This window comes from Tomitella cavernea (genome assembly GCF_016599145.1).
Lineage (GTDB): Bacteria > Actinomycetota > Actinomycetes > Mycobacteriales > Mycobacteriaceae > Tomitella > Tomitella cavernae.
The window spans coordinates 1-57,671 of the sequence record NZ_JAENKO010000001.1 but is presented as its reverse complement, the minus strand read 5'-3'; the positions used below and the strand labels follow the sequence as shown (position 1 = coordinate 57,671).

The 57,671-nt window shown below is 71.4% G+C and carries 47 protein-coding genes and 2 riboswitches (1 of these 49 running past the window's edge); of the genes, 27 read left to right on the top strand and 20 right to left on the bottom strand.

Annotated features, from left to right (window positions below; all coding sequences use genetic code 11):
* On the bottom strand, positions 1 to 264 hold the 5' portion of the coding sequence (locus JJ683_RS00230) for a MarR family winged helix-turn-helix transcriptional regulator (protein WP_200170685.1). It extends 252 nt beyond the left edge of the window; only the first 264 of its 516 coding nucleotides appear in the window; its start codon is at positions 262 to 264; the stop codon falls past the left edge of the window.
* A 346-nt stretch (positions 265 to 610) separates the two neighbouring features.
* Between JJ683_RS00230 and JJ683_RS00225 the strand changes: the two genes are divergently transcribed.
* Positions 611 to 1,534: a LuxR C-terminal-related transcriptional regulator gene (locus JJ683_RS00225; protein ID WP_307810601.1), complete on the top strand. Its 924-nt coding sequence runs from the start codon at positions 611 to 613 to the stop codon at positions 1,532 to 1,534.
* A 29-nt stretch (positions 1,535 to 1,563) separates the two neighbouring features.
* Positions 1,564 to 3,027 carry a mycofactocin dehydrogenase MftG gene (gene mftG / locus JJ683_RS00220; RefSeq protein ID WP_307810600.1) on the top strand — a complete coding sequence of 488 codons (1,464 nt, stop codon included), beginning with the start codon at positions 1,564 to 1,566 and terminating at the stop codon, positions 3,025 to 3,027.
* A 69-nt stretch (positions 3,028 to 3,096) separates the two neighbouring features.
* Here the strand turns inward: mftG and JJ683_RS00215 are convergent, their stop codons facing one another.
* The gene (locus JJ683_RS00215; protein WP_200170684.1) at positions 3,097 to 3,492 is read right to left on the bottom strand and encodes a nuclear transport factor 2 family protein; all 396 of its coding nucleotides are present in this window, start codon (positions 3,490 to 3,492) and stop codon (positions 3,097 to 3,099) included.
* Positions 3,493 to 3,715: 223 nt separating this feature from the next.
* Positions 3,716 to 3,899: riboswitch (cobalamin riboswitch) on the top strand.
* A gap of 196 nt (positions 3,900 to 4,095) precedes the next feature.
* Here JJ683_RS00215 and metE point away from each other — a divergent pair.
* Both metE and JJ683_RS00205 read left to right on the top strand, forming a co-directional pair.
* A complete protein-coding gene (gene metE, locus JJ683_RS00210; protein ID WP_200170683.1) occupies positions 4,096 to 6,357 on the top strand; it encodes a 5-methyltetrahydropteroyltriglutamate--homocysteine S-methyltransferase in 2,262 nt (753 codons plus the stop codon).
* Positions 6,358 to 6,506: 149 nt separating this feature from the next.
* Positions 6,507 to 6,601, top strand: a riboswitch (SAM riboswitch).
* 274 nt (positions 6,602 to 6,875) lie between these two features.
* Positions 6,876 to 7,367: an OsmC family protein gene (locus JJ683_RS00205; RefSeq protein ID WP_200170682.1), complete on the top strand. Its 492-nt coding sequence runs from the start codon at positions 6,876 to 6,878 to the stop codon at positions 7,365 to 7,367.
* A 91-nt stretch (positions 7,368 to 7,458) separates the two neighbouring features.
* Here JJ683_RS00205 and JJ683_RS00200 read toward each other — a convergent pair whose 3' ends face one another.
* The 3 genes from JJ683_RS00200 to macS form a co-directional block, all read right to left on the bottom strand.
* A complete protein-coding gene (locus tag JJ683_RS00200; RefSeq protein ID WP_200170681.1) occupies positions 7,459 to 9,366 on the bottom strand; it encodes a DUF2339 domain-containing protein in 1,908 nt (635 codons plus the stop codon).
* 187 nt (positions 9,367 to 9,553) lie between these two features.
* A complete protein-coding gene (locus JJ683_RS00195; RefSeq protein WP_242474288.1) occupies positions 9,554 to 10,186 on the bottom strand; it encodes a response regulator in 633 nt (210 codons plus the stop codon).
* Between the two features lie 26 nt (positions 10,187 to 10,212).
* Positions 10,213 to 11,478: a MacS family sensor histidine kinase gene (macS, locus tag JJ683_RS00190; protein ID WP_200170679.1), complete on the bottom strand. Its 1,266-nt coding sequence runs from the start codon at positions 11,476 to 11,478 to the stop codon at positions 10,213 to 10,215.
* 79 nt (positions 11,479 to 11,557) lie between these two features.
* On the opposite strand from macS, the gene JJ683_RS00185 reads away from it, so the two are divergent.
* Entirely contained in the window at positions 11,558 to 12,121 is a 564-nt protein-coding gene (locus tag JJ683_RS00185; protein ID WP_200170678.1) for a DinB family protein, read from the top strand.
* Positions 12,122 to 12,142: 21 nt separating this feature from the next.
* Here the strand turns inward: JJ683_RS00185 and mftR are convergent, their stop codons facing one another.
* Positions 12,143 to 12,901, bottom strand: coding sequence for a mycofactocin system transcriptional regulator MftR (gene mftR / locus JJ683_RS00180; protein ID WP_200170677.1), 759 nt, complete (start codon positions 12,899 to 12,901; stop codon positions 12,143 to 12,145).
* A 102-nt stretch (positions 12,902 to 13,003) separates the two neighbouring features.
* Here mftR and mftA point away from each other — a divergent pair, with 102 nt between their 5' ends.
* From mftA to JJ683_RS00155, 5 genes are all read left to right on the top strand, one after another.
* Positions 13,004 to 13,108 (top strand): mycofactocin precursor MftA, encoded by a 105-nt coding sequence (gene mftA, locus JJ683_RS00175; protein ID WP_182345902.1) that lies wholly within the window; start codon positions 13,004 to 13,006, stop codon positions 13,106 to 13,108.
* Entirely contained in the window at positions 13,108 to 13,404 is a 297-nt protein-coding gene (mftB, locus tag JJ683_RS00170; RefSeq protein ID WP_200170676.1) for a mycofactocin biosynthesis chaperone MftB, read from the top strand. The genes mftA and mftB overlap by 1 nt, the downstream gene beginning before the upstream one ends.
* 30 nt (positions 13,405 to 13,434) lie before the next feature.
* A complete protein-coding gene (gene mftC, locus JJ683_RS00165) occupies positions 13,435 to 14,697 on the top strand; it encodes a mycofactocin radical SAM maturase (RefSeq protein WP_200170675.1) in 1,263 nt (420 codons plus the stop codon).
* 47 nt (positions 14,698 to 14,744) lie between these two features.
* A complete protein-coding gene (mftD, locus tag JJ683_RS00160) occupies positions 14,745 to 15,917 on the top strand; it encodes a pre-mycofactocin synthase MftD (RefSeq protein ID WP_200170674.1) in 1,173 nt (390 codons plus the stop codon).
* A gap of 95 nt (positions 15,918 to 16,012) precedes the next feature.
* Positions 16,013 to 17,962 carry a mycofactocin system FadH/OYE family oxidoreductase 1 gene (locus JJ683_RS00155; RefSeq protein ID WP_200170673.1) on the top strand — a complete coding sequence of 650 codons (1,950 nt, stop codon included), beginning with the start codon at positions 16,013 to 16,015 and terminating at the stop codon, positions 17,960 to 17,962.
* 16 nt (positions 17,963 to 17,978) lie between these two features.
* Here the strand turns inward: JJ683_RS00155 and JJ683_RS00150 are convergent, their stop codons facing one another.
* Both JJ683_RS00150 and JJ683_RS00145 read right to left on the bottom strand, forming a co-directional pair.
* Complete coding sequence (locus JJ683_RS00150; RefSeq protein ID WP_200170672.1) at positions 17,979 to 18,620, bottom strand: transglutaminase domain-containing protein; 642 nt, start codon at positions 18,618 to 18,620, stop codon at positions 17,979 to 17,981.
* A 108-nt stretch (positions 18,621 to 18,728) separates the two neighbouring features.
* Positions 18,729 to 19,205 (bottom strand): transglycosylase family protein, encoded by a 477-nt coding sequence (locus JJ683_RS00145; protein ID WP_307810599.1) that lies wholly within the window; start codon positions 19,203 to 19,205, stop codon positions 18,729 to 18,731.
* Between the two features lie 241 nt (positions 19,206 to 19,446).
* Here JJ683_RS00145 and JJ683_RS18770 point away from each other — a divergent pair, with 241 nt between their 5' ends.
* The 9 genes from JJ683_RS18770 (at position 19,447) to JJ683_RS00105 (ending at position 30,169) form a co-directional block, all read left to right on the top strand.
* Positions 19,447 to 19,872 (top strand): nuclear transport factor 2 family protein, encoded by a 426-nt coding sequence (locus tag JJ683_RS18770; RefSeq protein WP_242474271.1) that lies wholly within the window; start codon positions 19,447 to 19,449, stop codon positions 19,870 to 19,872.
* A 61-nt stretch (positions 19,873 to 19,933) separates the two neighbouring features.
* Positions 19,934 to 22,051: a mycofactocin system FadH/OYE family oxidoreductase 2 gene (locus JJ683_RS00140; protein ID WP_443733827.1), complete on the top strand. Its 2,118-nt coding sequence runs from the start codon at positions 19,934 to 19,936 to the stop codon at positions 22,049 to 22,051.
* Complete coding sequence (gene mftE, locus JJ683_RS00135; protein ID WP_200170670.1) at positions 22,048 to 22,722, top strand: mycofactocin biosynthesis peptidyl-dipeptidase MftE; 675 nt, start codon at positions 22,048 to 22,050, stop codon at positions 22,720 to 22,722. The genes JJ683_RS00140 and mftE overlap by 4 nt, the downstream gene beginning before the upstream one ends.
* Positions 22,719 to 24,176: a mycofactocin biosynthesis glycosyltransferase MftF gene (gene mftF, locus JJ683_RS00130; RefSeq protein ID WP_200170669.1), complete on the top strand. Its 1,458-nt coding sequence runs from the start codon at positions 22,719 to 22,721 to the stop codon at positions 24,174 to 24,176. Before mftE ends, mftF begins: the two co-directional genes overlap by 4 nt.
* A 95-nt stretch (positions 24,177 to 24,271) precedes the next feature.
* Positions 24,272 to 25,747 carry a helix-turn-helix domain-containing protein gene (locus JJ683_RS00125; protein ID WP_200170668.1) on the top strand — a complete coding sequence of 492 codons (1,476 nt, stop codon included), beginning with the start codon at positions 24,272 to 24,274 and terminating at the stop codon, positions 25,745 to 25,747.
* Positions 25,748 to 25,803: 56 nt separating this feature from the next.
* Positions 25,804 to 27,327 (top strand): aldehyde dehydrogenase, encoded by a 1,524-nt coding sequence (gene adh / locus JJ683_RS00120; RefSeq protein ID WP_200170667.1) that lies wholly within the window; start codon positions 25,804 to 25,806, stop codon positions 27,325 to 27,327.
* 141 nt (positions 27,328 to 27,468) lie between these two features.
* Entirely contained in the window at positions 27,469 to 27,993 is a 525-nt protein-coding gene (locus JJ683_RS00115) for a DUF779 domain-containing protein (RefSeq protein ID WP_200170666.1), read from the top strand.
* A 209-nt stretch (positions 27,994 to 28,202) separates the two neighbouring features.
* Complete coding sequence (locus JJ683_RS00110; protein ID WP_200170665.1) at positions 28,203 to 29,738, top strand: alkaline phosphatase family protein; 1,536 nt, start codon at positions 28,203 to 28,205, stop codon at positions 29,736 to 29,738.
* Between the two features lie 71 nt (positions 29,739 to 29,809).
* Positions 29,810 to 30,169 (top strand): hypothetical protein, encoded by a 360-nt coding sequence (locus JJ683_RS00105; RefSeq protein WP_200170664.1) that lies wholly within the window; start codon positions 29,810 to 29,812, stop codon positions 30,167 to 30,169.
* 41 nt (positions 30,170 to 30,210) lie between these two features.
* Here the strand turns inward: JJ683_RS00105 and JJ683_RS00100 are convergent, their stop codons facing one another.
* Both JJ683_RS00100 and JJ683_RS00095 read right to left on the bottom strand, forming a co-directional pair.
* Positions 30,211 to 30,726 (bottom strand): GyrI-like domain-containing protein, encoded by a 516-nt coding sequence (locus JJ683_RS00100; protein WP_200170663.1) that lies wholly within the window; start codon positions 30,724 to 30,726, stop codon positions 30,211 to 30,213.
* 67 nt (positions 30,727 to 30,793) lie between these two features.
* Positions 30,794 to 31,852 (bottom strand): AraC family transcriptional regulator, encoded by a 1,059-nt coding sequence (locus JJ683_RS00095; RefSeq protein WP_372435206.1) that lies wholly within the window; start codon positions 31,850 to 31,852, stop codon positions 30,794 to 30,796.
* Between the two features lie 141 nt (positions 31,853 to 31,993).
* Here JJ683_RS00095 and JJ683_RS00090 point away from each other — a divergent pair, with 141 nt between their 5' ends.
* Both JJ683_RS00090 and JJ683_RS00085 read left to right on the top strand, forming a co-directional pair.
* Positions 31,994 to 33,136 (top strand): acyl-CoA dehydrogenase family protein, encoded by a 1,143-nt coding sequence (locus JJ683_RS00090; RefSeq protein ID WP_200170662.1) that lies wholly within the window; start codon positions 31,994 to 31,996, stop codon positions 33,134 to 33,136.
* Positions 33,136 to 34,263: a CaiB/BaiF CoA transferase family protein gene (locus JJ683_RS00085; protein ID WP_200170661.1), complete on the top strand. Its 1,128-nt coding sequence runs from the start codon at positions 33,136 to 33,138 to the stop codon at positions 34,261 to 34,263. Before JJ683_RS00090 ends, JJ683_RS00085 begins: the two co-directional genes overlap by 1 nt.
* A 40-nt stretch (positions 34,264 to 34,303) precedes the next feature.
* Here JJ683_RS00085 and JJ683_RS00080 read toward each other — a convergent pair whose 3' ends face one another.
* On the bottom strand, positions 34,304 to 35,497 hold the full coding sequence (locus JJ683_RS00080) for a pyridoxal phosphate-dependent aminotransferase (protein ID WP_200170660.1): 1,194 nt from the start codon (positions 35,495 to 35,497) through the stop codon (positions 34,304 to 34,306).
* A gap of 126 nt (positions 35,498 to 35,623) precedes the next feature.
* On the opposite strand from JJ683_RS00080, the gene JJ683_RS00075 reads away from it, so the two are divergent.
* The 3 genes from JJ683_RS00075 (at position 35,624) to JJ683_RS00065 (ending at position 40,203) form a co-directional block, all read left to right on the top strand.
* A complete protein-coding gene (locus tag JJ683_RS00075) occupies positions 35,624 to 36,838 on the top strand; it encodes an acetyl-CoA C-acetyltransferase (protein WP_200170659.1) in 1,215 nt (404 codons plus the stop codon).
* A 40-nt stretch (positions 36,839 to 36,878) separates the two neighbouring features.
* A complete protein-coding gene (locus JJ683_RS00070; protein ID WP_200170658.1) occupies positions 36,879 to 39,014 on the top strand; it encodes a 3-hydroxyacyl-CoA dehydrogenase NAD-binding domain-containing protein in 2,136 nt (711 codons plus the stop codon).
* Positions 39,015 to 39,168: 154 nt separating this feature from the next.
* Complete coding sequence (locus JJ683_RS00065) at positions 39,169 to 40,203, top strand: isopenicillin N synthase family dioxygenase (protein ID WP_200170657.1); 1,035 nt, start codon at positions 39,169 to 39,171, stop codon at positions 40,201 to 40,203.
* Between the two features lie 36 nt (positions 40,204 to 40,239).
* Here the strand turns inward: JJ683_RS00065 and JJ683_RS00060 are convergent, their stop codons facing one another.
* The gene (locus JJ683_RS00060) at positions 40,240 to 40,938 is read right to left on the bottom strand and encodes a hypothetical protein (RefSeq protein WP_200170656.1); all 699 of its coding nucleotides are present in this window, start codon (positions 40,936 to 40,938) and stop codon (positions 40,240 to 40,242) included.
* 301 nt (positions 40,939 to 41,239) lie between these two features.
* Between JJ683_RS00060 and JJ683_RS00055 the strand changes: the two genes are divergently transcribed.
* Positions 41,240 to 42,526 carry an acyltransferase gene (locus JJ683_RS00055; RefSeq protein ID WP_200170655.1) on the top strand — a complete coding sequence of 429 codons (1,287 nt, stop codon included), beginning with the start codon at positions 41,240 to 41,242 and terminating at the stop codon, positions 42,524 to 42,526.
* Positions 42,527 to 42,571: 45 nt separating this feature from the next.
* On the opposite strand, the gene JJ683_RS00050 is transcribed toward JJ683_RS00055, so the two are convergent.
* The 4 genes from JJ683_RS00050 to JJ683_RS00035 all read right to left on the bottom strand — a co-directional run bounded on the left by JJ683_RS00050 (position 42,572) and on the right by JJ683_RS00035 (position 49,465).
* Positions 42,572 to 44,917 (bottom strand): 1-acyl-sn-glycerol-3-phosphate acyltransferase, encoded by a 2,346-nt coding sequence (locus JJ683_RS00050; protein ID WP_200170654.1) that lies wholly within the window; start codon positions 44,915 to 44,917, stop codon positions 42,572 to 42,574.
* Entirely contained in the window at positions 44,910 to 46,322 is a 1,413-nt protein-coding gene (locus JJ683_RS00045; protein WP_200170653.1) for an HAD-IB family hydrolase, read from the bottom strand. Before JJ683_RS00045 ends, JJ683_RS00050 begins: the two co-directional genes overlap by 8 nt.
* A 33-nt stretch (positions 46,323 to 46,355) precedes the next feature.
* A complete protein-coding gene (locus JJ683_RS00040; RefSeq protein WP_200170652.1) occupies positions 46,356 to 47,933 on the bottom strand; it encodes a wax ester/triacylglycerol synthase family O-acyltransferase in 1,578 nt (525 codons plus the stop codon).
* 191 nt (positions 47,934 to 48,124) lie between these two features.
* Positions 48,125 to 49,465, bottom strand: a complete 1,341-nt coding sequence (locus tag JJ683_RS00035; RefSeq protein ID WP_200170651.1) for an alpha/beta hydrolase — start codon at positions 49,463 to 49,465, stop codon at positions 48,125 to 48,127.
* 182 nt (positions 49,466 to 49,647) lie between these two features.
* Between JJ683_RS00035 and JJ683_RS00030 the strand changes: the two genes are divergently transcribed.
* Entirely contained in the window at positions 49,648 to 50,082 is a 435-nt protein-coding gene (locus JJ683_RS00030; RefSeq protein WP_200170861.1) for an SRPBCC family protein, read from the top strand.
* 48 nt (positions 50,083 to 50,130) lie between these two features.
* Here JJ683_RS00030 and JJ683_RS00025 read toward each other — a convergent pair whose 3' ends face one another.
* Positions 50,131 to 51,546, bottom strand: coding sequence for an amidase (locus tag JJ683_RS00025; RefSeq protein ID WP_200170650.1), 1,416 nt, complete (start codon positions 51,544 to 51,546; stop codon positions 50,131 to 50,133).
* A 210-nt stretch (positions 51,547 to 51,756) separates the two neighbouring features.
* On the opposite strand from JJ683_RS00025, the gene JJ683_RS00020 reads away from it, so the two are divergent.
* Positions 51,757 to 53,313 carry a flavin-containing monooxygenase gene (locus JJ683_RS00020; protein ID WP_307810598.1) on the top strand — a complete coding sequence of 519 codons (1,557 nt, stop codon included), beginning with the start codon at positions 51,757 to 51,759 and terminating at the stop codon, positions 53,311 to 53,313.
* On the opposite strand, the gene JJ683_RS00015 is transcribed toward JJ683_RS00020, so the two are convergent.
* The 3 genes from JJ683_RS00015 to JJ683_RS00005 all read right to left on the bottom strand — a co-directional run.
* A complete protein-coding gene (locus tag JJ683_RS00015) occupies positions 53,262 to 53,933 on the bottom strand; it encodes a DUF3239 domain-containing protein (protein ID WP_200170648.1) in 672 nt (223 codons plus the stop codon). The two genes, JJ683_RS00020 and JJ683_RS00015, sit on opposite strands and share 52 nt — an antisense overlap.
* A gap of 64 nt (positions 53,934 to 53,997) precedes the next feature.
* Positions 53,998 to 55,689, bottom strand: a complete 1,692-nt coding sequence (locus JJ683_RS00010; protein WP_200170647.1) for a DNA repair helicase XPB — start codon at positions 55,687 to 55,689, stop codon at positions 53,998 to 54,000.
* A gap of 26 nt (positions 55,690 to 55,715) precedes the next feature.
* Positions 55,716 to 57,671: helicase-associated domain-containing protein (locus tag JJ683_RS00005; RefSeq protein WP_200170646.1), on the bottom strand; the 1,956-nt coding region annotated here is incomplete at its 5' end.

Here is a 57,671-nt window from a genome sequence, read left to right as displayed (position 1 = left end):
GTGCACCTGCAGGCGCGCGCTGGCCTTATTCATGGGCAGCGCGCCGTTGCGCGCGAACACCAGGAGCATGAGCATCTCGTACCGCGCGAACGTGAGCCCGTGGGGACGCAGCACCTTCTCGACGCGGCTGAGCATGATCTGGTGTGCACGCATCACCGACGTCACCGCGGCCATACCGTCCGCCACCGACCCCCAGCCGTGCGCGACCCACTGGCGGCGGGCCTCCGCGATGGGGTCCTCGGGCAGCGGGGTCGGCGGGCTCATAGACGCCCATCCTACCGATAGCGGACAGGTCGATTATCGGAAGGCCACGGACTTCCCTGCGCTGGGGCGTCGGCTGCAGCACGGATCCGGAGGGGCGCCGGTCACGGAATGCTGCGCCGGTCACGGAATGCTGCGAGGCACCCCCGTACGGGGGTGGCTGTGCGCGTCGGGCGCGGGTATACGTCTATCGGGATGCGATAGGGGCGCGGACTGGCTTATCGTAATATGTGACGGGCGTCTCGTCCCGTGCGCGGGCGTGCGGGTACCCGCCGGTGATGCCCCGGAAGCGGGCCACAGTCGGCGCGTGCGCTCGCGACGCCGATCGGTTTCAGGTGAAGGAGTACAGGTGGCACACGACGATCGCGTGGCCATTCGTGACGCCGTCGGCCGGCTGCACAGGGAGTCGGGCCTGCCGATGGTCTTCGGCGGCGCGATCACCGGCAGGGACAGACTCCAGATCACGGAGTTCGTGGGCGCCAAGAGCGGCACCATGCGCGGCCTGCGCGTGCAGGTCGGCTCCGGCCTGGGCGGCAAGGCCATGGCGATGCGGCGGCCCGTGCTGGTCAACGACTACGCCCGGGCGGACGCCATCACCCACGACTACGACGAGGCCGTCACCGGCGAGGGCATCCGCACGATGGTCGGTGTGCCCGTGATGGTGGGCCGCTCCGTGCGCGGGGTCCTCTACGGCGCGCTGCGGGGCACCGTCTCGATCGGCGACCGCGTGATCGATTCCATGGTCACCGTGGGGCGTGTGCTCGAGCAGGATCTGGCGGTGCGTGATGCGCTGGAGCGCCGGAACCCGTCCAGTGCGATCTTCCCGCTGCCGGACGAGCATGCGCTCGAAGACGCGCCGCCGGAGATCCGTCGGCGGCTGCTCGACCTGGCGGGCCGGGTGGACGATCCCGCAGTGCGTGATGAGCTCATGGATGTGGTCGCCCAGCTGGAGGGCGCCGACGGCGGGGCGTCGGGTGCCGGTGCGGTGCCGGGCGCCGGTGCGGTTCCGGGCGGCGGTGCGGTGCCGGGCGGCGACGGCGGCGAGACGACCACTGCGGCGTCCAGGCAGGCGCCGCCGCGCGTGCGGCTGAGCCCGCGCGAGCGGGAGGTCCTCGTCCAGGTGGCGATGGGGCACACCAATGCGCTCATCGGCGAGCGTCTCGGCGTGGGTGCCGAGACCGTCAAGAGCTACTTGCGCACCGCCATGCGCAAGGTGGGCGCCAACAACCGGATCGAGGCCGTCGTCGCGGCACGGCGTCTCGGCGCGCTCTGAACGGCGGAGCGGGCCCGCGCGCCGTCGACGTGGTCATCGTCGGCGGCGGCTCCTGCGGCTCGGTGCTCGCGGCACGCCTGAGCGAGGATCCCGCCTGCTCGGTGCTGCTGATCGAGGCCGGCGCGGGCGGTGCGGTGCGCGGGCCGTCGCCCGCGCACATCCTGCCGATCGGGCCCGGCTCGCCGCGCACACGCCACTATGCGACGACGCTGCGACGCGGCGTGGCGGGGGCGCTCGTGCGGGGCTGCGGCCTGGGCGGCTCCGGCGCGGTCAACGGCGCGTATTTCGTCCGTGCCACGCCGGCCGATCTCGACGCGTGGGGGAGCGCGGTCGGCGGCCGGTCTGGACGGACCGGCTGGTCGTACGGCGACACGCTTCCATACTTCCGGCGCTCGGAGGACGACTACGACTTCGGGTCGTCGGCCTTGCACGGCGATGCCGGTCCCGTGCCGGTGTCGCGCCGCACCGCGGAGTCGTGGAGCACGGTGACGGCGCGCTTCGTCGCGGCGGCCGGCGCGATGGGTTTCCACGCCGAACCGGACAAGAACGCCGGCGGGCCCGCGGGCGTCGGCCCCGTGCCGTGCAACATCGACCGCGGCATGCGCGTGGATCCCGGCTCCGCATACCTCGGGGCCGCGGCACGCCGTCCGAACCTCACCGTCTGGGCGGGGACGACGGTGAGGGCGCTGCGGACCGCGGCGGGCACGGTGCACGCTGTAGAGGTGGTCCGGGACGGTGCGCTGCTGGAGGTGCAAGCGCACAACGTGGTGCTGGCCGCGGGGGCCATCGAGACGCCGGCACTTCTGTGGCGCTCGGGGATCGGCGATCCGCGGATGCTCGGCGCGGCCGCCGTGCACGCGCTGCCCGGGGTGGGGCGCGAGTTCTCCGACCACCCGGAGATCACGATCCCATACAACCCGGCTCCGCCTGCCGGCGAACAGGTCTCGGAAGAGTGCGCCGCACCGCCGATCCTCGAGGCCTGCCTCAACCTCGATTCGGGCGACGGCGCCGTGGAGATCCGCCCTTACACGGCGTCGTTCGGCGACGCGGTGCCGGGAAATCCGCCGATGCCGTCGGTGCTGGGCGCCGCGCTCATGTCGCCGTGGGGGAGGGGCCGGATGGTTCCGCATCCGGCCGACCCGTGGGGGGCGCCCCGGATCGAACACCACTACCTGTCGGACCCGCGGGACAAGGCGGCCGCCGCGGCGGCGGTGGACTTGGCGCGCGGGCTGCTGGACGCGGCGGGGCTGGGCGCGGTGATCGACGGCGTGCCGCCGCGCCTGGGCACGTCGCAGCACCTCAGCGGCACGTGCCCGATGGGGGCCGATCCCGGCACCGCGGTGGTGGATCCGCGCTGCCGTGTGCACGGGCTCGGCGGGCTCTACATAGCCGACACCTCGGTTTTCCCGCGGGTGCCCAGCAGGGGGCCGCACGCCACTGCGGTGATGCTCGCCGAACGCGCGGCGGAGTTCGTCGCGTCCGGGCTCCGCTGACCGGAACAGGCCCGGCCACGACGGCCTGATCATGGTGCGCCCGCAGTGCTGCGCCGGTCGGAGCGATGCTCAGCGCGGCCGCACGACCCGGTAGTCCGAGGTGTGCCAGAACGCCCGCATGCTCGTGATCCGCGCATCGTCGTCGACGGTCATGACGTCGATGGGGGTCACCTCGACTGTGCGCTCCGGCAGCGTGGTGGTGATGCGGAACCGGAACGCGGCGCTGTCGCCGGAGATGAGGCAGTCCAGCAGTTCGGATTCGTTACGGTAGCCGGCGGACTTCGCGTAGAAGGCGGCGATGTCGTTGATTCCCCGGTGCGGCTCGGTGCCCACGGGGTCCTCGACCGTGGCGCCGGGCGCGAAGAGGGCGAGCACGGCGTCGGGGTCGGTGGCGCCGACGGCGTCGACGTAGGACTGGACTGTCGCGCGGATGGCATTGCGCTTCGCGGAATCGTCGACGGCCACTGTTCCTCCTGCGTGCTGCGGCGGGTGCTGTCCCAATCGACGTTATTCCAGGCCGCGAGGGTTTGCGATGGACACGCCGGGGAACTCTCGGACGAATTACGAGGATGATCTTCCGCCGTCCGGTGCCGATCGGCGGGGCGCGGGTTGTATGCTGATCCGTGCAGCTGGTTCGTCCGGCCGGTCACGAGGAGCCCCGAAGCCCGTGCCGGACGTCGAAGCCCCGCGCCGCATCGGCGCAGGCGGTGAGAGGGAACCCGGTGGAAATCCGGGGCTGTCCCGCAGCGGTGAGTGGGAACGAACCCCGCCATGGAGCACTGGGCGCACGCCCGGGAAGCGGCGGGCAGTAGGTGGCGGCCGTGTGCCGCGGGCCCGCGAGTCCGAAGACCTGCCGGCTGCGACGGGCACGCCGTGCCCGTCGGGCCACCGCCTCGGGGAATGGGCGTGTCGACCGGTTCGTGTCACAGTGCAGGACGATCTGCACGGCAGCGGGACTGGGGCGGATCCGTAGCCGGATCTGCACCGCAGTCGGGTACTGCCAGGGGCTCGGGGCGTGCGCGCGTACCGCCGGCGGTGGCGACATCGACGTTCGTACTGGAGATACACGTGGACACGACATTCACTGCAACAGTCCTGGGTTCCCCCCGCATCGGACCACGGCGAGAACTCAAAAGGGCCGTCGAGGCTTACTGGGCTGGCCGCATCGGGGCCGACGCGCTTCTGGCCACCGGTGCGGAGTTGCGGGCGGGCATGTGGGCGCAGCAGCAGGCCGCCGGTCTCGATGCGATCCCCGTCGGCACCTTCTCCCACTACGATCAGATGCTGGACACCGCCGTCATGCTCGGAGCGCTGCCGGAGCGGGTCTCGGACATCGACGATCCACTCGACCGCTATTTCGCGGCGGCCCGCGGCACCGACACGGTCGCGCCGCTGGAGATGACGAAGTGGTTCGACACCAACTACCACTATCTGGTCCCGGAGATCTCCCCGGGGACGCGGTTCGCGCTCGACCCGTCGAAGCTGCTCGGCGAGCTCGCCGAGGCGCGGGCGCAGGACGTTCCGGCGCGGCCGGCGGTGATCGGCCCGGTCACATTCCTGCTGTTGTCCAAGAAGGTCGACGGCTCTGGAACGCTGCTGGACCGCGTGGACGAACTGCTGCCGCTGTATGCCGAACTGCTGGGTCTGCTCGCCGAGGCGGGTGCCGAGTGGGTGCAGATCGACGAACCCGCCCTGGTGGCCGACCGCACCGCTGACGACATCGCCGTCGTCCGCCGCGTGTACGACGAGCTCGCCGCCGTGGTGCAGCGCCCCGCGATCCTCGTCGCGTCCTACTTCGGCAGCCTGGGCGATGCGCTGCCTGCGCTCGCGGCCACGGGGATCGACGGCATCGCCGTCGATCTGGTTGCCGGCGCGGACACGCTCGCGACGGTGCCGGGCCTGGCACGCAAGCATGTGGTGGCAGGTGTGGTCGACGGCCGCAACGTGTGGCGCACCGACCTGGAGCGTGCGCTCGGCACGCTCGTCACGCTGCTGGGCAGCGTCGGCTCGCTGGCGGTGTCCACGTCGTGCTCGCTTTTGCACGTGCCCTACACGCTCGACGCGGAGACCGGGCTTGAAGAGCCGCTGCGTTCGTGGCTCGCGTTCGGTGCGGAGAAATCCGTGGAGGTCGTGACGCTGGCGACGGCCTTGCGTCAGGGACTCGACGCCGTGGTGGGCGCCGTCGACGCGGGCCGGGCCGCGCTGCGGTCACGGCGCGAGGACCCGCGTCTGCACGACCAGTCGCTGCGCGCCCGGATCGATGCGCTGACCTCAGGGACGAGGGGAAGAGGCGGGGCCGACATCCGCCGGAAGGCCCAGCGCGGCCTCGGCTTGCCGTTGCTGCCGACCACGACGATCGGCTCCTACCCGCAGACGCGGGAGATCCGCGTCGCGCGGGCCGATCTGCGCAAGGGTGTCATCGACGACGCGGAGTACCGTCGCCGCATGCAGTCGCAGATCGCCGAAGTCGTTGCGCTGCAGGAGGAGCTGGGGCTGGACGTGCTCGTGCACGGGGAGCCGGAGCGCAACGACATGGTGCAGTACTTCGCCGAGCAGCTGGGCGGATTCTTCGCGACAGAGAACGGCTGGGTCCAGTCCTACGGCAGCCGGTGCGTGCGCCCGCCGATCCTCTACGGCGACGTGCGGCGGCCGGCGCCGATGACGACCGAGTGGATCACCTACGCCCAGTCGCTCACCGAGAAGCCAGTGAAGGGGATGCTCACCGGTCCGGTGACCATTCTGGCGTGGTCGTTCGTCCGCGACGACCAGCCGCTGGCGGAGACCGCGGATCAAGTGGCGCTGGCGATCCGGGATGAGACGGTGGACCTGCAAGCCGCAGGCATCAGGATCATCCAGGTGGACGAGCCCGCCTTGCGGGAGCTGCTGCCGCTGCGGGCGGCGGATCAGCAGGCCTACCTCGACTGGGCGGTAGGGGCATTCCGGCTGGCCACGTCGGGTGTGGCCGATTCGACGCAGATCCACACGCACCTGTGCTACTCGGAGTTCGGCGAGGTCATCGAAGCCATCGCCGGGCTCGACGCGGACGTGACCTCCCTCGAGGCGGCCCGCTCGCACATGGAGGTGCTCGGCGACCTCAACGAGGTCGGGTTCGACCTGGGAGTGGGGCCGGGGGTGTACGACATCCACTCGCCGCGCGTGCCGGGAGTCGACGAGATCGCCTCGTTGCTCAAGGAGGCGCTGGCGGCGGTGCCGGCGGAGCGTCTGTGGGTCAACCCCGATTGCGGGCTCAAGACCCGCGGGGTGGCGGAGACGACGGAGTCGCTGCGCCACCTCGTCGAGGCGGCGCGCAGTGTCCGGGCCGGGTTGTAGACGGCGCGGAACTGAGTGAGCGGCGTGCCCGGTTCCAGGGCGGTCCGGCCGGTCCGAACGCTTCGTGCGTAGTCCGAGCGCCTGTTCTCCGGCGTCCAGCGGGAACAGGCGCTCGGACTACGCGGCGCATGCGTTAGGCTGGGTGCCGCCAGCTATCAAGAGCGGCCGAGAAGCCTGGTTCGACGACGCCGCAGCAACCCCCCGGATATTCGGGTGCGGGTGCTCCCGCCAGGAGCGATGGATGGGTGATCACATGCGCTGCAACGCCACCGCCGTTTTCGTTCTCCTGCATGCCCGCAGGCACATCGACCTGTGCAGGGTGGGCGCCGACGGCTGTCGAATGCCCCTCGGCCGGAACTGACCGGCGGTAGCCCTCGCGCCCCCGATCGTCGGTGGCGCGCTGCACATCCGCGATTTCTCACTTCCACGATTCCTCTGCCACCACTGTGCGCCGCGCGGCGGCGCGGGCCCCTGCGTGCCCGCACGCATACTGCCGCGCGGACGACGAAAGGACCACCATGACGACTACCGCCGACGACACCACTGCTGACACCGCCACCGAAGGGCACCGGCTGCGCAGCGAGGTGCGCGCCGCACACGTGCCCGGCACCGCCACGCAGGTCCGGATCACGGCGCGGGACCACGCCTTCACCGTCGACGAGCCGGCAGCGCTCGGCGGCGACGACACCGGCGCCAACCCCGTGGAACATCTGCTGGCGGCACTGGGCAGCTGCCAGGCGATCACGTTCCAGGTGTGGGCGCAGAAGCTTGGCCTGGCTCTGGATACCGTCGACATCAAGCTGGGCGGGGATGTCGACCTGCGCGGGTTCTTCGGCCTGGACGAGGCCGTGCGCCCCGGATTCCGGGGTATCGAGGTGCAGGTGAGTCTCTCCGGCCCCGAGCCGCGCGAGCGCTACGAGCACCTCATCGCGACGGTGGAGAAGCACTGCCCGGTTCTCGACAACCTCACGCACGGAGTGCCGGTGACGACCTCCGCGCACATCGCCTGAGCCGGATCACGTTCCGAGTGTCTGCGGCGCAAGCCGAGCACCTGGTGCGTCGGTCTACCGGTGCATCAGGTGCTCGGCGCGGGCTTGCTGATCAGAGGTTCCGGGGGCCGGCAGTGTCGGCAGCTGGCTGTCGGTCCGGCCCCTCGCCGGTGAGCCGCTGGGCGTAGGCGACGCCGAGGGCGAGCAGCACCAGCCCGGCGGCGACGAACGCGATCACCCGGAACATTCCGCTCAACGCTGCGAGGTCGAACAGCAGCAGCTTCGCGACCCCCGCGGCGATCACGACGAGCCCGGTGGCGAGGGCGACGGTCCGCGCACGCCCGGCCGCCGAACGCGCCCACAGAAGGGCCGCCGCGGCGGTGGCGAACCAGACGAGGGTCGCAGCGGTGTGGCCGCCGCGGAATCCGCCATCGGTGCCGCCGGTGATCAGATCGGCTGTGCTGATGCACAGCTGGGTCACGAGCGACAGCATGACCACGCCGCCGGCGATCCACACCGGGCCGTCCTCAGTGCCCGCGTCGTCGGCCCAGGCGGCGGTCAGCGCTGCTGCCGCGGCGATCGCGACGAGCGTGCTGATGAGCATCGACGCGCGAATCGACGGGTCGATGCCGCCGGGAACGGTCAGCTGCGTGATCGCACCGGCGTAGATCATCGCCGCCAGGCCCGTCGCCCCGAACACGGTCGCGATGATCAGGAGGACGCGACGCAGAGTTCCGGCCCGATGCGTGGCGAGTCCCATCACCACGGCGGTGCTGAGCAGTGCCGGAGCAACGGCGTCGATCGAGGAAGCGTAGGCGATGGCCGCGAGGGCAGTGACCGCCGCTGCGGAGACCCAGGTGATCCTGCAGGAGACGGGCACTGCAGTGCGGTGGGCGGTGCCGAAGGCGGCAGCGGCGAGAAGCGCCGTGCAGACCCCGGCGACGACGGCGGCCATCGGGCGGTCGAGCACCGTGGGGAGCGTGAACACCGGCAGCGCGGCGATCGCGGACCCCAAGCCCAGCAGGGCTCCCCGGGTGCTGGACGGCAGCAGGATCACCGCCGATGCGAGGGCGAGAGTGAGGCCGGCGGCCACCGCGGCGCCGACGAACCACGCGTTCAGGTCTTCGCCGACGCCGGCGAACAGCAACGGCAGGGTGGCGGCCGCGGTATTGACGAGGAACAGGGCGGTCCAGTCGCGGCGCACCTGCGGCCACAGCATGGCGGCGGCGTAGGCGAGCGTGGCCCCGATGAGGGTCTCGTCGACGCCTGCCGTGACTATGGGCGCGAACACGAGCAGCGGGACGGACACCAGCACGCACAGCGCCTGGCTGTCCCAGCGACAGGCCTGCCAGGCGCCGCCGGCGGTGATCGCGGCGCCGACGGCGATGGCGGCGGTCGCGGGAAGCCAGTGGTAGATGGACGACGCGGCGAGCGTGTCGAACAGCCCCGCTGCGACACCTGTCGCCACAAGGGCGATGGCCCCGGTGCGGCGCTCGGCAGCGCCGCCGACGTGGGCGCCCGCGGCGACGAGGGCGACGGCGAACACCGCGCCGCCGGCCACCCGTACCTCGGGCCGCAGCAGGCCCGCCTGGGCTGCCAGGACCAGCAGCAGGACCACTCCCACGAGCGTGATGACCGCGCCGCCGACGGCCAGGACGCGTCCGATCAGGCCGCGCTCGGCCGCGGCCGCGAGCCGCTCGCCGGGTGCGGCCGCGGGCCGCCGCGACGGCTGCGGGAGCTGCGGCGGGTACAGATAGGGCCTATGCGGGTACGGCTGCCCTGATTGCGGCTGTTGCGGGTATGGCCGTTGCGGAACCGGCGGCGGCGCGTACTGCGGCGGATACTCCTGCCGCGGACGCGGGACGGGCGGCGGGTTGTCGGCGACCGGACCGGCCGTCGGGGCTCGCCGTGCTGCGGCGAAGACGGCGAAGTCGTTGCTCACCGCGGCAAGGCGCTGCGCCAGTTCGCGCAACTGGCCGTCGATGTGTTCAGCGGAGGAGGACGGTGCGTTGTCGTTCATGGATGGTGCTGCGTCGTTCATGGATGGTGCGTTGTCGTTCATGGATGGTGCGTTGTCGTTCAAGGATGGTGCTGCGTCGTTCATGGATCCAGCATCGCCGCACGTGACGCCGGGCACATGCGCAGAACTACGCAGATGCCGTGGTCACTTCTGCGTTCGTCGGCGCAGCCACGAGCCGTCCGCGCGCTCACCCGGGTGTGTCGTCCAGGCCGTGCTCGATGGCGTACCGGGCCAGTTCCACGCGATTGCCCAGCTGGAGCTTGCGCAGTGCGGCGCCCACATGGTTCTCGACGGTGCGGGTACTGATGTCCAGGCGCGTGGCGATCTGCCGGGAGGACAGCCCCTTCGCCACGTGCCTGAGTACCTCGGTCTCGCGTGGCGTGAGCACGGGGGCGTCGGCGTCGGGGGCGCGGGCGATCCGCCGGTACTCGCCGAGTACCAGGCCGGCGAGCCCGGCAGTGAACACCGCCTGTCCGTCGCCGGTGGCGACGACGGCGGCCACCAGCTCCGACCTCTGCGCGCTCTTGACCAGGTATCCGGTGGCGCCCGCCATGACCGCGTCGAGGACGTCGTCGCGCTCGTCGGAGGCGGAGAGCACCAGCACGCGAGCAGAGGGGTGCGCCCCCAGCACCTGCGCCGTCGCCTCGGCGCCCGTGCCATCGGGCATCTGCATGTCCATCAGGACCACGTCGGGGCGCACGGCCGCGGCGCGGGCGGCGGCGGAGGCGACGCCGTCGGCGGTGGCGACCACGTCGAACCCCTCCTCTGCGAGGTCACGGGCGACGCCGTCGCGCCACAGAGGATGGTCGTCCACGACCATCACCCGCAGCGCGGGATTCGACTCGGTCACCGGGGGCCCGCCTTTCGTCCGGTCCCCGCCCCTTCCACACGAGCGGGGATGGTCAGCTCCCATTCTGTCCCGGTCCCCGGCTCCGATTCCAGGCGGGCGATCCCGCCCAGGTCCTCGATCCGCCCGACGATGGAGCGGTACACGCCCATCCGGCCCTCCGCGCACGCTGCCTCCCGCAGGCGGCCGGGTGCGATGCCGGCGCCGTCGTCGCGGATGCTGACGACCACCTCGTCGCCCACATCCTCGAGCAGAATGTAGGCGCGGGCGCCGGGGCCCGCGTGCCGTGCCACGTTGTCGAGGACGTTGGCGACGGCGGCGAGCACCTCGTCGGCCGTCGCGCTGCGCATTGGGACGGGGTCGGCGGGGGTGCTCACGTGGACGCGGTCCTCGGCCAGCGCCCGCAGCGCCGCGCCGAGATCACGATCGGCGGGCCCGGCGACCGGAACGGGGTTCGGCGGTGCCGCGGCGATGAGCCGCCGCAGGCTGCGCTCCTGCCCGGCGGCGAGCAGAGCCAACTCCTCGGTGGGGCCGCCGATCTCGCGCCCGCGCCGGGCGATCAACGCGAGAACCTGCAACACCCCGTCGTGCACCTCGCGGGCGAGGTGTTCGCGTTCGGCGGACCGGGCGGCCAGCCCTATCGCAGTGGCCAGCCTGTCGTGCGTCACGCGGGCGCGTGAGGCGGCCAGTCCCACGGCCACCGAGGCCGCGACGAGCAGGATCATCGTCGCGTTGCGCCCGAAGTTGAGGATGATCTCGCCTTTGACGAAGTAGTTCGCCGCGCCGATGGTCACCGCGCCCGCCAGGCCCCAGCGAGCACCGCCGAGCAGGGCGGCCGACAGCACGGCGCTCGCCATCCACAGAGTTGTCGGCCAAGTCTGGTTGTGCGCGATCCACTCCGCGTCGGCGACCAGCGAGGTGGACAGCATCATCGCGGCAGAGACGACCAGTTCGCCGGCGACCCACCCTCCGCGGCGCGCGAAACCGCGCAGGTAGCCGACGGCCCACACGAGGTTCGCGGCGGTGAGTACGCCGAACAAGGCCCAGGTGGCCTCCGGGTGCAACAGATCCGCGTCCACCGCTACGAGGAAGCCGAGCGCGTAGAGGAACCCGACGCCGCGGAAAGCCTGAGCCGCGCGCCACAGCGGCCCCGCCGGATCATCGTCGGCGAGGCCGCGGCGCAGCGACGCCAGTATGGCGGCGGCCGATGTGCGATCTCGGGGCGGCCGGATGCCCGGCGTATGGGGGCGGCCGGTTCTCCTCATCCGTCGATCATGGACCAACATCCGTCGATCATGGACAAAGAGGACCGGAGTTGTCCTGTTCATGCGTCACGGTGGAGTCATGAACGCAGCCGATTGGAACTCGCAACTCCGTTTTCAGATCTCCCGGCACTGGGACAACCAGATACGGCCGCGACTCGCCGGACTGACCGACGCCGAGTACTTCTGGCAGCCGGTCCCGGGAGCGTGGACGGTGCATCCGCGGGGAGAGGGCACCGCCCCCATCGAAGGGGGCTCCGGAGACTTCACCATCGATTTCGATTTCACCGCGCCGTCGCCGGCGCCGGTGACGACGATCGCCTGGCGGCTGGGGCACGTCATCGTCGGCGTCCTCGCGATGCGCAACGCCGGCCACTTCGGCCGCGAGCAGGTCGACTACACGACATTCGACTACGCCGGCACCGCGCGGGAAGCGCTGGCGCAACTGGACGCCGAATACGCCGCCTGGCTCACGGGCGTCGAGGGGCTCGGCGAGGACGGGCTGGCCGCGCCGAGCGGGCCTGCGGAAGGCCCGTGGGCGGACTATCCGATGTCGACGCTCGTCCTGCACATCCACCGCGAGCTCATCCACCACCTCGCCGAGGTGGCGCTGTTGCGGGATCTCCACGCACACGTGACGCGCTGACGGACGGGCCGGGCGGGGGCGTCATCGCGTCGTGTACGCGCTGCCGGCGGGTCGCAGCCCCGCATCGGCGGCGGCTCCTGGTCGGTCGGTGCGGCCCGGCGCCGTCGGCAGTGATCCCACGCCGGTATCGAGCACGCGCATCCCCTCGTCGAGCAGGGCGTGCAGCCGGGCGGCCGATCCGGAGACGTCGGGGACGCGTGCTTCCGGCCGCGCCCCCGTCGGCTGCGCCCCCTCGCCGGCGTCGTCCGCGTTGTCGAGCCACTTCTCGTAGGCGGAAAGGGCCACTCCGAGCATCGTCCACGCGACTGACTGGGGGATGTGCTCGTCGGGGCGCATGCCGGTGCGCCGTGCCACGTACTCGGCGATCGCCTGGCGCCAGTCGGTGTACATGAGCATCGAGTACGCCTGCAGCGGCTGCTCGCCCAGGATCAGCGCCATCCTGCGCCGGTGGGTGACGGCCTCCTCGGAGGGGAACGTGTTGAAGCGGATGAGCACGCGGCGCAGCCCCTCCGCGAGCGGGATCCCGTCGGGGAGCGCGGCCAGCCCCTCCCGCATGCGCGCCAAGTGGCCTTCGAAGTCGCCCCAGGGCACAGCGTTCTTGGAGGGGAAATAGCGGAAGAAGGTGCGGCGTGCGATGCCGGCCGTCTCGGCGATCTCGTCGACGCTCGTCGCCTCGAAGCCCTGCTCGGTGAACAGCTTGATACCGACCGCGCCGATCCGGTCGGCGCTCGTGGAGGGGCGCCGACCTGCCCGACCGGCGGGTTTTGTGACATGCGGCATCGGATCTCCTCCCGCTGATGCAATTATGCACCCGATGCCATTACAGTGATGAATCAGGTCACAGTCGCCACCTGGCCGTGGCCATCGTCGAAGGAGGTTCGCATGTCCGACCGCAATGCAGTCCAGGCCGATGCCGTGGACACCGTGGTGGCCGAGGAGTCGCTGATCGAGGAGGTCTCGATCGACGGCATGTGCGGGGTCTACTGATGACTGCCGCCGCCCCCGGGTTCGAGACCGAGCCCGGGTGGCGGCTGCACCCCCAGGTGGCGCTGCGGCCCGAGACATTCGGGGCGTTGCTCTATCACTTCGGTACCAGGAAGCTGTCGTTCCTGAAGAACCGGACCGTCGTGGGGATCGTGCAGTCGTTGCCCGAGCACTCGACCATCGCCGACGCCATCGACGCGGCCGGTGTCGATGAGCAGTCGCGGCACCTGTACGTGCACGCGCTGACGACGCTCGCGTCGTCGGACATGCTCGTGCGTGCCGGCCAGTCGGCCGCCTGAGCAGTATCCCCGAGCAGTAATGGAGTACCCATGACCGCCACCCTTTCGCAGCCGGCTCCCGTCGGCCGCCTCGTCGACCAGTTCGAGTCCGGCCTCGACGCCCCCATCTGCCTGACCTGGGAGCTCACCTACGCGTGCAATCTTTCGTGCGTGCACTGCCTGTCGTCGTCGGGCAGGCGTAATCCCGACGAGCTCAGCACCGAGCAGTGCAAGGCCATCATCGACGAGCTGCAGCGCATGCAGGTGTTCTACGTCAACATCGGCGGCGGTGAGCCCACCGTGCGGCCCGACTTCTGGGAGCTCGTCGACTACGCCACCGACCACCAGGTGGGCGTGAAGTTCTCCACCAACGGTCTGAAGATCGACCGCGCCATCGCCGAGCGGCTCGCGGCTTCCGACTACGTCGACGTGCAGATCTCGCTCGACGGCGCCACCGCCGAGGTCAACGACGCGGTGCGCGGCAAAGGCTCGTTCGCCATGGCCACCACGGCTCTGCAGAACCTGGCCGACGCCGGATTCCAGGACGCCAAGATCTCGGTTGTCGTCACCCGCCACAACATCTCCCAGCTCGACGAGTTCAAGGCGCTCGCGGACCGCTTCGGCGCCACCCTGCGCATCACCCGGCTGCGCCCGTCGGGCCGCGCCGTGGACGTGTGGGACGAGTTGCACCCCCTGCCCGAGCAGCAGCGCGAGCTCTACGACTGGCTCGTCGCCCACGGCGAAGGGGTCCTCACGGGTGACTCGTTCTTCCACCTTTCCGCCTACGGCGACGGCACCGGTGCGGGGGGCAACGGCGGCGGACTGCCCGGGCTCAACCTGTGCGGGGCCGGTCGCGTGGTGTGCCTGATCGACCCGGTCGGCGACGTCTACGCCTGCCCGTTCGCCATCCACGATGAGTTCCTGGCGGGCAACGTGCTGCGCGACGGCGGCTTCGAGTCGGTGTGGAAGTCCGCGGAGTTGTTCCGCGAGCTGCGCGATCCGCAGTCCGCCGGGGCGTGCGCCAGCTGCAACTTCTACGACTCGTGCCGCGGCGGATGCATGGCGGCCAAGTTCTTCACCGGGCTGCCGCTCGACGGCCCCGACCCCGAATGCGTCAAGGGCTACGGTGAGGCGCTGCTGGCGGACCGGGGCATCGACATGGCGCTGCCGAAGCCCAGCGTCGACCAGTCGCACCGCGGCCGCAAACGCGGAAGCGGGCCCGGCACGCCCATCCCGCTCAACCTCATCACGCGGCCGCCGTCGCGCGCATGCGACGAAAACCCGCTCGCCGACCTGCCCGAGCAGATGCGCTGAATCGGCACCCGCCACCTCCCCAGATCACCGGAAAGAAGTAGCAGCACATGGTAAACCCCTGGTTCGAGACCGTCGCCGAGGCGCAGCGCCGCGCGAAGAAACGACTTCCGCGGCCCGTCTACATGGCGCTGGTCGCCGGCTCCGAGAAGGGCCTGACCACCAGCGACAACATGAACGCCTTCAGCGAACTCGGTTTCGCGCCGCACGTGGCCGGGCTCAAGGACGAACGCGAGCTTGCCACCGAGGTGATGGGCCAGCCTTTGTCGATGCCGGTGATGATCTCGCCCACCGGTGTGCAGGCCGTGCACCCCGACGGAGAGGTGGCCGTCGCCCGCGGAGCCGCCAACAGGGGAGTGGCGATGGGGCTGAGTTCTTTCGCCAGCAAGTCCATCGAAGAGGTCGCGGAGGCCAACCCGCAGACGTTCTTCCAGATGTACTGGGTGGGTGACAGGGACACGCTCGTCGAGCGCATGGAACGCGCCCGCGCCGCCGGGGCCAAGGGCCTGATCATGACGCTCGACTGGTCGTTCTCCATGGGCCGCGACTGGGGCAGCCCGGAGATCCCCGAGAAGATGGACTTCACCGCCATGCGCAAGAACGCCCTGCAGGGCGCTCTGCACCCCAAGTGGCTTCTGCAGTACGCCAAGTCCGGCGCCATCCCGGACCTCACGACGCCGAACCTCAAGAAGCCGGGGCAGCCGGCGCCGACGTTCTTCGGCGCCTACGGCGAATGGATGGGCACCCCGCTGCCCACGTGGGAGGACGTCGCCTGGCTGCGTGAGCAGTGGGGTGAGAACTTCATGCTCAAGGGCGTCATGCGGGTCGACGACGCCAAGCGCGCCGTCGACGCGGGCGTCACCGCGATCTCCGTGTCCAACCACGGTGGCAACAACCTCGACGGCACCCCGGCGCCGGTCCGCGCGCTCGGACCCATCGCGGAGGCCGTCGGCGACCAGATCGAGGTCGTCATGGACGGCGGCGTGCGCCGCGGCGGCGACGTCGTCAAGGCCCTCGCGCTGGGCGCCAAGGCCGTGATGATCGGCCGCGCCTACCTGTGGGGCCTCGCAGCCAACGGGCAGGCCGGCGTGGAGAACGTGCTGGACATCATGCGCGGCGGCATCGACTCGGCGGTGCTGGGGCTCGGCCACAAGTCGGTGCACGACCTCAGCCCCGAGGACCTCATCATGGCCGAGGACTTCGTGCGGAAGCTGGGCGCCTGAACGGAGACGGGCGCCTGAGCAGCGCAGCGTTGCACGACGGCGAACCCGCGCGGCCTGCACCGGCCGCGCGGCTTCCGCTTGCGCGGCGGGCGCGCGTGGCGGGCCGGCGTCCGGCGTCCGCGGTGCTGTTCGGCCCGCACGTCACCAACCTGGGCGCCGGCCGCGCACTGTCGTCCGCACACACCGCCTACTACGCGGAGCGCGCGGCGGGCGGCGCGGGCATCGTAGTGACGGAGACGGCGTCGGTGCACCCGTCGGACTGGCCGTACGAACGTGCACCGCTCGCCGCGGAATGCGCCGACGGCTGGGCGCGGATCGCCGAGGCCTGCCGCCCGCACGGCACCTTCGTGCTCGCCGGGCTCGGTCACCGCGGGATGCAGGGCAAGAGCGCATTCGGCGACAGAGGGGCGCTGTGGGGCCCGTCGGCCGTGGCGGATCCGGCCACCCGAGAAATGCCCGCGGTCATGGAGCGCGGCGAGATCGCGGCCGTCGTCGCCGGATTCGCGGATGCCGCGCGGCGGGCTGCCGGTGCCGGGTGCGACGGCGTGGAGATCGACGCCGGCCCGACATCCCTGTTGCGGCAGTTCCTTTCCAACCTCACGAACCGCCGGGCCGACGCCTACGGGGAGGACCGTGCGGCGCTGCTGCTCGAGGTTCTCGTCGCGGTGCGGGAGTCCGTGGGTGACGCAGTGGTCGCGCTGCGGCTCACCTGTGACGAGGCAGTGTCCTGGGGCGGAATCGGACCCGACGAGGCGACGGCGGCGGTGCGCCGGGCAGCGGACGTTGCGGACCTGATCACCGTCGTGCGCGGCGGCCTCTACACCGTCGACGCGTACCGGCCGGTGGCGTTGCCGCCGTGGGCGCAGGCGCACGCGCAGTTCGACACGGCGCCCGGCTTCAACGCGGAGCTGTGCCGGGCGATGCGTGCGGCCGCCGACGGCCGTGCCGCCGTAGCACTGCAGGGATCCGTGACGGAGCCGGTTGCAGCGGAAGGGTTCTTGGAGGACGGCACGGCGGACCTCGTCGAGATGACCCGCGCCCTCATCGCGGACCCGCACCTGGTGGCCTGCGCGCAGGCGGGTGTTGCTCCGCGCCCGTGCCTTCTGTGCAACCAGGGGTGCATGGTGGACGACCCACGCAATCCGCTCGTCGACTGCGCCGTGCGGCCGGGTCCGCCGGGGGAGTCGATTCCGGTGGCGGAGGAGTGCGGGGAGGCTGTGGCCGATTGCGCAGAGGCAACCGCGGCGGATCCTCTCGGAGTGCTGGTGCTCGGCGCAGGGGTCGCCGGCCTGGCCGCCGCGCGCGTCTTGGCGGTCGGTGGTGCGCGGGTGACGGTGCTCGAGCGTGCAGCGGCCCCCGGCGGGGTACTGCAGGCGGCCGCGGTCGCACGCCCGGCGCTCGCCGGCCTCCGCGGCTGGCTGGAGGGCGAGTGCGCGCGACTCGGTGTGCGGCTCGAGTGCGGTGTGGACGACGGCGAGCGGCGCGCGGCGGAGGCGCTGCGATGCGGCACGCCGGTGATTCAGGCGACCGGCGGCCTGCCACGGCCGGCGGGCGTGCCGTGCGAGGCCTGGGCCGAGGCCGCTGCGGTGCTCGATACCGTGGGCGGGGTTCTACCACTACCCGACGGTCCTGTGCTGGTCAACGATCCGATAGGCGGCCCGGTGGGCGTCGCCTTCGCCGAATGGCTGGCCGCGGCCGGCCGCACGGTGCACCTGGTGACGCCCGACCCGGTCGCGGGCGCCGAGCTGGCACGCGCGGGCGACCTCGTCGGCGCCAATGTGCGCCTGGCTCGCGCCGGGGTGACGAGGCACGTGCTCTCGGTGCTGCGCGGGCAACGCGACGGGGCAGCGGTGCTCGAGCACGGCCACACCGGTGAGCGTAGGGAGGTGCCGTGCGTACTGGTGGTGGATTGCGCGCCTCGGCTGCCCGGAATATCGCTCGCAGGGGCCGTCCGCGCGGGCGACTGCGTAGCGCCGCGCACCGCGCTCGAGGCGATGCGCGAGGGGGAGGAGGCCGCGAGGACCACGCTCGCGCGACGCCGATAGGACGAAGGGAGTGCGGTCAGGGTCGCGACGGGGGCGGCCAGAGCTCCGTCGGCAGCCCGTTGTCGTAGAGGTCCAGCACGTTGCGGGCGCCGCGGAGCGTGTCGACGACGCACCGCGCCGGCGCCGCGTACAGCTCCGGGTAATCGACCTCGCCGCGAGTCGGATCAATGGCCCACACCAGTCGCTCGGCGCCCAGCGAGAACCGCGCGTCGATGCCGCCGGTGTTCCCGCGCGGGTCCTGCCGGTGCCAGGCTTCGCAGAGGTGCACGGCGACGAGGCCGTGCAGGACGTGTCCGTCGCCGTGCTCGAGCCGCTGGTAACACACGCCTGCGGGGATGCCCTCGCACCGCAGCAACGCGGCCAGCAGGTGCGCCTTGGCGTAGCAGAGGCCCACGCGTTCGGCGAGCACCTCGCCGGCGGTGAGCGTGACGCGTGGGTCGCGGGCGTCGTAGGAATGCGCCACCTCGTCTCGGACCCACTCGAAAGCCGTTCGGGCATAGGCCGTTGCGGTGTCGGTGCCGGGTGCGGCGGAGCCCGCCCGTGCCCGCAGGCCGCGCGCCAGCGTCAGAATGTCGGGGTCCGTCGTGTCGACGTAGGAATCGCGGCCGAGGAACGCCGCTGGCGAAGCGGAGAAGAAGCGCGGTGCGGTGCTCGTCATTCCGACATCATCCCGTGTCCGGCGACCATCCCCCTCGATGGGCACGTCGCACCGGTTCCGCCGGGACTGCGATGCAACAGGTGCTCGGCTTGGGGGATGCGCCGCACGTCAGGGGAACGGCAGCGCGATCGACCCCGGTGGGATCATCGCCGCCGCCGAACCGAGCGGGTCGAGTGAGCCCGGATCCACGGACCCCGGGAGCAGGTCCAGCGACCCCGGTGGCAGGAACCCTTCGGCGGCCAGTGCAGGGCTGATGCCGGGGCGCAGGTGCGTGCCGCACGTCGGCCATGCGTCGATGCCCTGGCCGGCGAGCACGCGCTCCGCCACCCTGACCTGCTCGGCACGGGTGGCGTGCGCCGGATTGCCGACGCCGCCGTACGCCTGCCAGGTGGGCATGCTGAACTGCAGCCCGCCGTAGTAGCCGTTGCCGGTGTCGATATGCCAGTTTCCGCCGGATTCGCACTGCGCGACCCCGGTCCAGTCGTAGGCTGCGGCGGTCCCGGCACCGAGGGTCAATGCGATGCCGAGCGCTGCGCTCGTCGCGATCGTCGCGCCAAGGGTGCGGTTCATTGCGGGTGCGGCCACGGGGCTCTCCTTCGCGGTCGTTCTCCGGGGCAACTGTAGGGGCTTGGGGCGCTGGATGGTTCGTTTCGGCGGTTTCCCTGTCTCCGGGCCTGGCCGCTACCACGGGTTCTCCATGCCAGGAGTGGTATCACCGTGTTCCCGCCTGCCGGGAGCAGTACCCCGAAGCGCATGGAATGCGAAATGCTGTGCGTCACATATCGACCCTCTTGCCGCTTGCGATGCGCCTTCGGAAGGACAGCCCATGGAAGCCCTCGAAACCGCACAGAAGTTCTTCCACGCCTGCGAGTCCGCGCAGGGATGGGACGAATGCCGCCAGTACGCCGAACCCGACGCGCAGTTCCACAGCCCGGCCGGCAGCTACACCGGATTGACGACGCTGGCAGCGTACTGCGACCAGGTCGCCGGGGCGTTCGCCACCACATTCCGCGGTTCCACCTATGCGCTGGTCGCGTCCGGGTATGACGCGGACGCCGGTATCGCATTGCTGCACGGGATGTCCTACGCCCAGCACACGGGGGACGGCGGGCCGGTGCCGCCGACGCACAAGAAGGCGGAGATCCCCTTCGTCTACTCGATCCGGATCAACTCGGAGAACAAGATCACCCGCCTCGAGAAGCTGTACGACGAGTCGGCGTCGCGGGAGCTGCTGGGCTGGCCGGCTCTGTAGGCGTCCGCGCAGGGCGGAGGGGCGGGTCCGCATCGCCACTGTCACGACTACCGTCGAATGGGTGCGCATTGACCGATCCCCGGCCGTCCCGTTGCTGTCGTCCCCGTTGCGGCTGGGCGCGGACGGGCGCGCGACGGTGCTGCGCAACCGTGTCGTGTTCTGCGCACACCTGACCAACCTGGCGGCGGACGGCATGCCGAACGCCGATCATGCTGCGTACTACGAGGCGCGGGCGCGTGGCGGTGCGGGGTTGATCGTCACCGAGGAGCACACCGTGCACGCCTCGGACCGCCCCTACGAGAAGCTCATCCGCGGATACGACCCGGCGGTGGTGGAGGGCTACCGGCGGATCGCGGACCGGGTCCACGCGCACGGCGCTGTCGTCCTCGCCCAGCTCAACCACAACGGTGCGCAGGGCAGCTCGCTGTACACCCGTCGCCCGCTGTCCGCGCCGAGCCCCGTGTGGGACCCGATGTTCCGTGAGGTTCCCCGCCCGCTGGACCGCGCGGGGATCGCGGACATCGTGCGCGGCTTCGCCGACACCGCCCGGCATTGCCGCCTCGGCGGGTTCGACGGGGTGGAGCTGCAGTGCTCGCAGGCCTCCCTGATCCGGCAGTTCCTCGCCCGCGGCACCAATCACCGGGTCGACGACTACGGCGGCACGCCCGCCCGCCGCGCGCGGTTCCTGCTCGAGGTGATCGCCGCCGTGCGAGACAAGCTCGGCCCCGGGATGATCCTGGGCGTGCGACTGGCGGGGGAGGAGCAGGTCGACGGCGGTATCACGCTCGACGAGGCCGTGGCGCTGGCGCGGACGGTGGAGACGACCGGCGCCGTCGACTACATCAACACCTCGATCGGTCTGGCGACGAGCACCCTGCACCTCATCGAGGCGTCGATGGCCACGCCGCCCGGCTACGCGCTGCACATCCCGTCGGCGCTGCGCGCCGCCGTCGCCCTGCCCGTGGTGGGTGTCGGCAGGTTCTCCCGGCCGAGCGATGCCGAGTCGGCCCTACGCGACGGCGCCTGCGATCTGGTCGGCGTCGTCCGAGGACAGATCGCCGACCCGGATTTCACGGCCCAGGCGGTCACGGCCCTGTCCGGCGACGGCGACGGCACGCCGCGTGTGTGCTCTGCGTGCAACCAGGAATGCATCGGGCGGGTCGGGTTCAACCGTCCCATCCGCTGCCTCCAGAACCCGCAGGCGGGACGGGAGAACGCGGCGCGCACACCCGTCGGCCTGTCCCGGCCCGAGCGGAGACTGCGCGTCACCGTGGTGGGCGGCGGCCCGGCGGGGATGCAGGCGGCGGTGTCCGCCGCCGAGAACGGCCACGAGGTCACCCTGTTCGAGAGGAGCCCGCGGCTCGGCGGCCAGATCACCCTCGGCGCCGCGGCGCCGTACCGGGAGGGCCTGGCGGAGATCACGCGGGACCTGGCGCTGCGGTGCGCGGCGGCCGGGGTGCGCATACAGTGCGGCGTCACCGTCCGGGCGGGGATGTTCAGTGCGGACATGCTTGACGGTGCGGGTGGAGTGCCCGACGTGGTCGTCGTCGCCACCGGGGCGCTGCCCGCCCCGCCGGGGTGGGCGCGTGGTCTGCCGGCCGACGCATACGCGGACGTGCGCGAGGTGCTCGCGGCCCCCGACGGGCCGCCGGACGGTTCGACGGCCGCGGGCCGGGTCCTCATCGTCGACGGACTGGGTTTCCACCCGGCCACCTCGGTGGCCGAACTGCTCGCGGCGCGCGGCCACGCGGTGACCGTGTGCACGGACGGCATGGTGGTGGGGCAGGATCTGGGTGTGACTCTGGATCGTGAGGGCTGGCTGGCCCGGGCGCACCGGGCCGGGATCCGGCAGCGCACCGACACCGTCGTCGGCGCAGCGCGGCCGGACGGCTCCGGCGTGCGCGTCACCCTCGTCCACCACCCCACCGGGACATCATCGGAGGGGTGGTGGGATCGGGTGGTGTACGCGGGGCAGCAGAGGAGCGACGACGCGCTGTGGCGTGACCTGGCGTGCGCCGCACCCGGCAGGGGACGGCCGGAGACCGCGGGGGCTGCGAGATCCTCCGCAGGGTTCCCGATGTACCGGATCGGTGACGCGCTGGCTCCGCGCCGTGCAGACGCCGCGATCCGCGAGGGCGAGCGCGTGGGGGCTCTGTTGGGGTCGGGTGCTGCGTTGTGAATCTCGCGGATTCGACATGGGCTGAAACGGCCGCGGACCTGCTGGTGGTGCCGGTCGGATCCGTGGAACAACACGGCCCGCACCTGCCGCTGGACACGGACACCCGCATCGCCACCGCCGTCGCCGTTTCGTTGGACGAGGTGGTCGCACCCGCCCTCGCCTACGGCGCCAGCGGCGAGCACGAGCAGTTCCCCGGCACCGTGTCGATCGGCTCCGAGGCCCTGCGCCTGCTGCTCGTCGAGTACGGACGCTCGGCCTGCCGGTGGGCACGGCGGGTCGTCTTCGTCAACGGGCACGGCGGCAATGCCTCGGCGCTGGCGTCCGCGGTGAAACTGCTGCGCTACGAGGGCCGCGACGCCGCCTGGTGGACACCGGTGATCCCCGACGGCGACGCCCACGCCGGCCGCACCGAGACGGCGGTGATGCTGCACCTGGCGCCGGGCTCGGTGCGCATGCGCGCGGCGGCCCCCGGGAACACGGCGCCCGCGGGCGCGCTGTGGCAGGCGATGCGCGAGGGCGGGGTGGCCGCGGTGAGCGTTTCCGGCGTCCTCGGCGACCCCACGGGCGCGACCGCGGACGAGGGGAAACGGATCGTGGAGGTGCTGTGCGCGGAGCTGCGGGCGGCGGTCGATGCGTGGAGTCCGGACGGGCACGGGAGGATCGCGGCGTGAGCGGTGCGCTTCCCATCGGATTCCGCGTCCGCATCGGGGCCTCGGTGCGTGTCCTCGACGGCGGCACGGCGCTGATCGGCGGCGCACCCACCCGGCTTCTGCGGCTCACACCCCGCGCTGCCGGGCTGCTCGCGTCGGGGGAGTTGACGGTGGTCGACGCGGTGACGGGAACACTCGCCCGCCGGTTGCTCGACACGGGCATCGCGCACCCCGACCTCTCGCCGGCTGATATCGGTTTGAGCGCCGAGCCGCTGCACGAGGCGACCGTCGTGGTCCCCGTGCGCGACAACCAGGCGGGCGTCGACCGGCTCCTGCGCGCGCTCGTCGGCGTGCCGGTGATCGTCGTCGACGACGGCTCGCCCACCCCGGTCCGCGCACCCGGCGCGCGGGTGATCCGCCACGCCGCACCGCGCGGCCCGGCCGCCGCCAGGAACGCGGGGCTGGCCGCCTGCGATACAGCGCTCGTCGCGTTCCTCGATTCCGACACGGTCCCGCAACCGGGGTGGCTGGACGCGCTGTCGGCGCACTTCGCCGACCCTTCCGTCGCGCTCGCCGCGCCGCGCATCACTGCACTCGCCACCGCGGACGAGCCGGGGACGATGCGGCCCGGCGTCGGCCTCGTCCGATACGAGGAGATCCGGTCGTCCCTGGACCTGGGCGCGGTGCCGGGCCCGGTGGTGCCCGGCACCCCGGTGTCGTACGTGCCGAGCGCGGCGATGGTGGTGCGGCGGACGGCGATCACCGGGATCCCGACGGAGTCGTCAGGGGAGGGGGGCTTCGACGAGCGCATGCACGTGGCCGAAGACGTGGACCTGTGCTGGCGCTTGCACGAGGCCGGTTGGCGGCTGCGCTACGACCCGGCCGCGGTGGTGGCGCATGAGCACCGGACGCGGCTGCACGGCTGGTTGGCGCGCAAGGCGTATTACGGGCTCGGGGCGGCGCCGCTCGCCGAGCGCCACCCGGGGCAGGTCGCACCGCTCATCCTCGCCCCGTGGTCCGCGGCCGCGGGGGCCGCGGTGTTCACGGGTACGCGCGCCGGCCTGGGCGTCGCGATCGTCGTCTCCGCGGCGGCGGGGGCGCGCATCGCGCGGACGCTCACGGGTCTGCGGCGGCCGCGGCAGACGGCAGGCCGGCTGCTGGCGCTGGGGTGCGGATCCGCACTGTGGCAGCTTGCGCTGGGGGTGTGCCGGCATTACTGGCCGTTGGCGGTCGCCTCCGCCGCGGTGTCCCGGCGGGCGCGGCGGGTCGTCCTGGCCACGGCGGTCGCCGAAGGCCTCGTCGATTGGTACGTGCGGGACCTGCGCGGCGGCGAGGGCCGTTGGCGGCGCCCCCGGCTGGACCCTGTCCGATACCTGGTGTGCAAGCGGCTCGACGACGCCGGCTACGGCTTCGGTCTGTGGCGGGGGGCGATCCGTGCACGCAGTGCCGCGGCGCTGTTGCCGCGGCGGGGGTGACGGGGGCGCCGTCGATCCGGCCCGTCCGCGAGTGCGCAGGATTCCTTCCGTTTGTGACCCTGATTACAGTGGTGATCGTCGGAAGGAGGGGCACGGTGGCGGCGAACACGGTTCCCGGGCGGGCGGGGCAGTGGGCTGCGCTGCGCCCGGGCGAGGATGCGGCGGCGGTGGCCCGGCGGCTCGGTGCGGCCCACGACCGGTTCGTCGCCGGAGGCGCGCGGCAAGCGGGCCGGTCGACAAGGAGCGGGCCGACTGGCGGATCGTCGAGGGGGAGCGCGGCGGGCGACGTCGCGCTGGCGGCTGACGTACGCGCGGTGGTCCTGGAATCCTGGGAGCGCAGCAGGTGCAGCGGGGTGGACCCGGAGGCGGAGTCCGCCGGTGTGGCCTTCGGCGACGTGGACCTGCGTGAATACCGAGCCGTCCATCCTTTGGCCTCGGTGCTGCCGGTGGTGCGCACACTGCTCGTCGACGATGCCGTGGATGCGGAGCTGCTGGTCGCGATCAGCGACGCAGACGGGCGCCTGCTCTGGGTGGAGGGCGACACGTCGATGCGGGACCGCGCCGCGGCGATGGCGTTCGCGGAGGGGGCCGACTGGAGCGAGTCGGCCATGGGCACGAACGCCCCCGGCACCTCGCTTGCGCTGGACCACTGTGTGCAGTTGTTCGGCGCCGAGCACTTCGCGCGCACCGTCCGGCGGTGGAGCTGCGCGGCGGCCCCCGTGCACGACCCGGCATCCGGCGCGATCCTGGGCTCCGTCGACATCACCGGCGGCATGAGGGTGGCCGCACCGGAGGTCCTCACCCTCGTACGGGCGACCGTGGCGGCGGCCGAGGCGGAGCTGCGGTTGCGCGGCATCGCGGGCGGGCACCGTTCGGACGAGTGGCGCGATGTGTCCGCATCGGCGTCGGCGACGGTCGCCGACGCGCTCGCGCCGCCGGCCGGCGCCGGTTCGCCGCACGCGCGGCGGCTGCGGGTCCTCGGGGGAGATCGGCCGACGCTGCGTGCCGGCCGCGGCGAGTCGCGGCTGTCGCCGCGGCACGCGGAGATCCTGGTGCTGCTGACCGAGCATCCCGACGGGCTGAGCGCCGAGCGGCTCGCGGTGGAGCTCGACGAGCGTTCCCTGGACTCGGTGACCGTGCGCGCGGAGATGTCGCGATTGCGCCGGGTGCTCGGCGCGGACATGATCGCCTCGCGCCCCTACCGGTTGACGGGCTCCGTACTGACCGATGTGATGGCGGTCCGCGGTGCGTTGAGCAGGGGCGATGTCGAGGAGGCGCTGCGCTTGTACCGCGGCCCGGCGCTGCCCGATTCGCTGGCGCCCGGGGTGTCGGAGGTGCGGGAGTCCCTCGACGCGCGCATGCGTGAGGCGGTGCTCCACAGTGGCGACCCGTCCCTGTTGCAACGCTGGGCCGCGACGTCGACCGGCCGGGACGACCCCCTCGTCTGGCAGGCGCTCGTCGCCCTGCTCCGCGCGGGTTCGCCCGCGTTCGTACAGGCCAAGGCGCATGCGGACCTGCTGGAGCGCCGGTTCGGCCGCGCTGCAACCCGGTTGCAACGTCCGCGCACTTAGTGTCGTGCATCACGCCCGGTCGGCCGGGTGGAGAACACGAACCCAAGGAGTGCGTGATGACCGTGTATGCCCGCCCCGGTGCACCGGATGCTGTGATGTTGTTCCAGTCCCGCTACGACAACTGGATCGGCGGCACCTGGACCGCCCCGGTGGGCGGCGAGTACTTCGAGAACACCACGCCGGTCACCGGCCAGGCCTTCTGCGAGGTCGCGCGGTCCGGCGCGGCCGACGTCGAGCTGGCGCTGGACGCCGCACACGCCGCAGCCTCCGCCTGGGGCAAGACCACCGCCGCCGAACGGGCACTCGTCCTCAACAGCATCGCCGACCGCATGGAGGCGAACCTCGAGTCGATCGCCGTGGCCGAGTCGTGGGACAACGGCAAGCCGGTCCGCGAGACGCTCAACGCGGACATCCCGCTCGCGATCGACCACTTCCGGTACTTCGCCGGCGCGATCCGCGCGCAGGAGGGCTCGCTCTCGCAGATCGACGAGGATACGGTCGCTTACCACTTCCATGAGCCGCTCGGCGTGGTCGGCCAGATCATCCCGTGGAACTTCCCGATCCTTATGGCCACCTGGAAGCTGGCGCCCGCGCTCGCCGCCGGCAACGCGATCGTCATGAAGCCGGCCGAGCAGACCCCCGCGTCGATCATGCACCTGATCTCCCTCATCGGGGACCTGCTGCCGGATGGCGTCCTCAACATCGTCAACGGCTTCGGCACCGAGACCGGCAAACCCCTGGCGTCCAGCAACCGGATCGCCAAGGTGGCGTTCACCGGTGAGACCACCACCGGACGGCTGATCATGCAGTATGCCAGCCAGAACCTCATCCCGGTCACGCTGGAACTGGGCGGCAAGAGTCCCAACATCTTCTTCGACGACGTCCTGGCCAAGGCCGACGCGTACCAGGACAAGGCACTCGAAGGGTTCACGATGTTCGCCCTCAACCAGGGCGAGGTGTGCACCTGCCCGTCGCGCTCGCTCATCCAGAACACCATCTACGACGAATTCCTCGAACTCGCGGCCATCCGCACCAAGGCGGTGCGCCAGGGCGACCCGCTCGACACCGAGACGATGATCGGCGCACAGGCCTCGAACGACCAGTTCGAGAAGATCCTGTCCTACATCGACATCGGCAAGGCCGAGGGCGCCACGGTGGTCACGGGCGGCGAGCGGTCCGACCTGGGCGGCGACCTGTCCGGCGGCTATTACATCCAGCCCACCGTGTTCGCGGGCACCAACGACATGCGGATCTTCCAGGAGGAGATCTTCGGCCCCGTCGTCTCGGTCACCTCGTTCACTGATTACGACGATGCCATCCGCATCGCCAACGACACCCTCTACGGGCTGGGCGCCGGAGTCTGGTCGCGCAACGGATCGACCGCCTACCGCGCCGGACGCGACATCCAGGCGGGCCGCGTGTGGACCAACACGTACCACCAGTACCCGGCGCACGCGGCGTTCGGCGGCTACAAGCAGTCGGGCTTCGGCCGGGAGAACCACCGCATGATGCTCGACCACTACCAGCAGACGAAGAACCTGCTCGTCTCCTACGCCGAAGGGGCCCAGGGCTTCTTCTGACCGGCTTCCCCGGCCGCCGTATCCCCCCTCCCCCCCCCCGCGGCGGCCGGGGACTCACGCCGGTGCGGGGGACGAGCGCCGATGCCGTCCCCCGCACCGGCGGCCATCCGACCCGGAACACTCGCGAACCGAGGACCGTTCATGACCGCACCCCCGCGCGTTATCGCCACCGTGACGGCCCGTGACCTGCTGTGCTGCCTTCGCCGCCGGCACGGTCCGCTCATGCTCCACCAGTCCGGCGGCTGCTGCGACGGGTCCTCGCCGATGTGCTACGGCGCCGGGGAGTTCCTCGTGGGCGACCGCGACGTCCTCCTGGGCGAGCTCGATCTGGCGGCGGTGCCCGGCGCGGTTGCGGCCGAACGCCCCATCGGCGACGACGCCGTGGCCGTGTGGATCTCCGGGTCGCAGTACGCGGCGTGGCAGCACACGCAGCTGATCCTCGACGTGGTCGCAGGTCGAGGTGGAGGCTTCAGTCTGGAGGCGCCCGAGGGCCTCCGGTTCCTCACCCGTTCGCGCCCGTTCATGCGCGCGGAGCTGCGGGCATTGACCGATGCGCCGCCGCTGACCGGCGCGCAGATGGAGGCGGGGGACGTCCCTCCGGCGCCCGGATTCCCCGTGGTGGTGGCGGACGCCGCCGAGGCGGAGGCGGCCTGCGGGTTCCGCTGAGGCGCGACGCGCACGCCGCGGCCTGCGCCGAGGGTTCCCCGCGTGGTCCGGACGCTCGACCCCGCTGCCCCGGCGGGAAGAAGCACTCGGCCCGCGCGGTATTCCATGAATTGACGGAACCGGTCGCGGAGGGGGCGCGCGACGGGGATACTGCGTGCATCACGCGATCCGCTGTCGATCAGGCGTACCGCCCGATCAAGGAGCCGCCCATGCCGCACGGCCCGTTCGCAGGGATGTCGCGTCGCGAGTTCCTCGCCACAGTCACCGCCGCGGGCGGAATGGCGGTGCTGGCCTCGTGGGCCGGCCCCGTCATCGAGCGCGCCTACGCGGCGGACCCCGCGGGCACGGGCTCGCTGGACGACATCGAACACATCGTGCTGCTCATGAACGAGAACCGCTCGTTCGACCACTACTTCGGCACGCTGTCCGGGGTGCGCGGCTTCGGCGATCCGTCCCCGGCATGGAACCAGTATGGCTACCGGCCAGGAGTCGGGCCCACCCCCGACGGCTATGTCAACCCGTTCCGCCTGGACACCAATCGGGGGCCGGCCCTCGACGGCGAGTGCATCAACGACCCCACCCACAGCTGGGGCCCGCAGCACCGCGCGTGGAACGGCGGTGCGATGGACCGGTGGATCCCCGAGCACATCGCCGCGGAGGGGCCCGCCAACGGTCCGGCCACCATGGGTTACTACACGCGGGCGGACCTCCCGGTGCACTACGACCTGGCCGACGCCTTCACCATCTGCGACGGCTACTACTGCTCGGTGATGGGCCCCACCGACCCCAACCGGCTGTACTGGATGAGCGGCACCATCGACCCCGACGGGACGCACGGCGGGCCGCTGATCAAGACGCCGTACCTGATCCCGCAGAACACCTACAGTTGGCGCACCATGCCGGAGAACCTCGAGGAGGCCGGCGTCTCCTGGAAGATCTACAACAACAGGGACCTGGGGCCGGTGTCCGCCGTGGTGCTCGACGGCATGATGGGGTGTTTCCGGCAGGCCGCGGATCCCGCGTCGGTGCTGGCGCGCAAGGGCAAGGATCCGACGTATCCCGACGGGTTCCGCGACGACGTGGAGAACGACCGGCTGCCCGCGGTGTCGTGGTTGATCCCGCGCCTGCTCGACTGCGAGCACCCCGCGCTGCCCCCGGCCCTGGGCGCCACCGGACTGCTCATGGCCCTCGACATCCTCACCGCCAACCCGGCGGTGTGGGAGAAGACGGCGCTCATCGTCAGCTACGACGAGAACGGCGGCTTCTTCGACCACGTGGCCCCGCCGGTGCCGCCGCCCGGCACCCCCGGCGAGTACCTGACGGTGCCGCTCGGCGGGGTCGAGGATTCCGAGGGCATCGCGGGACCGGTGGGGCTCGGGTTCCGCGTGCCGGGGCTCGTGATCTCGCCGTACAGCCGTGGCGGGCTTGTCGCGTCCGAGGTGTTTGATCACACCTCGCAATTGCGGCTCATCGAGCGCCGGTTCGGGGTGGACGTGCCCAATCTGACGCCGTGGCGCCGCGCCACCTGCGGCGACATGACCTCCGCGTTCAACTTCGCCGGCCGTCCCGACCCCTCGGTGCCGCCGATGTTCGACGGCTACAGCCGGGTGGGGCCCGCGGTGCTGCAGTGCGGCGGCAGCATGGGGCTGGGGTTCGTCAACATGGGCGCCTCGTACCCGGTGCCGCCGAACAGCATGCCGGTGCAGGAACCGGGCACGAGGGGCAGGCCGTCGGGGATGGCCTGATGTCCGTCGGCGCTGCACGTGACCGGGCCGATCACGGCATTATGGACCGTGCAGGACGGAGGCGATGCGCAGTGATGCGCGACGATGCGCAGCCCGGCGGCGGTGCGACGCTCGGGTGGCTCTATTCGATGGTCGAGGCCGCAGAGGAGGCCGATCTGATCGAAAGGCTCGACCACGAGAGACGCAATGGAGAGTTCGTGCGCCTGCTGCGGGACGAGCTCTGCATCGACGTCGCGGCCGAGGACGAGTCGACCCTGGCAGACGGCCCGGGGGAAAGCCGTGAGCAGGTTTCGGACGAGGATCCGCCCTGGTCGCCGGGGCAGGTGGTCGGCATGATCGAACACCTGCTGGGTGCGGCGGAGGTGCGGCCAGACGACGAGCCAGATGAGAGTGGCACGGCTCCCGGCGGCATCGACGGGCCGGAAGAATGATCCGCGTGCGGAGACCGCCGAGGATATGCGCGTGCGGTTCCTCAGGCCAGGAACACCGCCAGGTCCGTGCGCATGGTGGACGGGTCCGCATCGGGTGTCGGCTCGGTCACATACACCTCGAAGAACCGCTTGGTGGGCGTGTGGCCGGCGGATGCGACGTCGCCCATGAACCGGCCCCACGCCTCGCCCAGGCCGTCGTACGAGCCCAGGTGGCTGGTGGCGGCCACGCGCCCGGCGGGGATCGCCGAGGCGACCGCCGAGTAGCCGTTGCCCAGGTCCAGCGGCCGGGCGAGCGGCGAGGTGACGGGGACGCCGACCGCCATGTCGACGGTGTCGGTGGGCATGCGCGTGTGCAGCGCCAGCGCCGGACCGGCGGGCGCGGTGCCCGCGGAGGCGAGCGCGGGGAACAGCCGAGGGAACACGGCGTCCATCAGCTCGGGCATGCGGGCCAGCGGATAGTCGCGGACCTCCACCACGGCCAGCGGCACCTCGGGGCCGTCGAGGATGGTGACGCCGTCGTACGCGTCGGCGGGGAAGTACGGATGCGGTGCGGTCATGGCCGGCTCCTTCCGGGGGCGGGGTGCGTGCGGGTATGCAGACCGGGCGGCTCCGTGGGAATCATCGCTACCGGAATTCTCCGGGCGTCCTCCCGGTCCACCGCTTGAATGCTCGGCGGAAGGCGCTCGGCTCGGAGAACCCGAGGCGCGCGGAAATGACGTCGACGGACTCGCCCGCGTCGAGCCCGGCCACCGCGTACTCCTGCAGCACCGATTCGCGCAGCCGGCCCAGCGACGTGCCCTCCTGCCGCAGCATCCGGCGCAGCTGCGGCTCGCTCACGGCCAGCGCCGCCGCGACGTCGGATGCGGTGGGCTGGGTGCCGCGGATGCCGAGCTCGACGATCCGCCGGGCGCGCGCGGTCAGGCCGGTGTCGTAGTCGCGCCGGGACAACAGCCGGCCGGGGGAGTCGCGCAGGAAGTCGCGCAGCGAGTCCTCGTCCTGCACCACCGGGCTCGCCAGGTCCGCCGCGGCGAACGTGATGGCGGGGTCACGGCTGCCGAAGGTGATGGGAATGCCGAACATGTGGTGGTACGCGACGACGTCGACAGGTGCGGGGGCGGTGTAGGGGAGTTCGACAGACGACGGCTCCAGCCGTCGTCCCGTGAGCCAGGCGGCGAACCGGTGCGCAAGCAGCAGCCCGAAGTCGGCGACGACGGAAGCGTCCTCCCACGCGTCGGCGCCCGCCACGGGCAGCACCGAGGTGTCGAACCAGAACCGCACTCCGGCCCCGTGGAAGTCGATGCGCACGGGCGCCGACGAGGGGAGCGCGGGGAGGAAACCCGCGAGCCGATGCAGCGTCGTATCGAGGTCCGGGCAGTGGATGATCGCGTGCGAGAGCAGCGCGAAGGTTCCACGCGGCACGGGCGCGAGTCCCAGCCCCATGAGCTCGTCGTCGGTGATCTCGGCGGCGCCGAGCATGAACCGGGCGACTTGGTCGACGGTGAGCCGCGTGTCGGGATTGTCGAGCTCGTGGGCGGTGATCCCCGCGGCCACCAGGGCGGGGTCCAGGTCGGTGCCCCGGCGGGCGGACGCGTGCAGGGCCCGCTGGACGAAACCCACCGGCACCATCCGCACCGCCATGCCGGCCTCCTCCCGCCTCTTCAGGGCCCCTGTCGGATCGGTCACGAACGCTGATCGTTTCGGTACTTACCGCCGTCCCCGCCCGAGCATACGGTGAGGCGGAACGCACCCGGACCGGCCCGTGCGCGGGTCCGGCCGGTACGTATTTCCCGCACAACACGCATGTCCGCACAGGAGGGCGACCGTATGGAGCGCACACTTTTCGAGGACGACCACAAGCTGTTCCGGGAGTCCTACCGGGGATTCCTCGCCGAGCACGTCGCGCCGTTCCACGACCAGTGGGAGGACGACAACATCGTCGACCGCGAAGTGTGGGTGGAGGCAGGCAAGCTCGGATTCCTCGGTATGGCGGTGGACGAGAAGTACGGCGGCGGCGGGGTGGCGGACTTCCGGTACAACGCCGTGGTCACCGAGGAATCGGTGCGCGGCGGGTACAGCGGTCTCGGTTTCATGCTGCACAACGACGTGATCCAGCCCTACCTGATGAACTTGTGCAACGACGAGCAGAAGGAGCGGTGGCTGCCGCGGTTCTGCACCGGCGAGCTGATCACGGCGATCGCCATGACCGAGCCGGGCACGGGCTCGGACCTGCAGGGCATCAAGACCAACGCCAAGCGCGACGGGGACGACTGGATCCTCAACGGCGCCAAGACGTTCATCACCAACGGCATCCACTCCGACCTGGTGATCGTCGTGGCGCAGACGGACCCGTCCAAGGGGGCCCAGGGATTCTCGCTGCTCGGCGTCGAGCGCGGCATGCCCGGGTTCGAGCGTGGCCGCAACCTCGACAAGATCGGGCTCAAGGCCCAGGACACTGCGGAGCTGAGCTTCAACGACGTGCGCGTGCCCGCCGCCAACCTCATCGGAGAGGAGGGCATGGGCTTCGCCTACCTCATGCAGAACCTGCCGCAGGAGCGCCTGTCGATCGCGGTGGTCGCGGCCGCGGCGATGGAGCAGGTGCTCCAGGAGACCATCGAGTACTGCCGTGACCGCAAGGCCTTCGGCCGTTCCATCGGCTCGTTCCAGAACTCGCGGTTCGTGATGGCCGAGCTCGCCACGGAGACGAAGATCGCCCGGGTGTTCGTCGACCAGTGCATCGAGGCGCTCAACCGTGGCGAGCTCACCATCGAAGAGGCCGCGATGGCCAAGTGGTGGACCACCGAGAAGCAGGTGGCGCTGATCGACCGCTGCCTGCAGATGCACGGCGGCTACGGCTACATGCGCGAGTACCCGGTGGCGAAGGCCTACATGGACTCCCGCGTGCAGACGATCTACGGCGGCACCACCGAGATCATGAAGGAGATCATCGGCCGCGGGTTGGGGATGTGATGGCGTCTCCCGTTCACTCCGGCCCCGCGCGATCGGGCTGTGCCGGCGGTCCACTGGCCGGCCTGCGGGTGCTCGAGCTCGGCGGCATCGGCCCGGGGCCGCACGCGGCGATGCTGCTCGGCGACCTGGGCGCGGATGTGGTGCGCGTGCGCCGTCCCGGCGGCCTGGTGCTGCCCCCGGAGGACCGTGACGTGCTGCTGCGCGGGCGCCGGCTGGTCGACCTCGACATCAAGACGCAACGCGACGAGCTGCTGGACCTGGTCGAGCGCGCCGACGTGCTCATCGAGGGGTTCCGGCCTGGCGTGTGCGAGCGGCTGGGCATCGGCCCCGACGACTGCGCGCAGCGCAACCCCCGCCTCATCTACGCGCGGATGACCGGGTGGGGACAGGACGGGCCGATGGCGCAGCGCGCCGGGCACGACATCAACTACCTGTCGATGACGGGCATGCTGTCGACCATCGGGCGGGGCGGCGAGCCGCCCGTACCCCCGCTGAACTTGGCGGCGGACTTCGGTGGCGGCTCGCTGTTCCTGGTCACCGGCGTGCTGGCCGCGTTGTTCGAGCGGCAGACGTCGGGGCGCGGACAGGTGGTGGATGCCGCAATGGTCGACGGGGTCAGCGCACTGGGCGCGATGCCGTGGTCGTTCCGCGCGTCGGGGATGTGGCAGGACGAGCGCGAGTCCAACCTGCTCGACGGTGGTGCGCCGTTCTACCGGGTCTACGAGTGCGCCGACGGTCGCTACATGGCGGTGGGCGCGATCGAACCGCAGTTTTACGCGCTGCTGCTCGAGGGGCTCGAGCTCTCGGCGGACGACCTGCCGATGCAGATCGACCAGTCGCGCTGGCCGGAGCTGCGCGAGCTTTTCGCGGTGCGGTTCGCGACGCGGACGCGCGACGAGTGGACGAAGGTGTTCGCCGACGTGGACGCGTGCGTCACCCCGGTGCTGACCATGGCGGAGGCGCCGGACGCCGAGCATCTCGCGGCGCGGGGGACGCTTCCGCGCACAGGGCCGGACGGCGCGCCGCAGCCGGCCCCGGCGCCACGCTTCTCGCGCACGCCCCCTGCGGACGCGGGCGTGCGGCCGCGGGGGGCGACGCCGCTGGGACAGATCGGGTGGGATGCCTAGCGTGACCGCTTGCACCGGGGCGCCCGGCCGGGCTGCGGAGTCATTCCCGCAGCCCGGCCAGACGCCGTGCCCCCTCGGCGAGCACCTCGTCGCGTTTGCAGAACGCGAAGCGCACCAGGTGCCGCCAGGGGCCGGGGGCGTCGGTGAACGGCGCCATCGGTACCGCGGCGACCCCCACCCGCTCCGGCATCGCGCGGCACAGCTTTGCGCCGTCGTCGTGGCCGAGCGGGCGGGGGTCGGCCAGCAGGAAGTACGTGCCGGCGCAGTCGTGCACGCCGAACCCGGTCGTGCGCAGGGCGCCCGCGAGGAAGTCGCGCTTGCGCTGCAGGTCCGCGCGGTTGCGGGCGATCCACTCCTGCTCGGTGCGCAGCGCGAGCTCCACCGCGGGCTGGAACGGGGTGCCGCCCACGTAGCTGAGGAACTGTTTGGCCGCGCGCGCGGCGGCCACCAGCTCCGCCGGGCCGCACACCCAGCCCGTCTTCCATCCGGTGACGTTGAACGTCTTGGCGGCCGACGACACCGTGAGGGTGCGGTCGCCGAGTCCGTCGACGGCGCACAGCGGCACATGCGGGCCGGCTCCGGCGTCTTCGTAGACGAGGTGCTCGTAGACCTCGTCGGAGAGCACGAGCACGTCGTGCGCCGCGGCGACTTCGGCGATGACCGCCCGGTCGGACGCGTCGAAGACGGTGCCCGTGGGGTTGTGCGGCGTGTTGACGATGAGCATCCGTGTCGCGTCGGACACGGTCGCGCGCAGCCGGTCGTGGTCGAGGCCGAAGCCGCCTCCGCGCGGGACCAGCGGCACCGTGCGGCGCACCCCGCCGGCGAGCGATATTACCGCCGAGTAGGAGTCGTAGTACGGTTCGATGAGGACCACCTCGTCACCGGGTTCCACCAGGCCCAGGACCGCGCCGGCGATCCCCTCGGTGGCGCCCACGGTGACGAGGACCTCGGTGTCGGGGTCGGTGTCGAGCCCGTAGCGGGCGCGGCGGTCCTCGGCGACGGCGGCGCGCAGGCCGGGCATGCCGAGGCCAGGCGCGTACTGGTTGAGTCCGTCCGCGATCGCCGCGCGTGCGGCCTCGAGCATCGCGGGCGGGCCGTCGGTGTCCGGGAAACCCTGGCCGAGGTTGACAGCGTCGTGCCGGACGGCCAGCGCGGTCATCTCGGCGAAGATCGTCGCACCGTACGGCTGCAGGCGCCGGACGGTGCGGGGCGGCTGCGGTGCGGGTTCCGGCATGGGGCCCACCCTAGCCGCGCGCCCCGGCGGGGCGCGGCCGCCGGATCCCGGGGGCGAAACAGGGCATCCCGTCGCCCACAGTGGTAGAACACGTTATAGAAACGTACGAGAGAGGATTGAATGCCGATGACTACCGAGGCATACATCTACGAGGCGATCCGCACGCCGCGCGGCCGCGGCAAGAAGACCGGATCGCTGCATTCGGTAAAGCCGATCTCGCTGGTCACCGGCCTGCTCGACGAGATCAAGGTGCGCTTCCCGGACGTCGACTACGACCGGTTGTCCGACCTGATCCTGGGCTGCGTCACCCCGGTGGGCGACCAGGGCATGGACATCGCCCGCACCGCGATCACCGCGGCCGGGTACCCGGACACGGTCGGCGGATTCCAGCTCAACCGCTTCTGCGCGTCCGGGCTCGAGGCGCTGAACCTGGCCGCGCAGAAGGTGCGCTCCGGCTGGGACGAGCTGGTGCTCGCCGGCGGTGTCGAGTCGATGTCGCGGGTGCCGATGGGCAGCGACGGTGGCGCGTGGGGCCTGGACCCGGCCACCAACTACGACACCGGGTTCGTACCGCAGGGCGTGGGCGCGGACCTCATCGCCACCATCGAGGGCTTCGACCGGGAGACCGTCGACGCCTACGCGGCCCGTTCGCAGGAGCTGGCGAAGAAGGCGTGGGAAGCCGGCTACTTCGCCAAGTCCATCGTTCCGGTGAAGGACCAGAACGGCATCGTGGTGCTCGACCACGACGAGCACATGCGCCCCGGAACCACCGTGGAGGCGCTCGGCGGCCTCAACCCGTCGTTCGCCACGGTCGGTGAGATCGGCGGCTTCGACGCGGTGGCGCTGCAGAAGTACCACTGGGTGGAGAAGATCAACCACGTGCACCACGGCGGCAACTCGTCCGGCATCGTCGACGGCGCCGCGCTGCTCATGGTCGGCTCCGAGCAGGTGGGCAAGGACATGGGCCTGACGCCGCGGGCACGTGTCGTCGCCACCGCCACCTCCGGCGCGGACTCGACGATCATGCTCACCGGGCCCACCCCGGCGTCGAAGAAGGTGCTGGCCACCGCAGGCCTGACCATCGATGACATGGACCTGGTCGAGATCAACGAGGCCTTCGCCTCGGTGGTGCTGCGGTTCCAGAAGGACATGAACGTCCCGGACGAGAAGCTCAACGTCAACGGCGGCGCCATCGCGATGGGGCACCCGCTGGGTGCCACCGGCGCGATGATCACCGGGACGATGGTCGACGAGCTCGAGCGCCGCGGCGGCCGCTACGCGCTGATCACGCTGTGCATCGGCGGTGGCATGGGCGTCGCCACCATCATCGAGCGCGTCTGATCGTCACCGGCGGGAATTCCTGAAAGGGCAACACGAACACATGACTGACAACATCATCGCCTGGGACATCGACGCCGACGGCATCGTCGTGCTGACCATCGACGACCCGAACCAGGGCGCGAACACGATGAACGAGCGGTACCTGTCGTCGATGAAGGCCACCGTCGACCGCCTCTATGAGGAGAAGGACGCGATCACCGGCGTCGTGCTCACCTCGGGCAAGAAGACCTTCTTCGCCGGCGGCGACCTCAACAACCTGCTGGCCGTGCGCAAGGATCAGGCTGCGGAGATCTACGAGCACAGCCTGGCCGCCAAGGCGGACCTGCGCCGGCTCGAGACGCTGGGCAAGCCCGTCGTCACCGCGATCAACGGCGCGGCGCTGGGCGGCGGCCTCGAGATCGCGCTGGCCACCCACCACCGCATCGCCGCGGACGTCAAGGGCGTCAAGATCGGCCTGCCGGAGGTCACGCTGGGGCTGCTGCCCGGCGGCGGCGGCATCGTGCGCACCGTGCGGCTGCTCGGCCTGCAGAACGCGCTGATGGGCGTGCTGCTGCAGGGGCAGCAGCGCGGCCCGGCCGCTGCCAAGGAGGTCGGCCTGATCGACGAGGTGGTCGACTCGGTCGACGCGCTCGTCCCCGCCGCCAAGGCGTGGATCAAGGAGAACCCGGAGAGCGGCGTGCAGCCGTGGGACGTCAAGGGCTACAAGATCCCGGGCGGCACCCCCGCCACGCCGTCCTTCGCGGCCAACCTGCCCGCGTTCCCCGCGAACCTGCGCAAGCAGCTCAAGGGCGCCCCCATGCCCGCGCCGCGCGCCATCATGTCGGCTGCCGTCGAGGGCTCGCAGGTGGACATCGACAACGCGCTCGTCATCGAGGCGCGCTACTTCACCGAGCTGGTCACCGGCCAGGTGGCGAAGAACATGATCCAGGCGTTCTTCTTCGACCTGCAGTCGATCAACTCGGGCGCCTCCCGGCCCGACGGTGTCGAGAAGACCCCGATCACCAAGGTCGGAGTGCTCGGCGCGGGCATGATGGGTGCGGGCATCGCATACGTCTCCGCCAAGGCGGGCTTCGAGGTGGTGCTCAAAGACGTGGAGCAGGCCGCCGCCGAGCGTGGTAAGGGCTATGCGGAGAAGCTCGAGGAGAAGGCGCTGAAGCGCGGCAAGACCACCGACGAGAAGTCCAAGGCGCTGCTCGGCCGCATCCGCCCGACGGCCGACGCGGCCGACTTCGAGGGCGTGGACTTCGTCGTCGAGGCCGTCTTCGAGTCCGAGGAGCTCAAGCACAAGGTCTTCCAGGAGATCGAGGACGTCGTCACCGAGGACGCGCTGCTGGGGTCGAACACCTCGACGTTGCCGATCACCGGCCTGGCCAAGGGCGTCAAGCGCCAGGAGGACTTCATCGGCATCCACTTCTTCTCGCCGGTGGACAAGATGCCGCTGGTGGAGATCATCCGCGGGGAGAAGACATCGGACCGCACCCTGGCGAGGGTGTTCGACTACGTGCAGGCCATCCGCAAGACGCCGATCGTGGTGCACGACTCGCGCGGGTTCTTCACCTCGCGCGTCATCGGCACCTTCATCAACGAGGCCATCGCGATGGTCGCCGAGGGCGTGCCCCCGGCCACGATCGAGCAGGCCGGCCAACAGGCGGGCTTCCCGGCCGCGCCGCTGCAGCTGTCCGACGAGCTCAACCTGACGCTGATGCAGAAGATCCGCAAGGAGACCGCCGACGCGGCCGCCGCCGAGGGGCGGACGCTGCCGGCGGACCCGGCCGGCGACGTCATCAACGCGCTGGTCGACGCGGGCCGCACCGGCAAGCTCGGCGGCGCCGGGTTCTACGACTACGCCGACGGCAAGCGCGCCGGGCTGTGGTCCGGGCTCGCAGGCATCGTCGGCGACGCCTCGTCGAACGCGCCGCTGCAGGACCTCATCGAGCGGATGCTGTTCATCGAGGCGATCGAGACGCAGAAGTGCTTCGACGAGGGCGTCATCGACACCACCGCCGACGCGAACATCGGCTCGATCATGGGCATCGGCTACCCGGCCTGGACCGGCGGCGTCGCCCAGTACATCGTGGGCTACGAGGGCGGCAAGGCCGGCTTCGTCAAGCGGGCCAAGGAACTCGCGGCCACGTACGGCGAGCGCTTCACCCCGCCGGCGAGTCTTGAGGGCTGATCCGCGGGGCCGATTTCTTCGGCTCCTTCACTGCGGCGGGGCCCGGCGCGTCTTCGGATGCGCCGGGCCCCGCCGCGTTGCGCCGCACCGTCCCGCGCGCGTCAGAAGCCCGGGTGCCGGCCGTACAGTGGTCGGTGCGCGAGAAAGGACCGTCATGGCTGCCGATGCGACACCGCCCATCACCGACCTGCCCACCATCGACCTGGCCGCGCTCGACGCGGGCGACCCGGCGGAGCTGCGTGCCCTGCGCACCGCGACGCACGGGATCGGGTTCTTCTACCTCGTCGGCCACGGCGACGAAGCGACCGCGGACGCGGCCGACGAGCTGATCGCCGCGGCACGGGAGTTCTTCGCGCTGCCGGAGAGCCGCAAGCGTGTGATCGAGAACGTGCGCTCGCCGCACTTCCGCGGATACACGACGCTCGGCGGTGAACGCACGCAGGGGCGCGTGGACTGGCGGGAGCAGCTGGACATCGGCGCCGAGCGGGCGGCGACCCCGCCGGACCCGCAGCGGCCCTGGCGGGTGCTCGACGGGCCCAACCTGTGGCCCGCGGAGGTACCCCGGCTGCGGCGCGCGGCGCTCGACTGGATGGCGGGGGCAGGGGCCGTGGGCATGCGCCTGCTGCGAGCGTGGGCCGTGTCGCTGGGTGCGCCGGCCGGGCATTTCGACGCCGCGTTCGCGGACCCCGATCCGCTGCTCAAGATCGTCCGGTACCCCGGGCGAGACGGGGCCGCGAGCGGGCAGGGGGTGGGTGGACACAAGGACGTGGGCGCGCTGACGTTGCTGTATCCCGAGCCGGGCACATCCGGCCTGCAGGTGGAGGCGGATGGACGCTGGATCGACGCGCCGCCCCGGCGGGGGAGCTTCATCGTCAACATCGGCGAGCTGCTGGAGGTGGCCACCGACGGCTACCTGAAAGCCACCAACCACAAGGTGCTGCCGCCGTCGGAGGGCAACGACCGGATCTCGCTGCCGTTCTTCCTCAACCCCGGATTCGACCAGGCGCTGCCGCCGGTCGCCCTGGAGCCGGCGCTGGCGGCCGATGCGCGCGGCGTGGGTCAGGACTCCCATGGGGGCCGACTGCACGCGGTCTACGGGCTCAACGCGCTCAAGTCGCGGCTGCGGGCGCACCCCGACGTCGCCCGGCGCTACCATCGGGACCTGCTGGAATTGCCCGAGTTGCGGTGAAGTCGGCGTCGGCAGCGGCCGAGGATGCGCCCGTGCTCAGCCGATTATCTTCATGATCGCGAAGGCGGCCCCGACGGCCCCGGCGACGATGAGGAGCGCGGACACCACGCGCGACGCCGTCGGCAGGATGTTCTCCACCCGCACGATGAGCCGATGGCCGGCATCCTGCGAGCACAGGGCGAGGGCCGCGAGCAGCGCGGCCACCGGCAGCAGCGCGATGAGGACGAAGACGGCGGAGAGCCCCAGCCGGGTGGCCGTGTCGTGTTTCGCCATCACGGCGATCGCCCCGTAGAAGGGCGCGGAGGTGAGCGACTGCGCCCCCCAGGTGATTACGCCCAGGACGAACGCCAGCGCCGGATGCACCTTCCTGTGCACCGGAAGGGCCAGCGGCGGCTTGGCGAAGCCGCGTGCGGCGACCGCGATCACGGCCAGGGCGATGAGCAGGCCGAGGACGGCCACCACCGTGCCGGACAGCGCGTCGATGGCCCGGTGGATGATGTCGAGGATCACCGTGAACGAGAACGCCAGCGTGAGCGCCAGCCCGCAGACCCCGCCCACCATGAAGGCGACAGCAGTGCGGATATAGGCCCACCGGGAGGCGCTGGAGATCCACACGTACGACACGGCGAGCAGCGCAAGCACGTTGACCGAGTCCACCGCGGCCAGCGGAATGATCGATACGAGCGACTTCATGCGTGGGTGGTCCGCCTGTGCAGTCAGGATGGTCGTGGTCACGGATCGGCCCCGAGAGGCGGTTCCGGCAATCCATCCTCGCAGTGCCTCCGGGCGGCCGCGCGCCGACCCGCCTGAAAGCGGCCGGATCCGGGCGGCCGGCACCGGTGTCCGCCTGGCCCGCGCGGGGTCCGAACATGACCGAGGTCATATCCGGTCCGCCCGAATGCCCGCGAAACTGACCATTGGGTAGCGTTGGGCGGTCGACAACCGGATGAGGAGGAAGGTGCGCCCCACGTCTACGCGCTCCGCCGGCTGCGGCGGAACTGAGCACCTCGTGGGCCGCCGCGCGCGCATTCACAGTGTGGATCTGATCAGAGTGTCGCTGTTCACGCTGGTCCTGATGGTGCACGCGACCGGCTCGATCAACTGGGACGCGGACCACGTGCGCGGCATGCAGTTCTTCACGATGATGGTGCACTGCGCACGGTACGGGTTCGTGTTCGTCACCGGATTCGTACTTTTCCTGGCCTACTACCGCAGTCCCATCACCGCATCGGCATTCTGGCGGCGGCGCTACGGATTCGTCGCGGCGCCGTACCTGGCCTGGTCGGTCATCTACGTCATCACCGGCTACGTGTTCGTCCGTGAGCCGTGGCCCGACACCGGCGCGGTGTTCGGCGACATAGGGGCCGCGATTCTGCAGGGCAACGCGAAGTACCAGATGTACTTCCTGCTCATCTCGATGCAGGTCTACCTTCTTTTTCCCCTGGTGCGGATGTTGCTGCGCCGTACCGAGGGGCACCACGGCAAGGTGATGGCGGGCGCGGCGGCGGTGCAGGTCGGCGTGTTCGCGCTGTTCAGCTTCTACCATCCGGACCTCGACTGGTACGGGCACATGTGGAAGGCGCTGCCCACCTACGCGCTGTTCCTGGTGGGAGGCGCTCTGGCGGCCGTGCACTACGAGCGTTTCGCCCCGTGGGCGCGCCGCAATCGGCGGTGGCTGGTGCCCCTGTCGATCGCCGGCGCGGTCTTCACGGTCGTCATGTTCTTCGCGACCACGGGCGGCGGGCACATCCCCGGTCTCGCCTACGCGGCATGGAGCGTGCAGAACCTTCCGTGGTACCTGGCGGCCGTGGCACTGTTCTTCATCGTCGCGCAGGCGTGGGACGACCGGCGCGGCGACGGAACGGGATGGGGCGCCCGGTTCGTCGATTACGGGGCGGTGCGCGCCTTCGGGATCTTCGCCGTGCATCCGCTCGTGATCGATCTCATCCACCAGTCCGGCTTCGTCGACTGGCTTTACGCCACCTACCCGGGCACGACGCTGCAGCGCAGCATCCTGCTGGTGCTGGTCACCCTGGTGGCCAGCCTGTGCCTGGTGGAACTCATCCTGTACACGCCGCTGGCCCGCATCCTCGTCGCGCATGACAGGATCCGGCCGCGGCGGAAGTCCACCGAGACCGCCGCCGACCACGCCGCCGCACCGACGGTGGGGCCGGCCGACGACGTCCCGGAATCGCGGGTCGCGGCTGCGACGGACCCGGCTTCCGTCGCTCCGGTCGCGAGGGTCCCGGAGCGCGACGGTGCAGGGGCCGGAGCCGCCCCGGCACGCGGATCCGTGGTGCGCGCGGGGGCGGCGGCCAGGTAGGCCACCAGCGCCCGGCTCAGACCGGCCAGTGTGAGCCGGGCGGTTTCACGCTGTGCGCGACGAGTCCAGGTCGAACAGTTGCGCATGCGCCCGGGAGCGGACCATGACGATCGCGTCGATGATCGATTCGAGGTGTGCGCGTGCGGCACGCCGCTTGGCGACCTTCGCGTCCGCGTCCTCCCCGGGGTCGAGCAGTCCGGCCTCGCTGAGATAGGTGTAGCCGCCCTCGAGCATCGCCTTGCCCACGGACGATTCGCCGACGATGAGCTGACGCTCGAGTGCCGTGCGCCCGTAGCGCAGCGACTTGGCGATGATCTCCTGCTTGTCGGTGGCCTCGTCGGGGGCCAGGCCGGCGACGACGGTGGAGACGATCCACCGGGCCTCGATGAACGGCAGCAGGGTGCTGTGGGCGACCAGCGGCCGGAAACCGCCCAGGAGCGTGTGCACCGGTTCCTCGCCCGGCCGTGCGAGGGTGACGCGCCAGTCGGCGTCGTGATCGGAGAGCGCCTTGTCGACGGCCCGGCGGAACTCGTCCGCCGAGGGCAGGAAGAAGGTGGCACGGAGCATCGCATGCAGCTCGTCGGCGGTCCTGTCGAAGGCCTCCACGCGGGTCTCGGCGGGCGCGGACGCGACGGTGGCCACGCACACCTCCGCCACCGCCTTCTCGATGAAGTAGTGCACGATCGTGTTGCGGTAGTAGCCGGCCACCAGGTCCTGGCCCCGGCCCAGCCCGATCAGCTCCACTGATGCGCCGGTGGAATGGCGCAGCACGCCGGTGCCCAGGGCGTTCTGGAACAGCGTTTCGCCCGTGGCGAGGTCGCCGTCGCGGAGGGGGTCCTCCAGTCGGACGCCGCGCGCTTTGAGCCAGCGCACGATCTCGCGCGTCGCCTGATCGAGCTCGACGCGGGTGAGCGCGCGCGGCTGGGTGCCCAGCAGCACCAGGCACAGCAGCGAGGCCATCGTCACGGGTACGCAGGCGTTCGCGCGCCGCGCGACGTCCGTGGACACCTGGCGGAGCAGTTCCGGGGTGGGCTCCGGCGCCACGCCGTCGAGCACCACCGGCTCGGCGAAGTCGAGGTAGATGTCCCCCATCGGTGCCCGCAGGCGGCGGAGGTAGTCGACGAACCAGCCGAGGCTCTCCGTCTCCTTCGGCTTGCCCGCCTCCTCCCGGGCGTACTCGGCGGTCTCGCCGATGAGGTCGTAGTTGATCGAAACCGGGATCAGGTGCAGGTCCTCCGTGCCGGTGGCGTGCGCGGCGTCGATCGCATACTTGAGCAACCCGAAGCGGGGGCGGCCGATGATCCCGCTGCGTGAGCGGGTGCCTTCGAACGACCAGCTCAACGGGAACCGCTTGGCCATGAGAAAGCCGAGGTACTGTCGCAGGGCCAGCTTGTAGACAGGGTTGTCGTTGAACTTGCGACGGATGAATACGGTGCCGGAGCGGCGGCCGGCGTACCCGACTCCGGCGAACGCCATGTTGATGCCGCCTATCGAGTGCGGAGCGGGGAAGTCGTTGTCGTACATCACGGACATCAGTGCGATGGCGTCGATGTATGACTTGTGCGTCCACAGCAGCGCCGACGGGTTGTCCCGCATCATCGCGCGGGCGCGTTCGACGTTCGCGGGATCGGTGACCACACGGCGGTAGCCGAGAGAGGTGATCCAGCGTGTGAGCGTGCCCATCCAGTCGATGAAGAACGTGCTGGGAGTGGCCACGAGCTCCTGCAGGTATGCGTGGGACTCGGTGCGTATCTCCTCTGCGGGGCGGCCGAGGGTCCGGGCCGCATCGGCGACGGCCGCGCGGTAGCCGGCGCGCGCCTCGATGCCGGGGATGACGAACCGCGGCACCTTGTACCGGCGCCCGCGCAGGCCTCGCTCCTCCACGTCGAGCGTCAGATCGGCGTGCCGGGCGATGAAAGCGTCGAACGACTCGCGGTGGACGTCGTCGACGGCTCCGTCGACGACGCCTTCCGCCTCGTAACGGGCACGCAAATCGGCGATGGTCGCGCCCGCCCCCAGCACCACGAGGTGCCGGGCGGGGTCGTCGCGGCGCAGCCGGCGCGCGATCTGGTTGCGTGGCCGTGCCGGATCGCCTAATACCAGGTCGCGAAAGCGCGGGGTCGAATCCTGGGTGCTACGGGCCGGGACCCACGCCCGGCGCACCGGCACGACCGTGGTGTCCTCGTCGGAGGAGGCGACGGCGGCGGCGAGCTCGGCCGTGTCGGGTGCCTCGGTACCACTGAACGAGACCTTGGCGTAGTGGGCGCGGGTGCGGCCGCCGGGGTGGTGGCTCCGTACCCATTCTGCGAGCGCAGCCATTTCCCGGAGGTCTTCGGCGTCGCACAGGAACAGCGTGTCGCTGTCTTCCAGGGATCGGGCCGTGTCAGTCATCGTCGCCCGGCCAATCCGCGAGGGTGTCGAGGTACATCTGCCGCACCTCGGCGATGCGGTCGTCGATCTCGTCCAGCTTCCAGTCGGCGGTGGGGACCGGGGGCAGCACCGCCACATCCACCGTGCCCGGATTGATCGTCACCGCGTCGCGCGCGCCGAGCATCTCCGCGTTGCGGATGACGATCGGCACCACGGGGATGCCGGCGTGCATGGCGATGCGGAACGCGCCCTTCTTGAACGGTCCGACCTCGCGGGTGTCGAGCCGCGTGCCTTCCGGCGCGATGAGCACGGACAGGCCCTTGTCCGCCATCGCCTCGATGGGCTTGAGCGCCTCGACCGCGGACTTGGTGTTGTCGCGTTCGACGAAGGCGATGTCGGCGAAGCGGCCGAACGCGCCGATCATCGGGTCGTCTTTCAGCTCGGCCTTGGCCACCGAGGTGAAGTCCCTTCCGATGAGCGTCACGGCGATGAACGGGTCGAAGCCGTTGCGGTGGTTGAACAGGAACACTGCTGGGCGTGAAGCGGTGAGGTTCTCGCGCCCGAGCACGTTCATCTCCACGCCGTTGATGCGGAGCATCAGCGAGGACCAATTTTCGGTGATGAAGTTGATCGCGCTGCGGCGGTTGCGTGCCAGCAGTCCCTTGGCGGCGCCCAGCCCGGCGATCGGCACGAAGGTGCTGAAGCCGATCAGCGTACGGATCGACGACCCCGCGCCGCGGCTGGACAGCCGGGTCACCGGCCAGCCGCGCTTGCCGGCGACCTTGGCCATCGTCTCGCCCGGATTCGTCGGGCGGGGCTTGCCGACGAGGTACATCAGCGCGACGTCCTCGTCGCCGTCGGCGTAGAAGTAGCTCTGGTCGAGGTCGACGCCGTGGTCCGCGGCGAACTGCTGCGCGGCGTAGGCCTTGGTGTCACCCCAGATGACGGGCTTCGTGACGTGGCCGGTGAGCACCCCGTCCTCGTCTTCGAACCGGTTGCAGACCACGTGCTCGATGCCGAGGGCGTCGGCCACCGGTTGCACCTGGAAGGTGGTGGCGGAGGAGGTGAGCACAACGGTGTGGCCTGCCTCCTGATGCGCGCGCACGATCTCGCGCATCTCGGGGTAGATGCGGCCGGCGACCTTCTTCTTGTACAGGCGCAGCGCCATCTCGTCGAGATCTTCGACGGCGCGGCCCGCCCAGGTGTGCGCGCCGAGGTCGAGCAGCTCTGCGAACGTGTCCGGGTTGAGCCCCCCGCCGCCGACCATCACGCCGAGCGTGCGCAGCACATCGACGGGGCCGTAGTCGCCGGCCTTCATCCGCTCCTCGGTGAGGTACCGCGCGGTGTATCCGGCGACGAGCGTGCCGTCGAGGTCGAAGAAAGCGCCCACCACAGGCCCGTCGGGCCCGCTCGTGATCTCTTCCACAGTGCCGGGAAGTCTGAGGTTCTTGGCCGCCATCTACTTGTCCCCGTCCTTCGCCGCCGGCGCCTTGCGTGCGGCGGACTTGCGTGCCGTGGTCTTGCTGGTGGTCGGCTTCGACGCTGCGCCCGGTACGGGCGAAGCCGCCGCGGCAGCCGGTTCGGCGCTCGGCTTCCGGGGCGGCACCGCAGTGGCGGCCGAGTCCTTCGCCTCCCCCGTGCGCGCCGCTGCGAGCACCTCATCGAACCCGGCGGCCAGTGCCTGCTCGAGCGTCTCTGAGTCGCTGAACGACGCGGTGTCGTAGTTGACACCGACGAAACAGCGGCCGGCGAACGAGACCATCGTGGCCATCATCGCGACGCCCGGCAGGGGTCCGATGGGCACGCTGCGGGTGATGCGGGCCCCGGCGATGTAGCGTTCCGTGACCTTTCCGGGGACGTTGCTGGCCTGCACGTCGATTCCGAGGCTCCCGGTGCCCGCGCCGGCGAGCAGCTGCTGCGGCAGCCATGACAGCACGGGAGCGAGGAGCGCCGTGGGGTCGATGGACGATCCGGAGCGGGCGTGCAGGACGCTCTTGCGGATCGCGAGCATGCGCTTGACCACGTCCGACTCGGACACCGGCAACCCCATTGTGATGGCCGACCACTGGTTGCCCGCCGTGGCATCGCCGCCCGCGCGGGCGTTCACCGGCATGGCGAGGTTGAGTGAGTCGATGGGCACGCCGAGGTGCTCGTGGTAGATGCGCATAGCGCCCGCGATGCCGGCCAGGAAGGCGTCGTTGACCGAGCAGCCGTGCGACTTGGCCGCAGCGCGGATGTCGGCCAGCGGGAAGTCGAGCGTGCTGAAGCGGTGGTCCAGGCCGCGGCGGCGCAGCAGCGGGGAAGGCTCGGCGGCGGCAGAATCGGCGAGCTTGCGCAGATCGTCGATGGTGCGGGCGGCGAATCCCACCGCGCCGCGCGGATCGGTGACGGCGCTGCCCGCGCGGCGGGCGATACCGGCGGCGCGCGAGAGGGACCCGAGCACGAGGCGCTGCGGAAGCCCGCGGACCGCGGACTGTGTCAGCTCGAGGGGGGTGACGTCCTGCGGCACGGGCACCGGAGGCATCGGCTCTGGGGACGGCTCGCGGCTGTCCTGGTGGATCATCTGGTCCAGGAGCATGCCGCCGACGCCGTCGGTCACGGTGTGACTGAGCTTCCAGAGCAGCGCGGCCTTGGCGTCGGGTTCGTCGAGTCCCTCTACCAGTGTGGCCTCCCAGAGGGGACGGCCCGGGTCGAGCGGCGTGGCATGCAGGACCTCGGCCAGATCGAGAAGATCGCGCAGTGAACCGGGGCCGGGCAGCACCATGTGGCGCAGGTGGTATCCGAGCGAGAAGTCGGGGTCGAAGACCCAGCGCGCCGGCGCCAGCGGTAGCAGCGGAGCCACGACGCGTTGCCGCAGCCGCGGCACCACACGCGACGCGCGGTCGATCTGCTCGCGCAGCATCGCGAAATCGGGAACCTCGTCGAGGGTCTCGATGAACATCAGCGACGTCCGTGAGTGGGCGTCCATGTCGGCCCGGAACATCATGTAGTCGAATGCGCTGAGTCTGTCATCGAACTGCACTGTCATTTCGCTCATCGGATGCGCACCCTCCCAGGAGCCGCCACGCTTTCCGCGTGACGCGAGTCGTCATTCGGCTCAGGTTCCGTGCGGCGCCCATTTCGCCCACGTCACCCCAGTGCCGTGGTCTATCGCACAGAAGACCGCGGCTGTGATCAGCATTGCAGGTCGGCACGGAAGATGCTCGGCGAATACTGGTGATCGGGAGGTCAGGCGCGAGTGGCCGCCGCCCACTCCAGGAATCGTTCGATTCCGCGTACCGACTGCCGCGCGCGGATCGAGTTCAGATGGTCGTAGGCGTGCTGCGCCCCGGGGAGCTCCGCGAAGGCGACGACGCTGTCCGAGACCGCGCGCAGGTGGCGGACGAAGTGCCGGGACTCCTCGATCTCGACTCCGGTGTCGTCGGTCCCGTGCAGGACGAAGAACGGCGGCGCCGCGGCGTCGGCGTGCAGCAGCGGCGACGCCAGCGCGAATTCCGCGGCGTGGTCGATGGGGTCCTTTCTGAGGATCATCGGCGCCAGGAAGCGGTCGCGTCGCTTGGTGGCGTGGGCGGTCCCGGACTGTGCGGTGAAGTCGTAGATCCCGTACTGGGGCACCGCGGCCTGGATCGAGGTGTCCGTGCCGTCGGCCAGGTGCGGCTGCAGCCGTGGGTCACCGGGGGTGAGTGCGGCGAGCGACGCCAGATGCGCGCCTGCGGAGCCGCCCGTGATCGCGATGAACGACGGGTCTGCGCCGTACTCGGCGGCGTGCGTCCGCACCCATGCGATGGCGCTCTTGACGTCGAGGATCTGCGAGGGGAACGGATCCTTGGGGCACAGGCGGTAGTTGATGCTGACGCACACCCATCCGCGTGCGGCCATCCGGTGCAGCAGCGGCAGCGCCTCGTAGCGCTTGTCGCTGCCCATCCACATCCCGCCGTGCACGTGCAGAAGGACGGGCGCGGGCCCGGCCTCTCCTCCCGGACGGGTTCCGCTGCGCGATCGGTGGATGTCGAGGCGGCACAGCTTCTCCGCCCGGGCCCGTGCCGCGGGGCTGCCCGCGGAATTGAGTCCGGCCGGGTCGAGGTAGGGGATGTCGTGCAGTACTTCGACGTCGCCGGCCCGCATCGGCACGGGGGACAGGCGCGCGGCGAGGCTCTCCCGTCCGCCGGCGGGCAGCCGGGCGCGGCCGATGGCCTCGTCCAACGCGGAGTCCACCGCGGGGCCCGTGGCCAGGGCCCGGCGAAGGAGCTCGACCTGGCCCGCGATGGTCAGGGCCGACATCGCGGCGGATGCGGCGCCGCGCCGCCGTGCCACGCCGACGGCGGCATCCGCCGCGGAGGCACCGAGCAGGTACGGCGACAGCTCGTTGACCGGGCCGCCTACCATCATCGAGCCCGCGCCCAGCCAGTAATTCGACGGCGGAGCGACGGAGTTGAGTGTCGCCGCGGCGCCCACCCACAGGTGCGAGGGGACGCCGCCCGTCACGCGCGCCGTCGCACGCAGCAGGCCGCGCCCCCGCCCGTCGTCGCCGTGGTTCCGCCGTCCCGATTCACTCGCACGCCGTTTCATGCCCGCTGATGGTATGCGGTGCATCACGATTTGTCGCGGATGAGTTCCGGTGCGCAGACGGGGCTGCAGCCATGGCCGAAGGGGCGGACGCCGACGCGGGTGGCACGATGGCGGGGGACAAGACGGCGTGGGGCGCGTCGGCGCGCAACGGTGCGCCGCGACACGAGCAGAGGGAGTTCACTGTGGGAGAGGTCAAGGCGGTCAGCGAGATCGACATCGTCGCGGAGCCGTCGGTGGTGCTCGAGGCCATCGCCGACTACACGACGGTGCGCCCGAAGATCCTCCCGTCCCAGTACCGCGACTATGCGGTGGTGCAGGGCGGGCGGGGGGACGGCACCATCGTGCGCTGGACCCTGCAGGCCACGAAGAAGCGCGTGCGGTACGTCGAGGCGGCCGTCTCGGTGGCGGGCGACACCGTGACGGAGACCGACGCCAATTCGACGATGGTCACCACATGGACGGTCACCCCGATCGCGGACGGGGCGCGCGTGGCGGTGGAGACCGCATGGGCGGGTGCCGGCGGCATCGGCGGCGTGTTCGAGGGCATCTTCGCCCCGCTGGGCCTGCGGAAGATCCAGGCGGAGACCCTCGCCAACCTGGCCAAACAGGTCAAGTAGCCAGGAGGACCCCCGGCGGCGCACGCCGGTGCCGCCGGCAGCGGGGCCTCAGCTGCGGGCCGGCCACACCGGCGTGATCGGCCAGGGGCGCTCCAGCTCGAGCTGCGCCGCGACTCTGATCAGCAGGTCCTCGCGGCCGAAGGCGGCCACCAGCTGCACACCGACGGGCATGCCGTCGCGGTCCGTGCCCAGCGGCAATGAGATCGCAGGCTGGCCGGTGATGTTGAACGGGCTGGTGAGCCCGCCGTAAACGGCCCCGTGCGTCCAGATGGCCTCCACTGAGCCGGCGTCCAGCAGGCCAAGCGGCGGGGTCAATGCGCCGAGCGTCGGCAGCAGCAGCAGGTCGTGGTCGGCGAAGAACGCGCCGACAGTTCCGGCCACTGCCGCCAGCTTGTCCAGTGCGACGCCGAAGTCGGCGGCGCTCAGCGTCTTGGTGCGCTCGTAGATCATCCGGCCGACCGCTTCGAGGTCGTCGTCGCGGAGCCCGCGGCCGAGCGCGGCCAGCCGGGCGTCGACCGCCGCGGTCATCGACACCGCCATCCCCATCGACATGGGGGCCGCCATGTCGTCGAGCGGGAACGAGGGCGCGCCGGGGGCGACATGGTGTCCCAGTCCCGAGAGCACTGCTGCGATGTCGTCGACCGCCGCGGCGCAGTCGTCATGCACGGGCCGGCCGTCGGGGAAGTGCGTCGTCGTCGCGATCGTCAGCGTGCCGGCGTCGGCCCCCACCTCCGCGGAGTAGGGGCGCGCCGGCTGCACGATCGTGACCGGGGCGCCGATGCGCGGTGCGGAGACGATGTCCAGCAGCAGCGCGGAGTCGCGCACGCTGCGGGTGACGGCGTGTTGCACCGACAGCGGGGCGCCCAGCGGGTTGCCAGCGCAGGTGCGCCCGCGCGACGGCTTGAGCCCCACGAGACCCGTCATGGCCGCGGGGATGCGGATCGAACCGCCGCCGTCGCTGGCGTGCGCGGCCGGAAGGATGCCCGCGGCCACGGCCGCTGACGCGCCGCCCGACGACCCGCCGGGGGAACGGCCCAGGTCGTAGGGGTTGCGTGAGGGGCCGAACAGGGCGGGCTCCGTAGACGCGTTCTGGCCCCACTCCGGGGTGTTCGTCTTGCCGACGACGGCCAGGCCCGCGCGCCGGTACGCCGACACGATCGGGGAATCGGCGGCGGCCGTCGCGTCCGCGAACAGGCGGCTCCCGTTGGTGGTGGGCAGCCCGGCGACATCCGCGCCGAGGTCCTTGATGGCGAAGGGGACGCCGTGCAGCGGGCCCGCCGGCAGTCCGGCGTCCACTTCGGCGCGCACCTCGTCGGCGCGGGTGGCGACGACGGCGTTCACCGTGGGATTGCGCTGCCCGATGCGGTCGAGCGCGAACTCGAGGACCTCGCGCGCGGACACCTCGCCGCCGCTGATCGCCTGCGCCAGGCCCGTCATGTCGCGCGTGTCGAACAGTTCTTCCATTCGTGCTCCTTCGCCGTGGCAGGGGCCGCCCGTCTGGACCGTGCCGCCGTGGACGGCGTCATTGTCGGCCGCGGCGGCGGCCCGGTGCCACCGGAGTCCCTGTGAGCGGGTGACCCTCGTCACGCTGACGGTACGGTGGGGTGCGGCTGGGTGCCGGATCATGCTGGATGCGAGGCGGGAGCAGGCGGGATGTCGGGAGCGGGTGCGGACGTGACGAAAGACGCCGGATCCCGGGTGACGGGCGTCCGGGGGTCTTCCGGCGCGGAAGCGTACGGATTCGCCATCATCGGCGCCGGTCTGGGCGGGCTGGCGGCGGCCATGGAACTCGCGCGATCCGGGCGCACGGACTTCGTCATCCTCGAGCGCGCGGCCGGGGCGGGCGGGGTCTGGCGGGACAACACCTACCCGGGGGCGGCGTGCGACGTGCCGTCGCCGTACTACTCGTTCTCCTACGCGCCCGAGCCGGGCTGGCCGCGCAGGTATTCGCGGCAGCCTGACATCTTCGCCTACATCCGTCGTCTCGTCGGCGAGTACGGCCTGCTCCCGCGCATCCGCTTCGGCGCCGAGGTGACCGCGGCGCGGTTCGACGCGCAATCGGCCCGGTGGGATATCACGCTGGGCGACGGTGAGGTGGTCCGGGCGCGTTTCCTGGTGCCCGCGGTCGGCCAGCTGTCCACGCCGGCGCTGCCACGGATCCCGGGCATCGATTCGTTCTCCGGATCGGCCTTCCACTCCGCCCGGTGGCGGCACGACGTCGACCTCACCGGCAAGCGGGTGGCGGTGATCGGGACCGGCGCCAGCGCCGTCCAGTTCATCCCGCACGTGCAGGCCGCTGCGACGCACCTGACGGTGTTCCAGCGCTCCGCCCCCTACCTGCTGCCGCGTCTGGACCGCGTCTACAGCGCCCGCCACCGCAGGCTCTTCCGCGCCGTCCCGGCGACCCTGGCGGCGGAACGGCTGTTCTGGTGGTGCTTCGCTGAACTGTGGACGCTGCAGATGAAGGGCAACCGCGTGGTGTCCGCCGCATTCCGTGCATGGTCGGCTCTGCACCGCTGGCGGGGGGTGCGGGACGCGGGACTGCGGGAGGTGCTCACCCCCGATTACCCGATGGGATGCAAGCGGGTGCTGTTTTCCAGCGACTACTACCCGGCGGTGTCGCAGCCCGATGTCACGGTCGAGACCGACGCCGTCGCCGAGGTGACGTCCGACGGCATCACCACGGCCTCCGGCACGCGGCATCGGGCGGACGTGCTCATCTTCGGCACCGGATTCCGCGCGCAGGAGTTCTGTACGGCCCTCGACATCCGAGGCGCCGGCGGGGAGGCCCTGGCCGAGCGGTGGGCCGACGGCGCGCGGGCGTACCTGGGGATCGCGGTGCCCGGGTTCCCCAACCTGCTGATGATGTACGGGCCCAACACGAACCTCGGCTCGGGGTCGATCCTGTTCATGCTCGAGCGCCAGGCCGTGTACATCCGGCGCCTGGCCGAGCTGGCCGACGCAGCGGGGGCGGACGCCGTCGATGTGCGGGCGGACGTGGACGACCGGTTCGACGCGGACGTGCAGCGGCAGCTGGCGCACAGCGCGTGGACCGGGTGCGACAGCTGGTACGTCGCCGCGTCGGGCCGCATCTCCAGCAACTGGCCGGACACCGTCTCCGCCTACCGGCGCATCACATCACGGGTGTCGTTGGACGACTACGTGCTGCTCAAGGCGGGTCAGCCGCGCAACGCCTCCGGCAGGTCGCGCTTGGACAGCAGGATCATCTGATTGGGGGACTTGTCCACCTCCGCCGTACGCGGAATGCTGCGCTGGAGCAGGTCCCATTCGTAGCCCGCGATCAGCGACTGTCCCTGGCCGATCACCGACTTGTCCTTGGTGGCCCACGACAACGGCATCAGGCTCGCGGTCTGCCACGACGCGCCCCGGTAGCGGCTGGAACGGTCCTGCAGCACGGCGACGCAGGGGATCTTCGCGCCGACGACCATAGGGTGCCCGGTCACGGCCGTCGCGGTACGCGTGACCAGCGCGTAGACGGGGTCGACGTCGCCGGTGCGCGAGACATTGACCAGCCCGAGCAGGGTGACGCCGTGCCGACGCTTCTCCGCGAGGACGGCGCCGACCAGCTGACTGCGTTCGTACTGTCGTTTGATGGAGCCGACTTTGCGGGGCAGCAGGATCGCCATGACGATGGAGCCGACCCCCATGACCACCAGCGCGGCGGCCAGGATGTACCAGCCGCCTGAGCCGAAGACGGCGGCCGCGACGCCGCCCGCGATCCACAGCAAAGCGACGAGGATCGAGGAGATGCGCAGCCTGCGCAACTCCTGGTAGTTCTCGTTTACACTCTTGGCGAACTTGACATCGACGGGGAACGGCAGTTGACGCACGGCACCGATCTTAGCGGTCGCCTCCGTGACGGTGACCGCCGACGGGGCAGGCCCCGGCTCCGGGTCAGGCTTCGGAGTCGGGCAGGTCGCCCTCCACGTCGGGGATCGGCGGGCCCAGCAGCTCGTCCGCGTCGACGATCCGGTAGGCGTACCCCTGCTCTGCCAGGAACCGTTGCCGGTGCGCCGCGTAGTCGGCGTCGAGGGTGTCGCGCGCCACCACCGAGTAGAAGTGCGCCTGCCCGCCGTCGCGCTTGGGTCGCAGCAACCGGCCCAGTCGCTGCGCCTCCTCCTGCCGGGAGCCGAAGGTGCCGGAGACCTGCACGGCCACGGCCGCCTCGGGCAGGTCGATCGAGAAGTTGGCGACCTTGCTCACCACGAGGGTCCGGATCTCGCCGCTGCGGAACCTGTCGAAGAGCCGTTCACGCTCGGCCGTGCGGGTGGAGCCCTGGATGACCGGCGCTTGCAGCGCGGCACCGAGCTCTTCGAGCTGGTCGAGATACGCGCCGATGACGAGCGTCTGCGCGCCCTCGTGCCGGTCGAGGATCGCCTGGACCACCGGCACCTTCGTCTCCGCGGTGGAGCACAGCCGGTAGCGGTCCTCGGATTCGGCGGTGGCATAGATCATCCGCTGGTTCTCGGTCAGAGTCACCCGGACCTCGACGCAGTCGGCGGGGGCGATCCAGCCCTGAGCTTCGATGTCGCGCCACGGGGCGTCGTACCGCTTGGGCCCGATCAGCGAGAACACGTCGCCTTCCCTGCCGTCCTCGCGCACCAGCGTGGCGGTGAGCCCCAGCCTGCGCCGCGACTGGAGGTCGGCCGTCATCCGGAACACCGGGGCGGGCAGCAGGTGCACCTCGTCGTAGACGACCAGCCCCCAGTCGCGCGAGTCGAACAGCTCGAGATGCTTGTACTCGCCCTTCGATCGACGGGTGATGACCTGGTACGTGGCGATGGTGACGGGCCGAATTTCCTTCTTCTCGCCCGAATACTCGCCGATCTCGTCCTCGGTGAGGGTGGTGCGGTCGATCAGTTCCCGCTTCCACTGGCGGCCGGCGACGGTGTTGGTGACCAGGATCAGCGTCGTCGCCTGCGCCTTGGCCATGGCGGCGGCGCCGACCATCGTCTTGCCCGCGCCGCACGGCAGCACCACCACCCCGGATCCGCCGTCCCAGAACGAGTCGGCGGCAAGCTGCTGGTAGTCGCGCAGCTGCCAGGGATGCGTGTCGGGGTCCAATGCGATCTCGTGGGCCTCGCCGTCGACGTATCCGGCCAGGTCCTCGGCGGGCCAGCCCACCTTGAGGAGCATCTGCTTGAGCCGCCCGCGCTCGCTGGGGTGCACGCGCACGGTGTCGTCGTCGAGGCGGTCGCCGAGCATCGGCTTGATCTTTTTGTGCCGCATCACCTCCTCGAGCACTGCGCGATCGAGGCTGATCAGGGTGAGCCCGTGCGCGGGGTGCTTGACAAGCTGCAGCCGTCCGTACCGGGCCATGGTGTCGGCCACGTCCACCAGCAGGGGCTGCGGCACGGGGAAGCGCGAGAACGTGACGAAGGCGTCGACCACCTGCTCGGCGTCGTGGCCCGCAGCGCGCGCGTTCCACAACGCCAGAGGAGTGACGCGGTAGGTGTGCACGTGTTCGGGGGCGCGCTCGAGCTCCGCGAACGGGGCGATGGCTGCGCGGGCGTCCGCGGCCCGCGGGTGGTCCACCTCCAGCAGCAGCGTCTTGTCGGACTGGACGATCAGCGGTCCGTCGCTCACATGGCCTCCCCGGTCTGCAATGTTCCTCAGTCCGCCCACGATACCGAGGTGATCCGGTGCAGGGAAAACACGTGGCGGGCGCCGGTGACGGCATCGAGCGCCTCGAGGACGCCGCCGTGGAATCCGACGGGCTCGACCAGGCGGTGGATCGCCGTACCCTGCGCGTCCACGTAGCCCACCGACACCGTCCGCCCTGTGCGCGTGGCAGTCTGCAGCAGCGCGACGGTGGCGGCCCCGCCCGCGCGCGTGCCGTCGGCCCGGATGGTGGGTGCGCCGGAGACGCCCTCCGCCTTGTCGCCCGCGCGCATGCCGGCCACGACCTCCGCGAGGGCGGCGTCGCCGAGGGCGGCCGGTCGGGGACGGTGCACGTTCTGCCGCGTCCGGCGCGGCGTCGCGACCCGCGCGCCGCGCGGTCGCAGGTCCAACACGCTGCCGTTCACGTCCTCGCCGACCGCCGCGACGCCGGCGCCGCGCAGGGCGTCCATCAGGTCCGCCAGTTCCAGGGAGGACACGGCGACGGTCGGGGCGAGCCTGCGCAGCCCCAGGTCGGGCAGGCGGGTGAACACCTCGGACAGCAGCACCTCGTCCTCGCACCGCAGGAACGAGTTGGCGAAGCCGATGCGCAGCCGGCCGTACCGGCGGGCCGCATCGTCGACCAGGTAGGTCAGCGCCTGCGGGACCGGCGTGCGCGAGGCGCCGGCGAACAGTGCGTGCAGATCGGAGCCGCTCATCCCGGAGTCCAATCCGGCGCGCAGCGAATCCTCGGTGATCCGGTACACCGTGGCCGCTCCTGCGGACTCGACCTCGGCGACCCGCGCGATCGTGGCTGCGAGCTCCGGTACGAGCGGGCCGGGCGCGATCATGGTGAGGTCGGCCTGCAGCAGCACGTGGTCCACCGGATCCGGCATGGCGGCGGACATCGCCGCCGCCGCCGGGTCGGCCGCCGGGTCGGCCGCCGGGTCGGCCTCGGCGACGGTCTGCTGCGTCAGCGCGCGGCCGGGTTCCGACAGCGCACCCTGCGCGACCACACCCATGTCCTGCGCCTCGGCAAGCAGGTATTCGACGTATCCCGGCGGCATGCGCGCGTGGCGCCGCGGGCGGAGCCACTGCAGTGACGTGAGCAGGTCGGACGCGCTCATGCCGGTGCCGGACGGCTCGGCGCTCAGGCGCCCCAGCACCGCCTCACGGTCGGCGGCGACCCCCGGCGCGTGGAGCTCGGCGGACAGTGCCGGTACCACTTTGTCCGCGGCGTCCCGGGTGCCGATCTCCCAGATGCGCCGCGGCATCCGCAGCCACGCCCGGCCCAGCACCGCCCACCGGCCGGCCGGTTCGAGGCCCAGCCAGGCGTCGATCTCCGTCGACGGCGCCCAATAAGAGTCGGCGGTGTCGTGCTCCGGCACGGGGTCGGGCAGCCCGGAACGGATGAGGTCCGCACGGGCGAGGAGCTCGAGCAGGAACCCGACGCGCCGCTCGCCCAGGGACAGTTCCTTGGCGAGCCGCCGGATCTCCCGCACGCCTACGCCGCCGCTGCGCAGCACCGGCACCGGGCGCGCGCTGAGCGAGTCGAGGACGGCGCGAGCGTGCCGCAACAGCTCCCCGGCCTCGCCGGCCGCGGCGGCGTCGACCGTCCCAGGATCGTGCACCGTCGGCACGATCGGGGGAGGGGTGAGCCTCAACTGCGCGGCGGCCAGGGAACCTGCCGCGGATCGGACGGCGTCGGGCAGGCGGACGGTGTGGTCGTCGACCTTCTCGAGCAGCCCGGCCTGGAGCAGGCGCTGCACCGGGCTCGTCGGTGGTGCGTCGTCCGCGGCGGCCCGCGTTCTGCCGAGCCCGCCGCCGGAGAGCAGAGCGGTCACCATGGAGCGTTCGTCCTCGGGCAGGGCTGCGAGCCGCGCGGCCGTCCCGTCCGACGCCCCGGCGCCGGGACTGCCGGCCGGGCCGTCGGTGCCGCCGAGGGCCGCAGCGAACGCGGCGGGCGGTGC

Bases quoted from the DNA above. Each gene is read 5' to 3' on its own strand.
- JJ683_RS00080 (WP_200170660.1), bottom strand. From the start codon at position 35,497: ATGCCGGAACCCGCACCGCAGCCGCCCCGCACCGTCCGGCGCCTGCAG.
- JJ683_RS00025 (WP_200170650.1), bottom strand. From the start codon at position 51,546: ATGGAAGAACTGTTCGACACGCGCGACATGACGGGCCTGGCGCAGGCG.
- JJ683_RS00185 (WP_200170678.1), top strand. From the start codon at position 11,558: ATGAACGCAGCCGATTGGAACTCGCAACTCCGTTTTCAGATCTCCCGG.
- adh (WP_200170667.1), top strand. From the start codon at position 25,804: ATGACCGTGTATGCCCGCCCCGGTGCACCGGATGCTGTGATGTTGTTC.
- JJ683_RS00150 (WP_200170672.1), bottom strand. From the start codon at position 18,620: ATGACGAGCACCGCACCGCGCTTCTTCTCCGCTTCGCCAGCGGCGTTC.
- macS (WP_200170679.1), bottom strand. From the start codon at position 11,478: ATGAGGAGAACCGGCCGCCCCCATACGCCGGGCATCCGGCCGCCCCGA.
- JJ683_RS00205 (WP_200170682.1), top strand. From the start codon at position 6,876: ATGACGACTACCGCCGACGACACCACTGCTGACACCGCCACCGAAGGG.
- JJ683_RS00035 (WP_200170651.1), bottom strand. From the start codon at position 49,465: ATGAAACGGCGTGCGAGTGAATCGGGACGGCGGAACCACGGCGACGAC.
- mftR (WP_200170677.1), bottom strand. From the start codon at position 12,901: ATGCCGCATGTCACAAAACCCGCCGGTCGGGCAGGTCGGCGCCCCTCC.
- JJ683_RS00050 (WP_200170654.1), bottom strand. From the start codon at position 44,917: ATGACTGACACGGCCCGATCCCTGGAAGACAGCGACACGCTGTTCCTG.
- JJ683_RS00110 (WP_200170665.1), top strand. From the start codon at position 28,203: ATGCCGCACGGCCCGTTCGCAGGGATGTCGCGTCGCGAGTTCCTCGCC.
- JJ683_RS00195 (WP_242474288.1), bottom strand. From the start codon at position 10,186: ATGGTCGTGGACGACCATCCTCTGTGGCGCGACGGCGTCGCCCGTGAC.
- JJ683_RS00200 (WP_200170681.1), bottom strand. From the start codon at position 9,366: ATGAACGACAACGCACCGTCCTCCTCCGCTGAACACATCGACGGCCAG.
- JJ683_RS00090 (WP_200170662.1), top strand. From the start codon at position 31,994: ATGGAGCGCACACTTTTCGAGGACGACCACAAGCTGTTCCGGGAGTCC.
- mftD (WP_200170674.1), top strand. From the start codon at position 14,745: ATGGTAAACCCCTGGTTCGAGACCGTCGCCGAGGCGCAGCGCCGCGCG.
- mftB (WP_200170676.1), top strand. From the start codon at position 13,108: ATGACTGCCGCCGCCCCCGGGTTCGAGACCGAGCCCGGGTGGCGGCTG.
- mftC (WP_200170675.1), top strand. From the start codon at position 13,435: ATGACCGCCACCCTTTCGCAGCCGGCTCCCGTCGGCCGCCTCGTCGAC.
- JJ683_RS00065 (WP_200170657.1), top strand. From the start codon at position 39,169: ATGGCTGCCGATGCGACACCGCCCATCACCGACCTGCCCACCATCGAC.
- JJ683_RS00040 (WP_200170652.1), bottom strand. From the start codon at position 47,933: ATGAGCGAAATGACAGTGCAGTTCGATGACAGACTCAGCGCATTCGAC.
- JJ683_RS00070 (WP_200170658.1), top strand. From the start codon at position 36,879: ATGACTGACAACATCATCGCCTGGGACATCGACGCCGACGGCATCGTC.
- mftA (WP_182345902.1), top strand. From the start codon at position 13,004: ATGTCCGACCGCAATGCAGTCCAGGCCGATGCCGTGGACACCGTGGTG.
- JJ683_RS00100 (WP_200170663.1), bottom strand. From the start codon at position 30,726: ATGACCGCACCGCATCCGTACTTCCCCGCCGACGCGTACGACGGCGTC.
- JJ683_RS00115 (WP_200170666.1), top strand. From the start codon at position 27,469: ATGACCGCACCCCCGCGCGTTATCGCCACCGTGACGGCCCGTGACCTG.
- JJ683_RS00075 (WP_200170659.1), top strand. From the start codon at position 35,624: ATGACTACCGAGGCATACATCTACGAGGCGATCCGCACGCCGCGCGGC.
- JJ683_RS18770 (WP_242474271.1), top strand. From the start codon at position 19,447: ATGGAAGCCCTCGAAACCGCACAGAAGTTCTTCCACGCCTGCGAGTCC.
- JJ683_RS00085 (WP_200170661.1), top strand. From the start codon at position 33,136: ATGGCGTCTCCCGTTCACTCCGGCCCCGCGCGATCGGGCTGTGCCGGC.